The following is a 57,671-nucleotide window of genomic DNA, read 5'->3' on the forward strand; positions in this document are numbered from 1 at the left end:
ACAAGCACTGCCACAATGTTAAAAAGCGGCAGTGCTTAGTATCAAATGAGATCTTGAAAAACTTGATAGAGATGATCATTAATTTTATTTTCAGTCGCAAAAATTTCGTCGAAGGTATGATAGGTAATTTTATTACTTTCAATACCAAGTGCTACGCCAACAATGTCTTGTTTAATTAAATCGATCACTTCATGCCCCATTCGGCTAGTGAAGACACGGTCGAAAACACTTGGTGTGCCTCCTCGTTGAATATGACCAAGTACGGTTGGACGTGTATCAAGCCCAGATAACGATTTAATTTCCTTCGCGATATCTTCGGCTTTTCCTGCTCCCTCCGCTACAACTACTATGCTATGTGACTTTCCACGGTCAAACCCAGCTTTAAGGTCTGTTGCTATTTTGTTTATATCTGCTTCAACTTCTGGAATGATAATCGCATCAACACCACTTGCAATGCCAGCTTGCAATGCTATATCACCACAGTTACGCCCCATCGCCTCTATCACACTAACGCGTTCATGACTACTCATTGTGTCACGCAAGTTACCGATCGCATCTGTCACGACATTTAAAGTCGTATCAAAACCAATGGTATAGTCAGTTAATGGGATATCATTATCTATAGTTCCTGGAAGACCATACGTTTTTATTCCTTGACGTTGTAATGCCTGTGCGCCTCGATAGCTACCATCTCCACCGATCACCACTACGTAATCAATACCCTTATTTTTTAAATGTTCTATTGCTTTAGCTTGTCCCTCTGGCGTTTTAAAAGCTTCTGATCGTGCGGATTGTAAAAAGGTGCCTCCTCGATATAGAATATCACTAACCTCTTTTGAACCCAACTTAATAAAGTCATTGTCCATCAATCCTTTGAAACCTCTTCTTACTCCAAACATGTCAAAGCCATTAGCTAAACCCGTGCGAACGACTGCGCGAATAGCGCTATTCATTCCTTGTGAATCGCCACCTGATGTTAATACTGCGATCTTCTTCATTGCTATCACCTTCCTCTATTGTCTATCTTTCCACATTTCGGTTATTTAATTATACCATAACCAGGTGGACAGACATAAAAGAAAAGTAGATTCACCAATAAAACGAACCCTCAATTTGAAGCGTGTTTATATTTACATTATTACTTTTATTATCCGTTGACAATCACACCACCATTGACGTGAATCACTTGCCCTGATACATAACTTGCATCTTCACTTGCTAAGTAAACATAGGCAGGGGCCAGTTCATAAGGCTGACCAGGTCTTCCTAATGGATTATCCGAACCAAACTCACTCACCTTTTCTGCATCAAATGATGCTGGGATTAGCGGTGTCCATATTGGTCCTGGAGCAACGCCATTAACGCGGATTTTTTTCTCTATTAGCGATGAGGCTAATGATCGTGTGAACGATGTAATTGCACCTTTTGTACTTGAATAGTCAATTAAACTTGGATTTCCAGCATATGCAGTGATTGATGTACTATTAATAATCGCACTCCCTTCATTTAAGTAAGGTAATGCTGCCCGTGTCATGTAAAAGTATGAAAAGATATTTGTTTTAAACGTCGTCTCTAGTTGTTGATCGCTAATAGCTAAGAAATCTTCTTGTGGATACTGAACTGCTGCGTTGTTAACAAGAATATTCAAGTGACCAAAAGAGCTAATTGTTTGTTGAACCGCCTTTGTACAAAAACTTGAATCCCCTACATCACCACTTATTAATAAACAGCGCTGCCCTTGTTCCTCAACCAGTGCCTTCGTCTGTTCCGCATCTTGATGCTCATCCAAATAAACGATCGCAATATCTGCACCTTCTTTGGCAAAATATAAGCTAACTGCCCTACCAATACCACTATCACCACCGGTAATCAAGGCTACTTTATCCTTTAATTTGTAACTTCCTTGGTATCGACTGTTGTCATATATCGGTAACGGATTCATATCGGCTTCTATACCTGGCTGTCTGTCTTGGTGCTGTGCAGGTTGAATTTTTTTCTTTTCCATTTGCTAATCACTCCTCATTTGTCTGTTTAACTACTGTTTACCCGATTTTATTAAAGTTATACATCTGTACAGCTCGTTGATTTACTAATAGCTAAAAATCAAATAAAAACACCTGATCTTGACCAAACATTAAATCTGTGAGAAGGGTATGAAAGCATGGTTGAAATAATAGGATTAAAATCATATTTTTCTTAATATAAAACGAATATTCAATGAGTGGGCGTTTGCAGCTGAATTGGTCGTTGAGTATCCCCGAAGATTAGTAAGGGTAATCTGTAGTAAAAAGCCTTCAGTAAGGTTACTTTCCCACTACTGAAGGCTAATCATATAAATGTTTCTTGCTAAATGGATCGTTAATATCACCAAAACTAATGGGGAGAATTACCCTTCACGCATATAAGGTAAAGCTGTATTCTGAGCCCATCGTTTTTTTATCTCAAGTGCCCGGCTAGGAAAATCAGTAATAATACCATCAATTCCAAGCTTAAATAATAACGTCAATGTTTCCTCATCATTAACCGTCCAAGCTCTCACGCGTGTTAAATCAAGCTGGTTTAAAAAATAACGATCCTTTAGTAATGAAGCTTCAATATGCAAATAAGTCATATTGTAGCTTAGATAATAATCCATAACCTGTGGTATCGGTTGGTGAATCAACCAAGCAATAGTAGCCTCAGGGTCGATTGCCTTTAGACGCGTTAAGGTAGGTAAATGAAAAGAGGAGTAGGTGACTTCAATCCGATTCATGTAACCTTGAACACAATCAATTAGCTTTTGCTCAATACCATCATATTGATTGAAAGCAGTTTTTAGTTCAATGTTTACTTTGATACGCTTTTGTACGACTAAATCTAATACCTCACTAAGTAATGGAATCCGCTCTAAATCCCAAGAAGGATCATAGTTAGTGTACGTTTGATAAATTGAAGAGAGTGTCATTTTTTTGAGTTCTGACCAGTTATAATGATTAACGAAACCTTGGGCATTAATGGTCCGCTCTAACGTTTCGTCATGTATCACAATAAGTTGATCATCTTTCGTTAAATGGACATCTAACTCCACCCCATCAACACCTTCATAAATGGCTTGGCGCATACTTAACATTGTGTTTTCAGGGTATAAACCTTTACTACCACGATGACCATATACATCTACCATTCGGCCTCACTCCTTCAGTCACTATTTTTCACCTTATGCTTAGTGGCTAACAATTTTGGTGTTGTTCTTTTCCGTTTCTATGCTAACGCCTCAATTAATGAGTCAATGTTAAGCGCACCTTGTTATTCTCCTCTCGCACGATTGGCTTGATCAATCGCACCATTTATTTGTTCAACCATTGTTTGATAAGCTTGATCAATGTCTCCATCATTATAAACGGTTTCCAGCGCAGTCTCTGTAATACGACGCGCCTCTGGAATCATGTCCATCAGTGCACCCTCAGTCGCAAATGACGAGGTAGTTGATTGAAGTTGATCCACTGTCACCTTTAATTGTGGCATAGCTTCATAAGCATCAAGAACAACTTGCTCTTGATAAGCAGCTGGGTTAATCGCAAAATAGCCAGTACCTACATGCCATTCAGCTTGTACTTCTGGTGTTTGCAAATATTTCATAAAATCCCACGCAGCCTGTTGTTCTTCTTCTGGTTGACCATTCATCATCCATAGGCTTGCTCCACCGATTACCACGCCATGACGTTCTTTTTCCTCCGGGTAAGGTAAAAAGGCGACCCCTACTTCAAACGATGCTTCATCAACCACCTGACGCACATTGGCAGATGAGGCTATAAACATAGCGACATCTTCAGCAAAAAAGCCAGAAATCATATTATCACCATTTGTTCCGTAGTTTGCAAATGTTTCATCAGCCATCATTTGTTCAACCCATGCGAACACTGATTTCCCCTCTTCTTCTGTAAAACCTACTTCAGTCGGTGTTTCAGAACGACCATTGTCATTATTCATAAGAAGCGCGCCTTGATTAGCAAGCAGTTGCTCGTACAGCCAACCATAAGCTTGAAGAGCAAAGCCTTTCATATCAGGATTATTTGCAACAATTTGTCGGCTCACTTCCTCTACCTCTTGATAAGTGGTCGGTGGTGAATCAGGATCTAGTCCAGCCGCTTCAAACGCGTCTTTATTGAAATACATCACAGGTGTGGACGAATTAAATGGCATAGAATAAAATTGATCGTCTACCCGGTAATAATTAATAATGTTTTCCTCTAAATGATTCATATCATAACCATCTTGATCAACAAACGTTTGGATCGGTTCAATTCCACCACTGTTAATCATTGATTTTGTCCCAATTTCAAACACTTGCATCATCGTCGGCGCACTGTCAGTTCCAGCAATGCTATTAAACTTTGTCAGTGCTTCATCATAAGTACCTTGATATTCAGCCTTTACGAACACCTCGTCTTGGCTCTGATTATATTGGTCAACAATTTGATCTAATGCATCCTGTAAAGCACCACCCATCGCATGCCAAAATACGACTTCAACAGGTGCTTCATCTCCACCTTCATCAGAGCTTTCTTCTGCCTTATTGGATGCGTCATCTTGCGCTTCAACCTCTTGATTTGTTTCATTCGTTTGGCAACCCACTAGAAATAACATTAATGCAAAGCATATCAACCATACCTTCTTCATAAAAAGACCCTCCTTATTTTTTCTTATTTAATTGAATAAAGCATATACTTGATCATTTATTTTAAAGCACCTTCTGTCAGACCTTGTTGCAACTTTTTCTGCCCGATAAATAGCAAAACTAAAGTTGGAATCACGACAATTACAGCACCTGCCATAATTACGCCCCATTCATTTAATTGTTCTTGCGTTTGCAATTGCCTCAATCCAATTTGCACTGTTCGAAAGCGATCATCAGTTGTTGCTAAAAGTGGCCAAAGATACATATTCCATGATGTTAAAAAGCCATAAACACCCAGCGTAACTAGACTCGACTTTGCAACAGGTAAAACGACTGTTAAATAAAATTTAAAATCACCAATACCTGAAATTTCGCTAGCTTCCTTCAATTCTTTTGGGATCTGCTTAAAATGCTGTCTAAGTAAAAATGTGCCAAATGCCATGGCGAAGAATGGTACCGACAGACCTGGATAGCTGTCAATCCAATTTAGATCTCTAATGGTATGAAAGTTTGGAATGATTGATGCTTCAAATGGCACCATCATCGTTGCTATAAAGATAAAAAAGATTAAATCGCGTCCCTTGAAATTAATGAAAACAAACGCATAAGCAGCCAAACTAGAGATGGCTAATTGACCGATCATGATCAGCAAAGAGACGATTAAACTATTAAGTAAGTATTGCACTAATGGAAAACGCTGAAAGACTTGCACGTAATTATCGAATGTTAATGAACGTGGAATAATTTGCCCAGTCATGATTTCTTGGTTCGACATGAAGCTCATCATGAACGCAATAAAAGTTGGTGCAAAAACGAGCAAAGCTGATAACGTTAGTAATGTATAAAAAACGACTTTATGATGAAGGGGGACAGTCATTGATAATGCACCTTCCTTTCACCTAATTTAAACTGAATAACAGTTAACACTAAGATGAGGACAAACAAAATAATGGCTTGTGCACTAGCTGTTCCAAATTGATAATTCATAAATGCTTCTTGATAAATGGAATAAACCATTAAATAGGTTTCGTTTTGGGGACCACCACGTGTTAACATATCAATTTGTCCAAACGTCTGAAAGGCATTAATAAAAGTAACGGTAATAACAAAGAACAAGGTTGGCGACAACATCGGTAAGGTAATACGTCTTAGTTGATACAAATAACCAGCCCCATCAATATCAGCACTTTCATAAAGATAGTGATCAATCGATTGAAGACCACCTAATAAAACCAGGAAGGTAAAACCAATATTCATCCAGATCGTTGAAATAGCAACAGATATTAAGGCCCATTCCGGATCGGTTAACCAGCCAATAGGTGCGGAACCGAAGGCATTTAACAATTGATTGAGCCAGCCAATCGTTGGGTGAAACAGGAACAACCAAAACACCGAAGCGGCTGCTGTTGATATCCCCATCGTCGAAGCATACATCGTCCGAAAAAAACCAATACCTTTCAATTTCTCATTAGCTACAATCGCTAAAAATAAGCTAACCAATATGGCACCTGGCACCGTATATAGGACAAATAGAAATGTAGATTGTAGGCTTTTCAAAAATATCGGTGATGAAAAAATATTTTGATAATTTTCCAATCCTACAAATACTGTTGGCATACCACTACTGTTCGTTAAAAATAAACTCAAATAAATCGTACGTCCTAAAGGATAAAACAAAAACAGGCTGAACAATAATACTGAAGGCGCTAAAAAAGTAAATCCTTTAAACATTTTTATTCGTTTTTGTTTTTTAGTTATGCGTTCTAAGTCATTCGCTTCTAATTGTTTAATGGGGATCGCTAGTTGATTCATAGCGCAACGACCTCCAAATGTTGATTCACTGTAGGTGCTTGAATGAGAGCGCCAGAATCACGATTGAAAAAGCTAAAATGTTTAATCGATAATGACAAAGGTACACGTTCGCCAACTCGTATTAACCATTGACCAAGCCATTTAGCTGTCCACAATTCCCTTCCTACTTCAAATGTTAGTAGGGTTTCATTTCCTAAATGTTCAATATTTATTACTTCTAGCCACAGATCTGCTTCTTCTGGCTTTGCATAACTAAGGTGTTCTGGTCTAATCCCTACAATTAAATTCCCTCGCTGCATCACCTGTGGAATATCACTCATGTTCAATGAAAGTTGAAGGGTCTGTTCAATCATGAGTTGCTGGTCGCCAATCATTGCTTCTCCAAAATTCATCTTTGGCGAGCCAATGAATGACGCAACAAATAGATTAGCAGGCTGATTGTAGAGTTCAATTGGCTCTCCAATTTGTTGGATAGTCCCATCATTCATTACCATAATCCGATCGCCCATCGTCATCGCCTCAACTTGATCATGCGTCACATATATCATAGTCAGTCCTAATTTTTTCTGAAGCCTACGAATTTCAACACGCATATGTGCTCTTAATTTGGCGTCTAAGTTAGACAGAGGCTCATCCATCAGACATAACGGCGCTTGACTAACGACAGACCTTGCCAGCGCTACCCGCTGTCGTTGACCGCCTGATAATTGCTTCGGTTTACGATCAAGCAAATCGGTTAACCCCATCATCTCCACTGTCTCATAGAGCCTCCGTTCTTGTTCAGCTTTTTTCACCTTTTTAGCATGAAGACCGAAAAGAATATTTTGCTTAACAGTCAAATGAGGATATAGGGCATAGTTTTGAAAAACCATTGATAAGTGGCGATCCTTCGGAGGCAAATGATTAACAATGTTACCATTGAGCCTCAATTCCCCACCTGTAATACTCTCCAGTCCAGCAATCATTCGTAACAAAGTGCTTTTCCCAGATCCTGATGGGCCAACCAAAACAAAAAATTCACCTTCTTCAATGGTTAAATCAATATGTTCCAGTACACTAGTTGTTTTGTCATAAAATTTAGACACAGCTGTCAATTCAACTGGATGCATGCGGATAAACCTCCTCATAAAGATTTCTGCGATTACATCCACAATGTATCACAAAAAATGCACCAATATGCTATTTTTACCAAATCATAACATTTATTTTACATGAGATATAATGTTTATTTATATCGTTAATAATACAAATCTTAATCAAGCGGGTGTTTTACGGACGGTTATTTTAAAAAGTGGTTCTCTGTCAAATGTGGTGGTGTAATGTTCACTCCACCATTCATCTTTGTTAAAAGCTCTTTTCCCATAAAGTAGTGCTATTGCTAAGCCGCAGAGGGAAATATACTCGCTTTCCGCGGACGAGCGCCCAAGCCTCCTCGCAAAGACCGCTGTGGGGTCTCGGTCGCCCCTTTTCCGTAGGAGTCTCGCATATTTCCTCTGCTATGTGCTATTTCAAACGAGAGCCTTTTTAACTTCTGATGGTCAAATAATCGAAAGGGAAGGTTCGTTGTCATCCCTACCAAGCGAGCTGCACTACGAAAAGAATGGAAGACCGTGTATGCTAATGCTGTTGTTTTCAAAGCATTTGTCCAACGTTGATAATAATCCGCCATTTGTAATCGTTCATAAAAAGGACGGCTACAATTAGGACACAAATATCTTCGCTTTTTTAATGATATCTTCACATCTTTATTAGAAAGGACTGGACCTTGAATCTCCTGTCTTCTATAACTATGCACTCGGTTTGTTTTCTCCTTACAGAAAGGACATTTTTGTTGTTTTTGCTTTGTATAGAGTTCCACAATCAAGCTCCTAGATTCTTCGGTTACACCCCATACGTCTACATGCTTGTCTTTAATTCCCAATAATTCTATGATAAAATGACGTTGCACTCATATCCCCTCTCTTTTCTATTGTCTCGACAACTTCAGGGTAACAAAGAGAGGGAGAAATAAAAAAGGCAACAGTATGAAAACGCTACTGTTGCCTTTACTTCTGCATGGTTGTGTCGCACGCGACCTCATACATTTAAACGTTATTTCATTCCGATAAGCAATGGATTCGCTTTTCGCGGGGAGGGCTTCATGATCTACACAGTGTAAATCTAATTTTCGATTTATTATAAACCATTCGTTTAGATTCGCAGGTGAGATATGTTCCGCTTTACAGACTTTATTGTACACCACCATCTCATTGCATGGTCACCAACCGTATTTTTTATTTCCCCACTCTTTTTCAATATGCTCTTCTTTTTTTATTAGCAGCGTTTCATGGGATACATCTTTTTCAATATTTAACCCTGGATAAAGTGCACATTCACTTCCGACTTTCACTCCTGGAAAGAAAACATTGTTTACCCCTGTCCGCGTATAATCACCAATAAATACTGCATTAGCATATTTATCTGAGTAACTTCTTCCATTTATTCTGTGTGTTTTACTTGTATCATTAAATCGCAAAATCCCACAAACACATGCCGCCGCAACATCCACATATTGGCCAATCACTCCATACATTTCACTGTAATGGATGGCAGAAATACCTCTCATTGTCACACCTTCAATTTCAGCATTATGTCCAATTCTGTTTTCATCACCAATCACCGTATTTGATTCAACTTTAGCATAGTCCTTAACATAAGAGTGATCCCCTATCAGTACTGGACCGTTTATGATCGCACCAGTATCAATTTTCACGTTATTCCCTACAATCACATTCCCATTAATGGTAACATTTTTACCTATGAAAGAATGTTCACCTAAGGTAACATGTCCATTTATCGTTGCTTCTTCAGAGATAAATGAATGATCCCCGATAGTTGTTTCTTGGAGTTCTTCAGCATATTTTTCAAGATAATCACTATTTACATGTAAAATATCCCATGGAAACTGCAAATGGTGTACTTTATCTTGAGCAAATATAGCTTGAATCCTATTCCCTTCTTCCAAATAGTCATTCAATCCATTTTCTAAAAATAATCGATTAGGAATCATTGAACCTGTTACACGATGGTTAAAACCATAATTAGCATATGCAATAGAGTCTAGAGCCCGTTTATCCAACTTGTAAGCTCCAGACACTTCAGCAGTCACATAATGGTCTCTTGCATGAGCTAAAAATTTAACAACCTGATTATTCTCTACTTGCGCGCCAATCATATCAATGCTTTCTTGTTTTTTATGCGTCAATAGAACACTTGAAGCCGCTTCAGACGCCATCAGAGAAGTTATATCATTCGATGTTATAAGATAATTACCCTTCTGGATAATGACCCCTTCTTCAAATGTTTCATTATTTGTTCTTAAAAAGCTGTCTAAACTTATACTGGATTCAATCTGTTGAATGTTTTTATATTTCTTCAACAAACGTCTTGTTTGATCTGCTTTATAGTTTAAAAATACATAAATATCCGATTCTGAGATACCGGATTCTAATAATTGCTCAATTTGCCAAAAAATCATTTCCTTATTTAAAAGGGGAAGACTATTTACTTGATAGTGTTTATCAAACGGAAACATTTTATCTTGCCGATCATTACATAGTAAAAAAGCTTTCATCTCTATCTCCCTCTCATCTTACTTTTTTTATCACAGATAACGTCCGTAAAGCACCCACTGATTGCAGGTTCGTTTTATGCTTCAGAAAGAAATTTAAGAGAAGAGCATTTAGAGAACGTTACGCCTTTTATTTATAAACTGTATGCACTAAGTAAAAACTTTCAGTTTGATAGAGTGCATAGCCTATATTAAATGGTTTTCCATTCTCTAAACAAGCAATATTTTTTGTATCAATAAGCGGTGATCCTTCTTCAACATTTAAAAAGTCACCCATTCTAGAATTAGCTAAAGTTGCACTAATTTTTTGATCTACAAATTCATATTCAATACCTTGCTTACTTAGATGCTCGTATATAGATTTTTCACAAATTTCTATGTTTAGTTCCTTAACAATTTGAACATCAAAGTACTCTATCTCATATGAAACAGCTACGTCGTCTGCATATCGAATTCTTTCTACTAACCACATCTCTTCTCCAACAGCAATTTTCATGTCTTTGGCTTGTGTTTCATTTGCCTTTACCTTTTCTAACTTTAATAACTTCGTTGAAGGCTTCATCCCTCGACTTCTAACTTCTGACGAAAAGCCAATTCCTGCTTTAAACCCAAAAAACTTAGGTAAAGGATTAACGAAAGTTCCTACCCCTTTTTTCTTGGAGAGTATTTTTTCATTAACAAGCTCTTCAATCCCACGTCTAACTGTAATTCTTGATACCGCAAGATGATCAGCTAATTCTGCTTCTGATTCAATCATTTGGTGAGGCTGATAAATGCCTGCTTTAATTTGACTCAAAATATAATTTCTTACTATTTCATACTTCGTAACTTTACTTGTCATAATAACGATCCTTTCTATCTGTCATAACTTGTTATTATTATAACACTAGAAAAGACAGAAAACTCACTTTGACTTACTTCCAATATCCATAGTATTGATGAAACAATCTATCATTATACTCATCGGCTCCGTCTAAATTAGAACTCTTAAATACTGGAATATCTAACCCAGCGTCTCTTAAACGTGAAACGACTCCAATGATAATAGATTGTGCAATTCCTATTCCTGTAAAATCAGATGTTGGACCTAAATCAGCTTCCACACCTTCTATGTGGTAAGCAGCATCCCCTTTAGGTGCATGACTATCGATCGTAACATCTGCAATTTCATAAATATTTTTTCCTGACTTATGACGAGAAGATACGGATTGAGAATGCTCCATAGAGGTTAACGCTATCACCTTTGCCCCTATCTTCTTCGCTTCTAGGCACATTTCAACGGGGATGTTATTTCTCCCTGAATTTGAAACAACCATCAGGGTATCTTTAGCTTCAACCTTATAAAGCGATAGCATATTTTTGGCGTAACCGTCTAACCGCTCCATATACGTACTTTTATTTGGCATTTGGTGGAGCATTAATTCTGGTGGTAAGATACCTTTCACATAGGCAAGACCACCTGCCCTGATATAAATCTCTTCTGCTACCATATGCGAATGACCAGAACCAAACACATAAAAACGACCATCATTTTTGCAGCTTTGGAAAATCAATTCTGATGCTTGATTGATCGACTCGCCTTCACTTTCTATCACTTTAGTCCATGTATCACCTAAATAATTCAAAAACTGTGTAATATCTTGCTTAGAAGTTGTCATTGTTATGCCTCCATTTCAATTTATGAATACATATTATCACAACATGTTATAACATGTAAAGGTGTTTATGTATTATTTTATCTTTTTACCGGTTTCTCAGACTCATCATACTTTATAAAGAACGCATTCGGATTATAAACTAAAGTAAATAATCACAGCCAACAACACAATGATTACACTAACAAATACAAGGGCAATAGCCCGAGATGTATGCGCAGCTTGCACATCTTGCCAATTGATTGGTTTGATCCCTGTTAACCAAAATACACTAATTGCCGATAACAAAATAGCATGAACATTGACCAATACAAGCAACAGGGGTGTCAATGCTATCCCCCATTCACCCGCTCCCAAACTCATTCCTAATACGACAGTAGGTGGTAGTAATGCAACCGACACCATCACCCCAACTAATGCTTCTGACACGCGCTTTACAAAAGATAAGGCACCTGCAGCTCCTGCTGCTAATGCCAAGATAATATCCATCATACCGACATCTGTACGTGCAAGAAACTCATCACTATTAATCGGAACATTAAAAAAGAAACCAAATGCAATCGCTATTAATAGTGGGACAAATAAACCAATTAACGATGTTCCGGACGAACGTTGCATTAGCTTATAATCACCCAACAATGTTGAAAAAGCCAGTGAAATAAAAGGACCAATTAACGGTGCAATTACCATTGCTCCAATAACAACTGCTGAACTATCTTTGACAATCCCAGCTGTAGCAACAACAGAAGATAAAACGAGCATCCAACGGAAATTTATCGTGAAATGACTTGAAGCTTCGACCACATGGTAGAGTTCATGACGACTAGCCCTTGCCATTTCTGTTTCTGCCTTGACTTCCCTCTCCTCTACTTGATCTTCATCCATGTGAGGAAGGTATGTCGATACATTGAAAAGTAATGCCTGTATTTGATTGTCATCATTCGCTTTTGTCTCAAGAAAATCCAAAATCCCCTCAGCATACTGCTTTTCAATTAAGAGTTTAAATACTTGTTCTTGATCCGAAACACGATATTGCCACTGCGAAACGATTTGAAAAGCATCTAACGCTGCTACAAAATGGGCAACTTTCTGATTCAATATGTATACTTCAATTAATTGCAATTCCACCATTACCACCCCGTTTGAACCCTTGATTTTCAGATTTTTCACATTTACCATGAACAACCTTTTTCTTTACTTAGAGCATATCCCATTATTTTAATATTTATCAATTGACCGGATAAATTCATTTAAATAGACACAGAATAAATTGATTGACTTTAATTGAAAGGATGACGTTAATGGTTAATAATTGGACGGCTCTAATTCCCTTTCTACTCGTTATTCCAATTGCGATTTATACCCGGCAAGTATTACCCGGACTGATTGCGGGATTATTGGCAGGGTCTTTTCTTGTTGCTCCTCATCCTATCCAAGGCATGCAAGCAATGATTACTTATCTTGTCCAAGCACTAATCGATGAAAATAACATTAAAATCATTTTATTTCTATATGTCTTTTCTGGGATGATTGGGATGATCAAATTTACCGGGGGGATAAATGGGTTCGTTGTCAAGGCATCCGAGCGTATTTCAACGAAACGTGAAGCATTGATTTTAACTTATATATCGACCATTGGTACATTTAGTGCACCTACCTTTCGATTTGTTACAATTGCCCCCATTATGAAGGCACTTTTAAAAAAAGTTAACATGTCAACAAAAGAGTTAGGATTTGTGATTGAAACAACCGCTACACCAGTAATTGTTCTTATTCCAGTTGCTACAGCATTTGTCGGCTATATGGTATCTGTTATTCAAGTAGCCACTGAATCTAGTGGTATTGAAATCGATCCTTACCAACTTTTCATTCAAAGTATTCCATTCAATTTTTTTGCAATTGTCATTATACTGCTTGGTTTTTATTTAAGTTTCTTTCACCATAAAAAAATTCGATCAGAATCTCGTGACCATGTGAAAGGTGAAGTGCAGCAATGCCCTCAAGACATGGGGCCGATCCCTAGTAAACCATTGAATTTATTTGTCCCAATTATCCTTGTGATTAGTTTAACCATTTTTTTAACTTGGTGGGACGGGGCTAGTCAAGGGTATGGTATTTTTGAAGCTTTTATAAACGCTGACGTTTTAGAAGCAATGATCGTTGGCTTAATGATGACCTTTTTATTAACAACCTGTTTCTATTTAATTCAACGGTTTAAACTTGGGGATCTCGTTACCCATTTCATTGAAGGTGGAAATGAATTAATGAACGTCATCGTATTGTTATCAATTGTATGGGGACTGTCTTCAGTAACGAGTGATTTAGGTTTTTCAGAATTTGTTACCTCATATACAGATTGGATTCCTGATTCGCTGATTGCTCCCCTTCTATTCATTTTTGGTGCAGCCATTTCCTATTTTATCGGTTCGGCTTGGGGGACATGGGGGATTCTTATGCCGCTTGGTATCTCACTGGCCGCTTCTGCTGGTGTATCTTTGCCTTTAATTGTAGGTACCGTTTTTGCAAGTGGATCTTTTGGCGCTTTCGCCTCACCTTTAAGTGATGATACCAATACACTTGCTAATATATTGGGCTTGACCGTTATGGACTATGCCAATTTTAAATTGCGGCCTGCTTTAATTGCCGCTTCCATAACAACAGGTCTTTATTTTATTTTTGGTCAGTTTTTTTAAAAGAAAGGAGCAAAGATAGGTGCTGTCTATCATTAATCCAAAATAAATGTCGAGCTTTTTTCAGATTTTTGAAGACTAATTTGAGTTTTCCTTGTTTCTCTGTAAGAAAAAAATCAAAAGCACATCAATGAACCTTCAATAATTGGAGGGAGAGCTACAGGAGGCAGGTCATGCAGACGTGGCCGGTCTTAGTCTGTAATCCTTTTTAAGGACGTGGCGGTCTTAGTCTACGATCTTACCCACCAACTGAGGAACACAAGCTAACGTCTTCGCGTCCTGCGAAAACGCTTGTGTGACCAACATCCTGTTGCCCCGAGTGAATCAGGACATTAGCGTCCGTTCGCCTCAAATTAATTAGATTTACTTTACTCTCTATTTTGAGATGGGGGTTTTACGGACGTTTTTTATGATAAACGTGTTCCTTAAATGCATGGGATAGGCATATCAATTGATTTCTTTCATATACATAAGATGGTGTGAATTGACGGAGGTGGAACCATGGAGCAACTGATTTACTTTGCAGGTACACATACTGCCAAAGGTTATCGAGATTTATTAGCAAGTAATCTGGCTGGGATTGATTATATCTTTCTTATCGAAGGCGCAACCAAGCATGAACGCTCACATTGCATCCGGCATTTTTTCGAAAAGTGGCGAGCAAAAGGAGAACAAATTGAATTATTATTAAATTGTCTCGATCGATCCTATTTTACTGGCGTCATTAATAGACGTAGACGCTGTGCAATCATTGATCGACGCGCATATCCGCACTATACGCCTATTGCCGTTGGCTTAATTGAACATATTGTGGACTTAAGCGGTAAAGTTGATGAAAAATCATGTGCAAATGATCGAGCTGACATTCAACAATTATACAGACAGCAGCAAGAAAAAGTGAACGCCGTTCATCAAAGTTTCGCTATTGGTTTAGATATTCATGATCAATTAGAGCAAATTTTCATTGATGCGATAGACTTTCGTAAGGCTGACCATGTTACTCAACAATTAATCGGAAAACTATTTGATCACGAGATGAGTAATAAGGCGTCGCCTACCGTATACCATCGCTTCCTTGGCGCTTCAACAGCTACTGGTGTCGTCGATTATATCGATCAATTAACAGAACAAGTGAATAAGCGTTATTTAATTAAAGGGAGAGCAGGTTCAGGCAAGTCAACATTGTTGAAAAAAGTTGTAGCTGAAGCTGAGGAGCGACGGTTTACGGTAGAATGCTATCATTGTGGATTTGATCCTGATAGCTTGGATATGATTATCATTCGCGAACTTAACACGGCTATCTTTGATAGTACAGCACCACATGAGTATCAACCCTCTCGACATGGTGATGAAATTATTGACCTTTACCAAACGACAATTGCTCCTGGTACAGATGAAAAGTATCACGAACAAATCGCTAGTTTAACCGTACAATACAAATATCACATTCAAGATGGCATCAGAGGGTTGGCAGACGTACTAGACATTGAAAATACAATAGAAAAAAAACTAAAAAAATGTTCAGACCAAGCGAACTTTAATCACCAGGTTGAAACGTTTATTAAACGCGTAGAAACATGGGTTCATGAATGAACCCATGTTTCTTAAAAACTAATCTGCCACAGTGTTATTCCGGATAAAGCAGACAAAAAGATAAATAAACCAGGCAGAATAAATGTCTTCCATTCTAGCTTCCTCGGTGTTTTACCGACAGGGAGCTTTACTTTTGTTAATATAGCTAGACTAGCCATAAAAATGTTTCCAACAAACAATTGACTAATGCACATCAATATTAAAAGACGCCCCGCCTTACCATTACGAATTCGTTCTTCCTCTTTAATATAATAAAATAAATAGCCCCACCAGACACTAATCCCACTAATTAGCATCATCACAACAAAGATAGGCTCCTCTGCAAAAAGCACCGACAAAGTTGTTGTATTTAGTCGTGCTAATGAAAAAAGATAACCAAAGAAAAACACCGGTATTAGAAATGAAACAACAATGATCGCGACATACAATCGTCTTGCAAGTTTTGTCATATAACTTAACTCCTCGAATAAACATTTCCAAATAAAACGAACCTTCAATCAGCGGTCACTTTCTTTCTTCCTCCACTAATGGGTCGTTGAATGAATCAGGACATTAGTAGCCATTAACGCCCGCCTATATAGCTGAACTCTACTCTCTCTTTTCTAGCGAGCGTTTGACCTATTATAAATATAGCTTAAAACCAGATAACAATTTATAGTAATCCAACTAATAAGGGCAGCACTGATAAACCCAGTAATATAGTGATGATCCCAGCAAAGATCATCGCTAAGGTTGAGAATGTTGTTGCTTCTTCTCCATATTCAAGGGTACGATTAGTCCCTACGGCATGAGCCCCCATCCCCAACGCTAACCCTTTAGCCATTGGTGATTTAATCTTTAACACCTTAAATACCATCGGACCAATAAGTGCACCAAAAATTCCAGTAATAATAACAAACACGATCGTTAGTGCAGGAATACCACCGATTTCTGCAGACACTTCCATAGCAAGTGGTGTTGTAATTGATCGAGGTAACAAACTAATTAATAAATGATAATCCAAACCAAACAATAAACCTAATAAAAAAGTAGACAAGATGGCGACAGTCGATCCACTAATAACACCGAGTAATATAAGGGCTACATATTTCCTTAAAACCTCCACATGTTTGTACACTGGAATAGCAAAAGCAATCGTTGCTGGCCCTAGCATATGGGTTAAAACAACTGCGCCTTCATCAAATGTCTGTGGAGAGATGCCAATTAGACTTATCGTGATAATAATAAGGGCTGGCGTAAAAATTAATGGATGAAATAAGAGGATCGGGTAGCGCTTAGCTAATTTTTTCGTTAACACATACAAACCACAAGTTAAGAGTGTGACCAATAAAATATTCACTGTTGCTTCACCTCAAATCGATCAACAATCAACCCGGTGATACCGACGACGATTATCGTACTTATTGCAATAACTAAAACAATAACTAATCCTTGAACACCTGCTAATTCATCATAATTAACAATACCAACTGCTGACGGAATAAAAAAAAGTAAGAGCTCAGCCATCAACCATCGTCCGCCTTGCTCAACCCATTCCAATTTAATCACATTAAAGAACAAGGCAGAAAACAACAACAAAAGCCCCACAATTGAAGTCGGTAATGGAATAGGCACTATCGCTTTTAATCCGATTGCCAAAAATAAAAAAATATGAATAATTGCTACTTGCACACTAATAATTCCTATCCTTCGCATTTACTATCTTTCCTTTTTTTATCTATTTTCGTTCAAAATCGCCAATCTTCTCAAGGAATATGATACACTTTCTTTAAACAAATTGCCATAGGGGGAGAGTAAATGACTACACTTAAGCTTTTCCAAGTTGATAGCAAAGAGCGCCATGACTTCCTTGAACTTTTAATGTTAGCAGATGAAAGTAAAGAGATCGTCCTTTCATACATAGAGCAAGGTGAATTATTTAGTATTAAGAAAGCAGATTCTGTTGTCGGTGTCGTATTATTTACTTTTCTCAGCAATAATACGCTTGAATTAAAAAATATTGCCTTAAAAGAGGCTTACCGCAACAAAGGATTAGGCAAACAAATCATCAGTCAAGCTGAACACTATTATCGAGATATAGGCTATGATCATATCATTGTGTGTACAGCTAATTCAAGCATCGCTAATATTGCCTTTTATCAAAAAATAGGGTTTCGATTGATTGATATAGAAAAGGACTTCTTCAATCAGTATCCAACCCCCATTTATGAATATGGAATTTTAGCACAAGATAAGTTAATTTTCAGTAAATCTATTTAATCTATAGCTTCGTTTATAATAAAATCACTTTTATTTCCCGGGAAATAAAAGTGATTTTATAACATCTTGCAGGAAACAAGATGGTTTTGTCGAATTTTAACTTTAGGAACTAAACGATCAACATGCTCAGCATATACAACCCCATATATTTTTGGTAAAATTAGGACTGTACTGACTGGCGAAGAAGGGGGACACAAGGTGATTAATAAAAATTCTCCAATTCCAATTTATTATCAATTAGAAGAGATCATTAAGAAAAAAATACAATTAGAAGAGCTTCAACCTGGAGATGTATTGCCGTCTGAAAGAGAATATGCTGAGGCCTACAATATTAGTCGGATGACAGTGCGACAAGCGATTAACAATATGGTTAATGAAGGATTACTTTACCGACAAAAGGGCCGAGGAACTTTTATAGCAGATCAAAAATTCGAGCAAGATCTATCCGGATTAACAAGCTTCAGTGAAGATATGAAAAAACGCCATCATATGCCTTCTAATCAATTGATTAGTATTCAATTGATCAACACCACACCTTTGATTAACAATAAACTTAACCTTGCTGCTGGTGATTTTATTTACGAAATAAAACGCTTACGTCTTGCAGATGATGAGCCAATTGCCCTTGAAACCATCTATACACCTAAAAAATTTGTTGGGGAAATTGATAAAGCGCAGGTAACTCAATCGTTCTATGACTATATCGAAAATCAACTTAAACTTAAAATTGTCCATGGCCTACAAACCATTGAAGCTGCTTTAGCTAATAAAGATGAGATAAAATATTTAAATATTAAAAAAGGAGACCCCATTCTTCTTATGCAAAGAACTTCTTATCTAACAGATCAAGAGGATACACCGATTGAATATGTAAAGAGTGCTTATCGTGCAGATAAATATAAATTTAATATGCACATGAAAAGATAAAACGAACCTTCAATCAGTGTGCGTTTTACGAGCGGTTAACTGTGATAAAGAGGGTGAGACATAACTAAATAATGAAATGGCGTATCCGAACATTCTGAACAAAGCGCAGGAAAAACACGTAGACTCCTGTGGGAATAGCACGGGCTGAGGATCCACTGTGTGAAGTGTATTTCTTCACACAGTTAGCCGAAGCCGTGCCCACGGAAAGCGAAGTGTTTTACCCAAGCGCTATATGTATCAGACATTAATGTTCGGATTTTTCTTATCTTGTTACTCTTTTGTCCCAGGCTCTTTACTGTTAAAATCGATAATGTATCGTATCTTTATATTGTTTAAATAGGGCTTTATTCAATTGATCTCCACCATCGAGATTAGCACTGTAGAATATAGGTGGCTCCTCATGACCTGCTTCAACTAACCGCTTAACTACTTCGGCAACAATCGTATTAGCGATCGTCGCCCCAATTACAGTAGAAGTTGGGGCGACCTTTTGATCTATGCCTTCGATTTGTATCGTTGCATCGCCGATATCACCATGATTATCAATAATCACATCACAGTAATGGTACATATTTTCCCCACTCGGATGTCTTGATTCAACATTTTTAGAGTAAGATAGATTTGTAATCCCTATAATGTTTACACCTTTTTTCTTAGCTTCAATTGCCATTTCAATCGTGACAGGATTTCGCCCTGAAACAGAATGAAGAATCAGTACATCTCCTTTGGTAAATGGCGTTTTTTCTGCTAGTAACCTACCATAACCCACCATTCGCTCCATTTTACTTGTATGGGTAATTGGCTCAGTATCTAGCATAACCTCGCGACCAAAGATTGGGTTAACATTAATAAGACCACCCGCTCTAAAATAGAGTTCTTGAGTTATAATACTTGCATGACTTGCCCCAAAGGCAAAAATCGCTTGTTTTTTTAATGTAGCCTCTGTCATCATGACTACCGCTTGATTTATCTGCTCTTGTTGTTCGTACTCAACTTTATTTAGAAGCGCACGAATCTTATCAAAGTAGGAAAACATATTATCCTAGCACTCCTGATATTAAATCAGCTAGCCATTTGGCAATGGGGCCAAATAATGAAAAATCATTTCCACCAAAGACGAGCATCCAATTTTGGATAGTAGAACTATAAATGATGACAGACACACCCATTAAGGCAACCATAGCAATAGAAGCAACAGCAGATCCAACAATAGCACCGCGCTGACCACCTTGGCCTTCACCAATCACCGCAGCCCCACCGCACTCAAAGAATGAGGTAACAACCAGTGGAATCAAAATCACACCAAATAAATTAAATGCATTGGCAATAACGATCATCACCGTGGAAGTCAACATTGCTGCTATAAAACCAATGATGACAGCATTAGGCTTATAATTGAATATAATCGGAACATCTAATGCAGGTAGAGCACCAGGAATTAATTTTTCTGAAATCCCCTGAAAAGCTGGGATAATCTGATTAATTAACATCCGAACACCATAAAGCATAATTAATAAACCAGCACCAAAGGTTAAACCTTGATTAAATGCTAAAAAGAATGGATTTTCACCTTCAACCACAATTGTGGGTTCAATAAACCAAACAGCTATATACATAAGAAAAATAACAATACCACCCGTAATCGATATTTCTCTAAAAAATGATAATTGTTTAGGCACATTAATATCTTCTGTAGAGTTTTCTTTATTACCGACACGTTTTGCTACAAAACCAGATATTAAACTTAGTATTCCGGTAGGATGACCAATTAAGAAAGACTGATCTTCTGTAACTGCCCATACATAGTTCCGCATCAGCCATGGCATAAATGACCAGTATGAGGCTGATAAAACCGCACCAAAAACAATTAACACCACGCCACTAAGACCTGCTTCAACGCCAGCAGCAACAAAGATAAAAGGGAACCACCACAACATATGACCTGTTAAGAAAATTGTTTTAACTTTTGTAAAACGCGCAATCAATAAGTGCAAGATTAAACCTAAAAACATCGCTAATCCAACATCACCACCATACGAAGCAGTAAATGTTGCATCATTTAATGTTTCGCCTACAGAGATGTCACCAGCTACCACTTCTTGAAAAGCTGCATTAATGGGAGAAATTGTACCAACAATTAACCCAACACCAGCATCAAGAATAATCATACCAAATGCAGCAGAAAGTGAGCCTTTAATGATATCAGCAATATTCTTTCGTTGAACAATTAAACCTATCATCGCAATTAAGCCCAATAGTATCGGGGGATTGCGTAATATGTGTTCTGTAAAAAAACTCATCATTTTCACTTCCCTCCATTCTCTTGAAATTGATCAACTGCTTGTCCAACTTCTTCCTTATCCATATAACGTTTAATCGGAAACACCGGACAGTTCACACTATCTTTTAATTCTTCACCGAGCTCGTGCGAAGTAAATATCGCAGCCGCATCGGTTCCTTTTGCCGAGCTAATATCTGTATTCTCTACCTCACAGTCGATACCTCTTTCCTTACACGCTTTTTCAATTGACATTTTCAATACCATCGAAGAACCAACACCAAAACCACAGACCGCTAAAAATTTCATCTTTAATCCACCCTTTCACTTCATGATAATATGTGAGCAATCTATCCTATTCAAGATTGTAACACTTGATAAATCTGTTCCAAATCACCTGATATAAAGCGTTGATAGTTATCTTCATCAGCTAAGATCCGAGAAATCTCGCGCAGGCTTTGCATATGGCTATCCGCATCTATTGCAGCCAATACGATAAATATATTCACTGGGTTTCCTTTCAGATCAACTGGCTGGTTGACTTTAAGTAATGACATAGCCAATTGATTAACCCCTTCACCTGCCTTTGCATGCGGTAAAGCAAAATAGTCCATTAACACAATATAGGGGCCATTTTGATTAACACTAGCAATCATGTTCTTAACATAAACGTTTTCGATATAACCAGCCTCAAGTAAGGGTTTACTAGCGAACTCAATGGCAGCTTCCCATGTTTCAATATGTTCAACTTGTTGCATATGCTCTTTAGGTAACACGTCTATTAACATTTCCCATCACCTCCTTCAGCGCGTGAAAGCGTATACGATAACCATAGTATAGCAATTAAATATATAGTTGTCTATACCAGTTACTCTAAAACAAAACGTCAATCAGTGAGGTTTTCATAATTCTAGCACTGATTGGTAGCATAGTGAATCAGGACATTTGTGTCCATTATATCCCTCTTAAATGCTCTGCTCTCTATTCTGAGCATTAGTTTTTACGAATGGTTAGCTGTGATAAAATGAATAGCACTTATTATCATTATACTAGTTTATTTTAGATTGAACATACAATTGTCATAAAATCTGACAAGTTTTTATAATGATCATATAATGTTAAAATGTAATATAGGCTGGACTCTAAAACGATAAGATTGTTAATTAATAGCTACGGAGGGATGAAACGTGAATCCTTTTACAGAAAAAGTGGTTAAGCAAATTAAAGCGATTCCTAAGGGGAAAGTTAGAAGTTATAGTGAAATAGCAAGAGAAGCTGGGAATCCGCGTGGTGCAAGACAAGTCGCACGTATCCTCCACTCTATGAGCGCCAAATACGATTTACCTTGGTATAGAGTAGTCAATGCTCAATACCATGTTTCACTGCCAGCAGGTGCTGCTCGTGATCAACAAATAAATTGCTTACGACAGGAAGGTATCGACGTTGATGACCAAGGGAGAATCGATTTGTCTCAGTTTAAAAGGAAAGCTGATTAAATGAATAAATCGACTATCATTGTTTTAATGGACACAATGTTCCTATAAAACAAACCTTCAATTCGTGTTGTTCGTTCACTATTTGTTAGTTGGACATTAACGTCCGTAAGCTCCCACCAAATAGATTACTTCTTCGGGCGAGAACTTTATAGACGGTTATCTGCAATATACATGTTGTTATTATCATTGACTAAATCGCCTTAACAAAGCTGCTAGCTGCTTGTAATAAACATGTTTAAAGGAACACAATCTTAGTGCCATGAAACGTGTTAGTTCTGACTGCTTTTGCTACTTCCTGTAAATTAGCAACCGTTATTCCACCACCGACCATTATGTCTAGTTTATCAGCGACATAATCAATATAGTGATTGATCTCATCCGCATTTTCAATAACCGTTTTATCCGACCGATTACCATGTAAAAGAATCCGATCAAAACCAAGTTCAATAAGCTTATCTAAAGTTTGGTGTTTTTTAGAAAGATCAACCTGGTCAAAGGCCATGTGAAAAGTGAAGTCAATGTTTGATATGCCGTCCATTAAATATTGACAAGCCTGAACATCTAATTGATGATCTGCTGTAAGACAGCCAAAGACAATACCTGTAACCCCTTGTTTGATCGCTTGAAGGATGTCGATCCTCATCGTGATTAACTCCTGCTCACTATAACAAAAATCCCCCCCGCGTGGACGAATCATAACAGACAATTCCACACCGGTTGATTGACAAAGCTTTGCCGCTTGATCAATGATTCCATAGCTAGGTGTGGTACCGCCTACAGCAAGATTGTCGCACAATTCGATACGATCAACTCCAGCTTTAATTGCTTTTTCTAGATAGGTGTTATTCTCAGCGCAAAATTCTCGGATCATTTTCATCGTTTTGGCGAACTGCACATGCGGGTATAAGTGTGACGTTTTCCACGGATCGTAATGGAATATGTAGTAATATTTTCTGGTATAGCAAGACCAGTGAACCCCGCATCACCAATATGGTGAATATCTGCGCCAATCATTTTGTTTTGCAATGCAATTTGCTGTATCGTTTGTTCGCTTGCACCTTCTTGGCTCGTGCCAATTGTCAACATGGCTAAACTACCCAATTGATGGATTTTATTCACCCATTGGTTAGCCATATCAATCGTTATTCCTGGAACAGTTCCAGGTGATGGAATTAAAATGACATCTGCACCGGCCTTAACAAACCGCTCAATTGTTTGATCGTCTATAATTGTTTTACCGGCTTCCTGGGACACCCCTGCTCCATGCATTTTACCTGCAATAATAAAAGCACGTGTGCCAATTAATTGACGTGTACGCTTGATAGCATGTTCAATCTCTTTATTTGTCACACCCGTTTTAGGATTTCCTGTCAAACAAATAAAATCAATATCTATTGCTTGGAGTGCTTTTAACGTTCTTTCACTAGCTGTTCTTCCCTCTGGAAGCTGATTCAGCTCTTCCGCTGCAACTGCATTGACATCAATCGGTTCAATGTTGACTCCTATTGGGCGACCGGTTAAATCTTTAATATAATTTACTAGTTGAATCGCATTCCCTGCAAATGTTAGATCTTCAATGACTGGGTTAAACAAATCGAACATATTTAATAAAATCATATCTGCGCCAAACCGAGAAACGATTTCTTGATTAGTGATACCTGGGTATAATGGTGGTGCAGTACATACTGTTTCACTAATAAGTACACGCCCCTCACTCGCTTGAATCGCTTGAATATAATCTTCACGTTGCATCTGCTTAAAATCTGAAGCAACACAATCTAATAAGCGTTTCATAAATAATTAAATACCTCCTTATTTTTTAATGTTAATTTATCTTTAGAACTAAACGTTTTTCACTTCTTTACTATCATTCAACCTCTCTTAACTGATGGAAAAAGGATAAAGATAAAACAGCAAGCAAGGCCTACTGTTTTATCTTTACAATGCTTATTTGTGTAATTTATTGACCTCATTGGCTACGGATTCAACTTGTGTTCCTACAACAACTTGAATATTATGATCATCAATGACATTAATACCGGGAATGCCCGTATTCTTTATCCGTTGTTGATCAACTACTGACGTGTCTTTCACTTCAAGGCGAAGACGCGTTACACAGTTATCAATTGAAATCAGATTACTTTCTCCACCTAAACCTTGATAAATCTCTTGAGCCATTTGCGCATACTTATCATCTCCAGCGCTTTTAGTATCGGGTGACGCATCCTCATCCCAATCCTCGTCGCCACGACCAGGCGTTTTTAGATTGAATTTCGTAATTAATACACGGAATATTACATAATAAATAACCGCAAATACTAAACCTTGTACAATAAGCATATATGGATTGTTTGCTAAAGGCAATTGAGAACTTAAAAAAAAGTCAATAAATCCAGCACTAAAACCAAAACCGGCTGTCCAATTAAACAATGCTGCTACCATGAGTGAAATACCACTTAACAGCGCATGAACGAAATATAGTAGCGGTGCTACAAACATAAATGAGAATTCAATCGGTTCTGTTACACCAGTTAGAAAAGCTGCAAATCCAGCCGCTAACAATAGAGCTGCAACTTGTTTCTTCTTCGTCTCTTTAGCCGTGTGGTACATGGCTAAACAAGCTGCTGGTAAACCAAACATCATGACAGGAAAGTAGCCGGCTTGATACATGCCTGTCACACCTAATTCACCTTGACCAGACCAAAAGTTACCAATGTCATTAATTCCAACCATATCAAACCAGAATACCTGATTTAGCGCATGGTGGAGACCTGTCGGAATTAATAATCGATTAAAAAAGCCGTATAACCCTGCCCCAAACACACCTAGTTCGCTAAAAAATGTACCAAAACTCACCAATCCTTCATAGACAGCTGGCCAAATAAAAAACATAATAGCTGAAACAAATAGCATAGATAAAGCTGTCATGATCGGAACCGAGCGCTTACCACTAAAGAATGCAAGTGCATCAGGAAGCTTAGTTTTGCTAAAGCGATTATACATACTTGCCGCCACCAAGCCAGAAATCATCCCAATAAAGGCATTCTCAATACTTGCAAAGGCAGGTGAAACAGCATCAACTTCAATCCCTCTAAGCAATGATACAGAACTTGGAGAGAGTAAAGATGTAATCACAAGCCAGCCAACTAACCCACTTAATCCGGCTGAGCCATCTTTTTCTTTTGCCATTCCTAAAGCAACTCCGATAGCAAATAAAACCGCAATATTGCCTAATATCGCATCACCTGCGGTTATTAAAAACGCAGCAACCACATTTTCTTCGCCCCATCCAGAATGATCCATTGAATAACCAATCCCTAAAAGTATGGCTGCTGCGGGCAAGACGGACACTGGCAACATTAGTGAGCGTCCAAGCCGTTGTAAATAACTTTTCATTATAAAAACCCCCATCCCTAATTAAACACATAGATAGATTAACAACTAAAGTTGTAGTTGTCTATACCGATGTGAGATGATCTAACAATTAAGAAAACGCTTTTCTAATGAAGCGTTAACTTAGCTCATGTTATTCAGTTGCGTTTTACCATGACAAAAATAGAACTCTGACCCCATTCAAGTATAGGGATCAGAGCTCTTTTAAAACAACTACACCTGATCCTCTACGACTAAGGGAGCGGTATATTTACATTGCTTTCTTCACCATCATTCTGAAACTCATTTTGATGGATACTGTCAGTCACAAGTGTACGACGCGATGGCTGCCGGACGATAATTTTCGATTCTGATAAATGAGCTACACCAATCGAATTGTTTGAGATGCGATTATTTTCTCCAGATTCTATAGTAATAGCGGCATAACCCTCTGGCAGAGCATCTGTATTGATTTGATTACCTTGTATAAACGTATTAGAGGCTACGATGTGTAGAAGTCCCCAATCTATACCTTTTTCTTCTGGGTGTGGCCGGAAGCTACTAACAGAGATCGTATTCCCACTTATTAAATTACCATAACCGGCTGCGCCTTCCTCATTTATCAATAACTCAATGATTCCTGTATAACGTGATGAAATCGTATTACTTGAAATCGTTCCGTATGTCGGATTATACAGCCGTATGTTACTTGCACCATCCGGATATATGTTGTTACCATTAATGGTAAACCACTGTGGATTTTCCATTTCAATAGTTACGCCACTCGGTTGTGCACCTAAGGCGTTGTTAACAATACTTGCTTGTTGAGAAGCTCCATTTAAGAGGATCGATGTATGGGTTTCTGCAATCCAAGAATTTCGTATCGATGGTGCATCTGCCCCATGCAGTTGTACACCAGTACCAACATGATTGATAACTAAATCATCTATTACAACACGATCTGTATCTTGCACAGCCTGAATTCCTATACCATTATTTTCCTCACCGCGAATTTGGAAACTTCTGAAAGTGATTCCTGAAATACGTTGACTACTTTCCTCATCTAAAATTTGAATAGCCGTTACTCCAGACTGAACAATCAACTTTGCTCCACCACCACCAGGTTGTGTCTTAGGATTGGAACCATCTACACCACTTCGCAAGCCACTATTATCGCCAACAATTGAAACATATGAGCGATCAATTTCTATTGGTGAATTAATATAAAAGTTACCGACAGGAATATAAATAGTACCTCCATTTTCACCCATATCGTTAATAATTTCGTTAAATACCTCCGCGTTATCAAAGCTCGGCTGATTAGGTTGCGCACCATAATCTAAAATATTGTAATAGCCTGCATTTTTCTCTAACCCTAAAATAGACAGCTTACTTTCAGAAAAAATCGGCAAGCTTACTGTAGCTATACCTACAACTAGACCTATTAACAATAACAGGACGATACTTAATATCACAACGATTCTCTTCACCTTATTCCTCCTCGCACAATATGTTTGCGCTTCCATTTCTACCTATTAATTTTTAGTCCCTTTCCTTTGAATGCCAACTTAATAATGCCATTATCTTTCACTGCTGGCGGATGCTTTCCGTTGGCGTGGATTGAGCTAAATCAGCATCATTTAAAGGCGCTGATCACTTAGTAAATGACTTGATCCAATCCACATTATAACTAAAGCCATTGAACTCACACCTATTAGAAGAAACAATGAAAGAAATCTCAGATAAACAATGATGAAAATTAATAAAATCAGTACTAAAGCTAGGGTGTGGAGTGGTCTTGATACCGCATAAATAAGTGCAAACTTCGGATACTGCCAAGTACGGTATTTATAATGGACGAAGAGCGGAAAGACCGCACTCAAACTCAGCAAAATAACAAACAAGACGAAGATAAGTACACCACTCCCCAGCTGAACCCAAACCGACGAGGGGAGCGTGTGAAGTATTCGATAATAAAAATACAAACTGCTAAAACTTACACTGTAGATAAAACCAAGAAGATTAGCAGATAGAAATTCTTTTTTATAATTCTGCCAAAATATGCGCGGAAGTTTTTGATCATCTTTATTAATCACTATCTGCTTTAAGGCAGCAAATAACGCAACGATACTCGGGAAAAGCCCAAAGATACCGATACCTATTAACAATCCAACCCAAAAAAGCATATTTAAGAGAAGGAGATGAAAACCTAGTGTACCTATCCGCATAAACCATGAATTTTGATACATTTCTCCTCCCCCATTTCTTATTTGAGTAAATATTGGTTCACGTCATCGTATGTCGGGATACTATCTATCCCTCCCAATTTCGTGCAAACAAGTGCAGCAACAACATTACTAAACATCACATAATCCACTAACAGCTCTTCATCCATCAACACATCAGAATATTTGGATTCTTTTGCAAGTCGACTCAGTAAAGCACCAATAAACGCATCTCCAGCACCTGTAGAATCTATCGATTTAATATTTATACTTTTTACTATTCGATTAAAGCTTTGTGTAGATACATAGGTTCCTTTTGCACCAAGCGTAACCATAACGACCTCAACACCTAACTGGTGTATCACATCTACACCTCGGCTCAAATCTGATTGATTCGTAATTAAGGCTAATTCATCTTCACTTACCTTAACCAAGTTTGCCTTTTTACAGCACTGTGTTACCCATGTAATGAAAGCAGCTGTCTTACCTTGCCAGAGATCACCCCTATAATTGGGATCAAATGATACAAATTTATTTCGGTTGTGCCCATGCTCCATTAACGCAAGATACGTTTTTCGAAATGGATCAGATAATAAAGCAGTGGCTGAACCAAAGTGTAATATATTGATTTCCTCTAATTGATCCTCAGCGATATCATCAAGGGTGTAATATTGGTCGGCACCTCTAGCAAAAGTAAAATCGCGTTCTCCTGTTGCGTCTAATGACACAAAGGCAAAAGTGGTGTGATGATCGGGATCTTTTTTGAGCATCTTAGTATGCACACCTTGTTCATGAAGCGTCGCTTCTAAAAAATGGCCAAATGCATCATCACCTACTTTACCGCCAAAATATGCTTCCCCACCAAAAGCAGAAACGACTGAACAAACATTCGCCGGCGCGCCACCTGCCCGCTTAATAAAGTGGTTCCCTTCCATTAATTTTACATCTACATCTTGACAAAAAAAGTCGATTAGTAACTCACCAATGCAGGCTACTTTACTCATTCTCTCATCCTTTCCATCAAGGCTTATGCTTCATCACCTATTTTGATTCGACTACATTTACCTTCAATTAATTTTGCTTCTGAACTATCACTTGTAATGATGAGCTTATCAAATGCAGCATGCGGGTAAACCAAACTTGTCAATGCATATCTCCCATCATCATTAAAGATTTCTATAGAAGAATGATCGATAACCATCTGTAAGCGATCGTGTTTATTTGTTGCAACAGGTAATACTTGTTTAGCCGAAAACAACTCTGAAAACTCAACAATCCCTATACGACTACGATCTAATACGATAGCTTTTTTTAAATAGTCCAACTTTACAATAAGCTCCTCATCACGATCTGTTTGAAAGATAAAGTCTATTTCTTTGGCCCCTGCGGGATCGACGAGCACCTCGACCATGAATGGTACTCCTTCTAATGAAACTTGCAAATTATTTATTAGTTGATTTGGCTTGAACGGTATCGACTCATACATGTATTGCATGATTTCTTCAACTAGCACTTGTTTTAAAAGCATTCCTTCGTTTGTTTCAATCAGTGATAGTTTACGAGGAAGTGTCATTTGTCCACGCCACTCCCCCGTGGGCACGTGATTCGCATAACGCCAATTACTCATCCACCCCATATAAATACGTCGACCATCTACTTGAGGTATATCTGAGAAACTCACTCCGGCATAATTATCTTTTCCGTAATCTAACCACCTTACAAGGTCATCTTGAGGTGTGAAAATTTCCCCATCAAAATCTCCAATAAAGTATTGCGTCTTTGAACCTTCTTGTTTATCAGGATTGTCTCCTACACTAACTAACATAACCCATTTCGTTTTATTTGTACCTTCAATCTGGAGTTCAAACAAGTCGGGACATTCCCAAACAGCCTCTTGATAGCCCTTCCCTTCCCCAAATTCACTTTTAAATTGCCAATCAACCAAATTCCGGGATGTATAAATCATCACCGTTTGACCAGTCGCAAGAATCATGACCCAACGCTTAATCTTCTCATACCAAAAAACTTTTGGATCTCGAAAATCGACTTTATCTGGGTGCTTTAATACCGGATTACCTGAATAGCTCACCCAACTTTTACCTTCATCTTTACTGTAAGCTAAGCTTTGATATTGTTTTGGTGGTCCGGAAGATTGCTCTAGGTGATGGGTAAAGATAGCTACCATACCAGGCTGATCGCCAAAGAAGCCTGATGTATTATTCCAATCGATGACAATACTTCCCGAAAAAATCATACCTAATTCATCTGGGAAGAGCGCAATAGCCTGCTCTTCCCAGTGGATCATATCCTTACTAATCGCATGCCCCCAGTGCATTGGTCCCCATACACTAGCATTTGGATTATGTTGAAAAAACAAATGATACATGCCATTGAAAAAAACCATCCCATTTGGGTCATTCATCCAATTTTTTTTTGGAGCAAAATGTATTTTGGGTCTAAATTGATTATTTGTCTGTAGCAAGCTAACCATCCTCTCTATTCATGTGAACGATCGTAACCGTCTTGTTTAATTTGCAACCATTCTTGGACACCAAGACGGTCTAATTCTTGTAAATACTCATCCCACTCTGCATCCGCATTCCCATTCGTGATCCATTCTGCCTTCTTCCGGTGAATATATGGGATTAAATCGGCTTCTATTGTTGATAATCGATCCAATTCATCATTATCAAAGAAAACATTTGGAAAAATATTATCTGCTTGCATATAAGGAACCATTACTTCATCCATCAAATTAAGTCTCCATGCGGCATCATCAGGCATCGTTGTCACATCACCGTAGTATTTATCCAAGATAGCTAATGGTCCTCCTACAGATGTTTTTTCCCTTAACTCAACAGGTGCTGCCCCATCAAGTGGCAGATGCCTTAACATCTCATGTTCTTCATCATATTCAAAAATATTCTGCAATTCATCATCACCATATGTTCCCCAATTATTCTGAACAGATTGTAACGGGTCGTAGAGCTGGTCAATCCATTTTGCAGTTAGTTCTAAATTCTCATTAGCACTCGTAATAACCATCCGCGAACGATCAAAGCCCATTCCATTTGTACGTGGTACATTAATCTGTCCATCAGGACCTTCAAGTGGATTCATTAAATCATAATCATCGCCCATACCGGTAATGTTTCCTTTGTCCCACGTGAAGTATAGTCCATACCTCCCTTCTTGACCTTTTGCAACATATGTCGGCCAGTCATGTTCGAATGCTTCTATATCTATAAGTTGCTCATCATACAATTCATTCATGAAATGAATTGCATCTTTATAACCTTCTTGCATTGATGTAAGTAATACCTCATGATTATTTGTAACGACTGTATGGTCCCAATTATCACCATAGCCAAATGCGCCGAATAGGAATCCTGGATCTTGACCACCGTCATTAATGATGAATGACATCGGAATGGTTTGACCATCTCCTGCTGGATCATTATCTCTAAAGGCAATCAAAACTTCTTTTAATTCTTCAGTTGTCTGTGGCATATCTAGACCAAGTTCTTCAAGCCAATCTACATTAATCCATGGAAAGTTATCAACTGAATGTATACTGCCTCTGCCTTCTCCTAATTCTTCGATCCAAGGAAAAGCATAAATATTACCGTCAGGTGCTGTCATCATTGCCTTATATTCTGGCGAGTGTTCAAGTATTGCTTGTAAATTTGGCATATGTTGATCAATCAAATCATTTAGCGGAATAATAGCTCCGTCATTTGCATAATTTAATAATTCATAATCACTAAATGCTGCATTTTTAATGGCATCTGGCATTTCACCTGTAGCGAGAGCTAGGTTGCGGCGTTCATCAAATGTTTCACCAGTAAAGTTCAACCAGTCAATATGGACACCTGTCTCTTCCTCTAAACGTTGATAAATTAACTTCTCATTTGGATCATCTGGTGCCATTGGGGAGCTTGATGTCATGAATTTAAGGGTAACTGTTTCCTCTAAGGGGAAACTTATATTTTCGAGACCATAATCTTCAGAATGTGAAACTTCTTCCCCACCACACGCGGTTAACAGTAAAGCAACGATAACCATGAGTAAACTGAAATATTTTTTCATTTTTGACACTCCTTTTTCTTATTTTAATGAGCCAACCATAACCCCTTTTTCAAAGTACTTTTGAAAAAATGGATACATAACCATAAGCGGTAAGCTTGCTACCACAATGGATGAATATTTAATCATCTCTGCTGCACGTTGCATTTCAGCACGTGCCAGCTGATCCGCAATCATACCTGGAGGCACTTCATTTTGCACCAGGATTTCACGTAATACGAGCTGCAGAGGATATAATGAACGATCGTTCAAGTAAATCATCGCATCAAAATAAGCATTCCACTGCCCAATAAAAGCAAAGAGAGCGATTACAAAAATGATCGGCTTTGAAAGTGGTAAAATAATGCTTAAAAATATCCGTAAATCTGATGCACCATCTATTTCTGCTGCTTCTTTCAGTTCCTTTGGTACCCCTTTAAAAAAAGTACGTGTTAAAATAATGTTCCAAACCCCTACTGCCCCTGGTAAAATAATTGCCCAAGGTGTATTGATTAGACCTAAACTCCTCACAACGAGATAGGTAGGAATCATTCCACCATTAAAAAACATCGCAAACAGAAAGAATACGGTAATGATTTTCCCACCTACTAGCGTTTCAACAGATAAAGCATAGCCTGCTAGCACAGTGAATGAAACAGCGATAAACGTGAAGCCAGATGCATATAGGACAGAGTTTAAAAAACCTCTTACAATCGAACCATCTTCAAAGATACGTCGATAACCGTCAAGCGTCCAATGGTCAGGGTTAAATGAGATCCCCTGATTCAGTAAAATGTTTGGCTTTAAGAAAGACCCTACAACGACATAAGCAATTGGGATTGTAACCGCTAATACAATCAAAACAAGTAGAATCTTATTAAGAAATAATATCATCCGATCAAAGCGTGAATTATTGATAAGCGTTTGCTTAGACATGGCGTTACTTCCTTTCTTTAATAAAGCGTTTCACCATTGAGTTTTTTAATAACTCCATTAGCAATGACTAAAAGAATTAACCCAATGACCGTATTAAACAAGCCCACTGCCGCACCAAATGACCAGTCTCCAGATAATAAACCACGTTTATAAACATACGTATCAATAATTTCAGAGGCCGGAATGTTCATATCTGTTTGCAATAAATAGGCTTTTTCAAAACCTACCCCCATAATGCCGCCGACCGCTAATATGAAGAGAACTGCCATAACTGGCTTGAGAACTTGGACGTCAATATGCCAAATACGTTGTAAAAGCGAAGCACCATCAATGGTCGCCGCATCATGTAGTTGTGGATCTGCATTCGATAAGGCAGCTACATACACAATTGATGAAAACCCTGCTCCTTGCCAAATTCCAGAAAGAATGAATATGGTTCTAAAGTAGTCTGGATTAGACATAAATGCGATTGAATCACCTGTAGTTTGAGTAATCAACGCATTAATCGGTCCCGCTGGTGATAAGAAAATAAAAATCATTCCCGCAATAACGACCGTCGAGATAAAGTGTGGCGCATAAACAATCAATTGAATATTTTTCTTGATTTTTGCTCGTCTAACTTGATTTAACATAAGTGCAAGTAGAACTGGGACAGGAAACCCAATAACTAAGCCATATACACTCAATTTTATGGTGTTTGAGAAGATTTGAAAAAAATTGGGTGATGTGAGAAAGCTTCTAAAGTGTGACAAACCTACCCACTCACTTCCAAAGATGCCACGTGTGACACTAAAATCTTGAAAAGCAATTAGAACACCATACATTGGAATGTAGTTAAAGATAAAAACGAGTGTAACAGCTGGTAGCAAGAAAAGGTAAAGAATGTAATTTTTCTTCATGTATGCCCATTTTGATTCTTTTTTTGATTTGTGATCGTATTTAATATCTTTCATTAGACCTTTATTGATCACATCTTCTGGTTGCTTCATCATTTCAACTCCTTTTAGTCAAGTAAAAAAAGTATCCGCTTACAATTGTAAGCATTTATTATGTCAACCGGTTGACATAATGGTTAAAAATTGATTGCGCACGTTTATTATAAGTGATGAAAATAAATATGTCAACCGGTTGACATATTTATTTAAAAAAAGCCGACAACCATCAAATAAACCTTTAATCAGCGGGGGGTTTCACTCTTCTCCCACTGATTGATAGTTGCGTCAATCAGGACATTACCGTCCGTTATTGCCGACCTCATATAGATGAGCTTTACTCTTTATTTGGCAGTACTTTTTACGAATAGTTATCCGTGATACCGATTTCTTTACGTTGTTTTTCCTTGAATTAACTGAACAGGTAATGTGATATTGTCAACTGTAGGCTCTTCCACTTCGTTAATTTGATTCATTAAAAGATGCACTGCTTCCTCAGCCATGTCTTTAATAGGCTGTTTTATTGTTGTCAGCTCTGGTAACAACATGCGTGTCATATCTGCACCATCATAACCAATGACTTTCAGGTCTTCTGGTACATTCATGCCTCTCTTATTTGCTTCTCTAATCACACAAGCAGCAATTAAATCATCACTGGCAAAAACACCATCAATCTTTGGATTTTCATCAAACATTCGTGAAATGTAATCATCTACTGTTTCATAAGTTTTGTAGGGCATCTTTTTCCGTTTCATCGTTTCTTCATACGCATTTCGCCTTAAATTAGCCGGGGTTTCTAATGAAAGTTGGCCATTAATATGGAGAATATGCTTACAGCCACGATCAATAAGATGTTCCGTTGCCATCACACCACCGCGATAGTTATCACTTGATACGATTGGAATGTGGCCAGCTAAATAACGGTCAACACCCACGATCGGCATTGTCGAACGCTGGTAAATATCAATCCCCCTATTATGTGCCCCAGCAATGATGCCATCAACTTGATGGCGTTGTAGCATCTCCAGATAAGCACGTTCCTTATCCTCCCGTCCTCCACTATTACATAAAAGAACCTTATATCCCAATGCTTCACAAAAGTTTTCAAGGTGATAAATAAGTTGACCATAGAAGGGATTATTAGTCGTTGGGAAAATGACCCCCACAATGTATGTCTTTCTAATAAATAAAGATCGTGCAATTTCATTCGGGTAATAATTCAATTCTTTCATTGCAACGTGAACTTTCTCCCTTGTTTTATCACCAATGTAACCCCGATTATTTAAAACGCGAGACACAGTGGTCAGTGATACACCTGCCCGTTTAGCGACATCTGCTAGCTTTGGTTTATCCATTGCTCTCCCCTACTTCTCTTAAAATTGACTAAAATATATTTAACGTCCATAAAGCGAACGCTCAATTAGTAGCGTTTTATGGATGCTTATCTATGCCAAATATATTAAAATTCATTTAAGTATTGTGATTTACTTTAATTTATCACGTTCAGGAAAGAAAGTAAAAAAATACTACAGTAGAGACATGTATCAAGTTTTCTCACAGTAATCTTCATACCCGTATTTCTGACACACTATTTTTGGGCATCTATATTCGATCTACACGTCATCGCTTGCTGACAGATTAGACGTAGACAGTTTCTAAAAGGATACTATCTACGTCTTATTTGTCATTACAAACACTTTAATAATTATCCGCTTGCCCTGAAATAGCTAGTGTAAAGCTTAATCGTGCTCCCATTGACGGACATGTGATCTGACGTAAAAGTTCGGCTATTCTTATCGTTTTTTCGCTTGTCGTTTGGTGTTCGTCGTCTACCGTTCCTTTTAAAATATCCTGGGTCACTTTTACCCTTCCTGCACCACACCACTACTCCAGTGTATGCCTTTATTCTCATGCGAACTGAGACGTTTCAGTGATTTTATTAGATCGCCCTAAGCTATGTGTAACTTCTACAGCATTATCTACATGCTATCTTATCAAAAATACGTTCGCAATCGTTATGTATACCTTGAACGTCTTTAACTTATCTATATTCTTCTCCTGTACTTTCAAAGGGCTATCCCTATCGATAACGAATACCCAAATCCCTATACTTATATAAAATAAACCTTCATTCGCAATTAGGTTTCGTTCTATATCCAATTATCGGAATCTGAATGATCCCTGCCTAAATAGCTTTGTCCCATCCTCTAGTTTATCGCAGGCGATTTACAGGCGATTATCCATGATACATCTATTAAGTAGGCCTGTTGTCATCATAAATATATACTTTTTTATTAAGCTTTAGCTTTTTGCTTTTTGCTGACGAACGAATCTATAATAAGCGCAATCGCTCCATCACCTGTAATATTACATGCTGTTCCAAATCCATCTTGAGCCATATATAAGGCAATCATGAGCCCGATCTGAGCCTCTGTAAAACCTAGGATCGAAGAAAGTAAGCCTAAAGCGGCCATAACCGCTCCTCCTGGTACACCTGGCGCAGCTACCATCGTCACACCTAATAATAGAATAAATGGTAAGAAATCCATAAATTGCGGTGTTTGGTTCCCTATAATTAACACAGCAATGGAACACGCAACCAATGTAATCGTGCTTCCCGCTAAATGAATGGTTGCTGAAAGCGGAATAACAAAATCCGCTGTTTCATCGCTCACTTGGTTACGTTTTGCGCTTCGATGTGTAACAGGTATTGTCGCTGCACTGCTCATTGTTCCAAGTGCCGTTAAATAGGCAGGAATCATATTTTTAATCGCTATAAAAGGATTGATACCTGTTCTTATTGCGGCAATGATGTATTGAATCAAAATATAACCCAAGTGCATTAAAATAATTAAAATGAAGACTTGTCCGAACACACCTAATATATGAAAAGCTTCACCTGACGCCGCCATGTCAGCAAAAATACCAGCAATATGCAACGGCAATAACGGAATAATGATCTTTTTAATTACTAAAACAATAATTTCTCGAAACTCATTCATTCCTTGATAAAGCAATGTATAAGCTTTTTCGTGACGAATATAATTGATGCCCAGCCCAAAAATGAATGCCGTTACTAATGCTGTCATAACACCCATTATCGCAGGAATCTCTAATTCTATAACCGGACTTAAACCTGCAGCCTCAGCACCTGCTACGGATCCTTCGGTTATAATGAACGGAATAATAAAAACGGAGATAAAGAATGCTATAATTCCCGCTGTAATCGTGGAAGCATAAGCTAGACCCGCTGTACCTGCCAGTAAACGCCCCGCTTTTTTACCGAGATCCGCTATCCCAGGAACAATAAACGACACAATGATAAGTGGCACAATATAACCAAGAAACTCTCCAAAAATATGGGTGAATGTATAAAGGACATTTCCAATCCACTCAGGAAATTGAAAACCAATTAACATACCTCCCAAAATCCCTATAACAAGACGTGGCAGTAAACCTATTTTTTTCACAATATCTCTCCTTAACTCTTTTTGATCAATTTTTTAAAACAAGTTCATCTTATCACAGATTATTCACACTCGATAGAATTTTTTGAAATTTTAATGAAGTTACACAGAAGGATAGATGGATACATGACTGCAAAAGATTGATTATATCTTATGATTTAACATTAAATTAATAAATATTCATACAAACTAATATCAAACCATCTACTTATTCCTTTAGTGCAATTGATTCGCTGGCAATTTCAAAAAACCCTTAGCCGCGATGACATCCAGGTAATAAATGTAAAGACTCGATCAACGTACACAAAAAGGCTACTCCGCTCGGAATAACCTTTATTAGTCAACTATTTTTCTTGTACAAGCTGTTCTAAAAATTCAACAACTTTACGATCAACATATCCCGGTTGTTGCACGCGCTCATCAAAATTCTCAATGTATTGAAATTTCTGAAGCGCTGTGACAAGATCCGTTGAATCGCGAGTGTAATATCCTAATTTTTCAAGCTGTTCAATTAATTTCTGCTCAAGTTCACCTTCAATCTTCAATATATCATCGGGATCTGTCGGTTTAAAATACAAATAATGCAGATCCAACAAACGTTGCAATTCCGGAATTGGATCAATATGATCGTCTACCCGTAAATCGATGTATCGATCAGTATCTCCATAGCCTGCTCCTTCTTTTACAATCAATAAGGCAGCAGATTGTTTGCCTCGACGATCACCACCAGCCAAGTCTCCAGAACGAAGTGATTGCATCAATCGTGTCGCTAAATCACCTTTTGCTTTTAAAAAGGTACCATGCATCGCTTCAACAGTATACTCGTCAACAAGAATATTACCTTGAATGGCAAAGTTAGCACCTGCGACACCCCCGGCCCAATCATAACAGTTAGCGCCGGTATAGGTCATGCTATGTCCTACGCTATCTACCATACCTACTTGGCGCCAATTACTATCTTTATCCTGATCGATAAGCGTTTGTAGCACTTCTTCAACGGTCTTCCCTTTTTCCAATAAAGCCAGTCCATCAATTCCATATTTCGGATTGCCTAATGCTTGTGATGCGACGGCTCCAACTCCTGCTTTAGCATATGGTACGACGCTTCCAACACCAAGAAATTTCGAAGCTACAGCAACCCCAAACTCCTTTGCGTCTGGATCATAACCAACAATAGAAAAAGTCATAGCAATCATCCTTTATTTGAGTATCGTATGATATATTAATCCAAGATAACACTAAATTTTCTAGAAGCATGTTTAATGAAATCGATATATTTTTAATACCCGTCTTTTAATATGCTTATCTAACCCTTACCACTTCTTTATCGAAAATAAACACATTCACAGAAGTAAGTGAATGTGTTTATCCCTTCTAGTTATACAAACAGTGTTATGACTATCTTTAACTTTCACGGATGTATGCTCTAAAACCATGACCCAGCAACCATTAAAGTGAAACAAACTTAATGCGATCACCATTTTTTATACAGTTTAGTAACGGTTGATAAGCTTTATCTATTTCTCCAATTACATTAACGCGCTGATCTTGACGGTGATCCTCACGCATGATTTGTATTTCTCCAGAATAACGCTGATACTTTTCATTGTCCATTGTTATACAACCGCGTTTACGTTCAATGCAATTATTTGGTCGTTTCTTATCCCCTAAACTGGCATAACCTCTCGACTCTTGCAGGCGCATTAATCCTTTCGGAGAGTCTACACGGATCGTATATACTTGTTGGTATAGATCATGATTTTCCTCTAAAAAAGTAACAGGTATCTGGATGACATCATGCTCAAGAAACGTTTGGATTAATGTTAATTGTTGTTCTGACACCATGATATCCCCGACAAAAACAGATGTGACTCGATAATTTTTTATGAAATCAACAAACGCAACATACGGTGGCAAGCAACGGTGATGTTCAAGCGTAGGCAAGCCTTCACCAATTGGGCCCCGTAATTGTTGATCACCAGGGATAAAGGCAATAACGTCTATATCCTGCTTGATGAGCGTTTGATTAATAGTTTGAAACAAATTACGATCTAAGCCTGTTTCCGGTCTAGGGTAAAAATTGTGCATCGCAGACAAAGGCAATCGATTCTCTAATGCAGGCAGTGTTTGACCGTTAAGTGTTGATGCATTAAAAACAAGTGGGAAAAGCTTAGCGATTTCCTCAATTTCACTTTGATTAAAGCCATAATCTAATCGTAGTGCTGAAATGTGCATAGCTTGAGCAAAGCTAACCATATCCGAATAATTAAATAGCTCCAACGTTTTCGGTGAAACGTCAGCAATGATTTGAAATTGTCTGTCAGCAAGCCACTGACACATTTGCTGTGCTTTTACTTGATACGTTTGATCCACTTCTTCCATGATGTGAAAGGAAGTGAAGATAGCACTTCCACTTCCTGTTAATGGTTCAAGCATTGCTTTTTGTTGGTCAAAACTAGAGATATAAACCGAAAATCCTAGTGGTTTATGCATTAGCTACATCCTTACTTTTAATAAATAGACGTGTGATGACAAAACCGCCAATATATGAAATGAAAATACCGATAACAAAATGAATCATTTTATCCGCATGCATAAGTGGCACAGCAACTAATCCAGATGGTCCCCATGCATTGGCCATAACGTTGGTCATCATTACATATGCCCCACCAAATCCAGCTCCTAATCCGGCAGTGATAAAAGGCTTACCAAGTGGTAACGTGACACCGTAAATAAGTGGCTCACCAATACCGAGGATTCCAGCTGGTAGAGCACCAGCAATAACTTGTCGTAATCGATCGTTCCCCGTCTTTTTACAAATTAAATAGATCGCAACAGCTGCACCAACTTGACCGCCACCTGCCATAGCAAGGACTGGGAATAGTGAGACACCGCCTAAAGCTTCAAGTTGAATCGCATAGATAGGAATTAAACCATGATGTAAACCCAATAGTACCATTGGTAAAAAGATAGCGGCTAGTATATAACCAGAGATTACATTTACAATCGTATACTCAGAGCCAATAATGACACTTAATCCGTTAACTAACCAGTCTGATAGTATACCTGAAACAGGCATAACCACGAAAACAAAAAGTAATGTTGTTATTAATAAGGTCAACACAGGGGTAACAATAAGGTCTAATACATCTGGTACACGTTTACGAATAGCTTTTTCAAGCTTAGCTAGAATAAACACACCAAAGATCACCCCGATAATTCCACCTTTACCAGTTTTTAAAATAGAATTTAGTGGCTCTTCCGGGTTAAATAAGCCAAATAATTGCGAAATATCATTGATAGGAGCAGCAATCGACATCGCACCGACCATTCCACCAAGCGCCTCAGTTGCACCAAATCGTTTCGCTGCATTAATACCTGTAAAGATTGCAAAATAACCAAGAAATCCTGTACCAATAAGTGAGAATAACAGGCGAATCGTTTCCCAAACTTGCCCATCTACTATTTCTTCACCTTGAAGCGTCCCAATTAAACTGCTAAAACCATTAAATATACCAGCAGCAATAATAGCTGGAATCATTGGAATAAAAATACCTGAAATGGTTTCAAGGGCCGATTTCAATTTACTCTGCTTTTGGTTCTGTTTTATTGCTTGTTTGTTTTCTTGCCAGTCGTTTGTTCCAGAGGCATCTTGGGAAACATTATACTGTTCAATTAAAAGATCAGCTAGTTTTTTAGCTTTACCTGGTCCTACTACTATTTGAAGGGTTTCAGCTTTGACAACACCCATAATCTCGGCTTTTTCTTTAAGCTCGTCATGTTTAACTTTATTATCATCTTTTAAACGTATTCTCAAGCGTGTCATACAATTTGTTGCTGAGTGTATGTTGCTCTCTCCACCTACTAATTCAACAATTTCACGAATCAATTGTTCATTATTTTTAGCCATGTAAAGCACCTCTTCCTCATTTATTGTAAAGTTTTCCGAATATGTCCCTTCGCTTGTGATAAGCTTGCTTTGGCTGCTTCCAAATCACAATTTAGCAAAATCATAGTAATCGCAAGCTTTACACTGCCTTCACTTTCTAATAGTTTGGCTTTGGCTAACGCTCGATCAACATCTGTTGCATTGATAATAATATTTTCTGCTCGTGTTTCAAGTTTTTTATTGGTGGGTTGCACATCTACCATTAGATTTTTATAAACCTTCCCAATCCCAACCATAGAAATCGTTGATAACATATTTAATACCATTTTTTGCACTGTTCCTGCTTTTAGCCTTGTTGAGCCCGATAAGACTTCTGGCCCTGGGGCAACTTCAATGGCGATCTTTGCAATCGCTCCAATTTCAGAATCTTGGCTACAAGCAACCGCAACGGTGCTTGCACCGATTTGGTTAGCATAAGCTAAAGCACCAACTACATAGGGTGTGCGACCACTCGCCGCAAGTCCGACCACCACATCGTGACTGGATAGACTAATTGCCTTTAAATCCGCTTCTCCCATTTCCTTATTATCTTCTGCACCTTCAACTGCTTCTGTGAACGCTTGCTCACCTCCCGCAATTAAACCTACGACCATTTCCTTTGGCGTACCAAATGTGGGCGGGCATTCGGCAGCATCAAGCACACCTAAACGGCCACTTGTTCCCGCACCTAGATAGATCAACCGCCCTCCATTTTCAAAAGCGGTAACAATCCTATTAACCGCTTGCTCAATTTGTGGTAGAACAGGTTTTATCGCAACGGCAACATTCATATCCTCTTGATTCATTACCGTTAGCGCTTCTAAATAGGACATTTGATCAAGATTCATCGTGTTTGGATTCTGTTGCTCGGTCGATATGTTATTTAAGTCAATCATCCTGATCTGACTCCTTCCGTATTTGCGTTTTTTCTAATATTTCTATAGACTTCTCATATTGCATATTGACATAACATGTATACAAAATATCCACTAAGTTAAGCTGTGAAATACGAGAAGACATTGCCCCACTTCGAAAAGCATATTCATTGGCAGCAACAAATAAATTGTGATCCGCGATATCCATGATCGGTGCTTGCCCATACTTTGTGATCGAAATAAGCTCAGCCTTATTGCGTTTTACAGTCTTAGCACATTCAATCATTTCTTGCGTTTGTCCAGAATATGAAATAACAATACCAAGATCATTTGGTGTCATATTCCGTGCCATTAATAATTGTGTATGCCAATCTTCACTCACATAAGCCATTTTATTAATTCGGGTAAATTTTAATTGAGCATCTTTTGCTACAATTAATGATGCACCAATACCAAAAAGGACGAGTTTCTCACAATCATAGATCATCTCAACACAGTGCTTGATCACATCAAAATCAAGTAAATTCGTTGTCTCTTCTAAGGACAAAATATTTTTATTCGTTACTTTGTTGACAATTTCATCAATATAATCCGCTTTGGTTACATCTGCGATTTCTTTCGCTTTGTAATGTTTGCGAACAGCTTGTTCATAAATCAGTGCCTTAGAAAATTCTTTATAACCAGAAAAACCATTATTTTTACATAAACGAATAATAGACGATGGTGAAGAATAAGTTTCTTCAGCTAGCTTGTAAATCGTCATTTTCGAAGCGTCATCCGGATGACTTAAAATATAATCGATAATGGCTTGTTCTGTTGTACTTGCGTGATCATAATATTCCCTTAATCGGATTGTTGCGATTTTCATATGATCGCTCCTTCTTGATATAGTTTGATCTTACCATCATAAAACTAAGTGTCAATAAAATAGCGGTTACATGAAACATTGTACCAAATAGTGAACGTTTTCACTATAATACAAAGATTTTTCTGAAACTTTTCTAGCGTTTTTGTTAAATAACCTAACATATCATGCTGTTTTACTTATCACCTTAATTCTACATATTTGCGTATCGATGTTGGCTCTTATTTGCTTAATAGCTGATGTCTGCATCCCCTTTGTTTAATATTTTGAAGATTTGAGCGAATATCTTAATATATAAAATTCGTTGAAAGCGCTTTATACTATTCATATAAGTAAATTAATTTAATTTATGTGATAAGTTTATTTAACTTAGAATAATCTACTCGAGGTGATGTGACGATGAAAGGAACAAGAAAAGCAATTTCGTTTTTCCTTATTTCTATTTTAGTTTTTGGTTTATTTAGTTTTAGTCAATCCCACCATTTGACGAGGGCACAATCTACAAATATATTAACAAATGGTGACTTTGAAACTAATTTCTTTGATGATGATAGTTGGCAAATAACGGGGTTGGACCTAGACGAAGCAGAGGTCCATCACAGTGCAACAGACGTGTTCGAAGGTGACTATGCATTTAATTATTCAGTAAAATCAGAGGCCACCTCAAATCAATCATTTACCTTATCACAGACGGTTGATCAGCTTCCAGCAGGTGATTACACCATTTCTGTACAATCAATGGGGGGGGATCATGATTCAGCGGGACATGTTCAACTGTTTGTTGGTGACGAAGTCTTCGATCTTGTCAAAACCACTGGATGGAATGATTGGCTGCCAGTAACGTATACATTTGAAATTGAAGAGGATCTCGTTAATGTTGAAGTTGGTGCCTACTTAACTGGTCAACCTGACGCTTGGGGATTTCTAGATCAATTCAGCTTAACTAGAGGCTCTACAGCGATTGAGCCTGTCGAGTCTAATATTTTCGTTGAGCGTGTCGATGGCTTATCAGATGACTTTATTAAAGGGGTCGATATATCAAGCATTATTGCTTTAGAAAATAGTGGGGTCACTTTTTATAATGAGCAAGGTGACGAACAAGATATTTTCACGACCTTTGCTGAAGCAGGTGCTAATTATGTTAGGGTACGAATATGGAATGACCCTTATGATCCGGATGGGAATGGTTATGGCGGCGGGAACAATGATGTCGACACAGCGATCGAAATCGGTAAACGGGCAACCGCTAATGGTATGAAACTACTCGTTAATTTCCACTACTCTGATTTTTGGGCAGATCCAGGCAAGCAACAAGCACCGAAACAGTGGAAAAACAAGGATATTGATGAAAAAGCAGATGCTCTCTATGACTTTACGCGCAACACATTGGAAGAAATGAGAAACGAAGGCATTGATATCGGTATGGTTCAAGTAGGTAATGAGACGAATCGTGCGATGTCTGAGGAAAATGACTGGGCAAATATCACGCACCTTTTCAGTGCAGGTAGTCAAGCTGTTCGTGATTTTGATTCAGACGTTCTTGTTGCACTCCATTTCACTAATCCAGAGACAGAGGGGCGCTATCGCCAGTTAGCTTCAACTATGGACGATTATAACGTCGATTATGACGTGTTCGCAAGTTCCTATTATTCTTTTTGGCATGGCACACTAGACCATTTAACGAATGAACTTTCCTATATCGCTGATCAATACGATAAGAAAGTCATGATTGCTGAAACATCGTATGCTTATACGACAGAGGATGGCGATGGGCATGAAAATACGATTACTGGAAATGAAGCGAATCCACCGTATCCATACTCAATACAAGGACAAGCTAATGCATTAAGAGACGCTTTTCAAGCTGTCGCAGATGTAGGCGAAGCAGGTATCGGCGTTTTCTACTGGGAACCTGCTTGGCTCCCTGTTGGACCTGCTGAACAATTCGAAGCGAATCAACTACTTTGGGAAGAACACGGTTCTGGTTGGGCCTCAAGCTACTCAGCAAGCTATGATCCAGATGACGCTGGAAGGTGGTATGGAGGAAGCGCTGTTGATAATCAAGCCTTATTTGATTTTAGCGGTCATCCTTTACCAACGATTAATGTGTTTAATTATGTTGAGACGGGGGCAATTGCTCCAAAAAAAGTTGATTATGTAAAAGATGTTTCCATTGACGTTATGCTAGGCTCAACGCCTATACTACCAGATACAGTCACGGTTGTTTATAATGATCAAAGCGAAGAGAACGTCCCGATTGCATGGAATCAGCAAACCGTTGAACACGCTTTAAGTCAAGGTCGAGGGAGTTATACAATTGACGGAGAAACAGAATCTGGACTTATTGTCTACGGTCAGTTAAATGTACTACCGGAAAACTTCATTCTTAACCCAAGTTTTGAAGATAGTGATCAGACCATGTGGAGCTTAACTTTTCCCGCCGGCGTATCTGAACATGCTCGCATTGCAGAAGGAAGTGCTGATTCACGTACGGGTACCCACCATGTTCATTATTGGTCAGATGATCCTGTTGACTTCTCTATCAAGCAAGCGATTGATAACCTTGAACCAGGCTACTATAATTTATCCATGTTTATCCAAGGTGGAGACACCTATGAATCTAACATGAACCTTGTTGCAGAAACAAGCGATCAACGCTATCAACAATTAACTGAAGTTAATGGTTGGGGAAACTGGGTAGAATCTGAAATTGAAAACATTAAAGTAACGGATGGGGAAATTACTATTGGAGCAGACATTACTGCTAATGCTGGTGCTTGGGGGAGTATTGATGACTTTTACTTATACCGTGTTGGCGATTTAGATCCAAAAGATGATGACCAAAGCCTTAACGACTTGAATCAACTTGAAGAAAGAGATGACAGCTACTATTATTCATTGACTAAACCAACAGTAACAATAGCTAAACACGTTATTAAACAATTAGAACAAGGCAAAGATTTGATTTTATCCTACCACGATGTTCAAATGATCATTCCATATGATCTATTGCCTATCGAAGACGATATTATATTCAGCATTGAAGAAGTTAGCATTGATAATGAACGTCTAGTTAGCCCTGTCTACCGATTTAGCATAAATATAGATAACTTTGATCCACCTATCATATTAACGTTTCAGGTAGACAGCGAACGCATCCAAAACTGGGACCAATTAAGCATGGTATACCTTGATCAATCTGGTGACATTTTAGAGCAGATTGATCCTAAAGATTATAATCAGGAACGAAATGAAGTCTCAGGGGAAGTCACGCATTTCAGTTTGTATGGTATTATCGATATGACAATTGAACCAACGATTGAAGACCCTGTTATCGAGGACACCATTGATGCAGATGAATTAAATCAAGGTTCAGGTAACAATGAAGTAGAACAGGATAATGATGAACCTGATCAGGGCATTGATCGAGAGCTTTCAGAAACATTACCTGAAACAGCCACCACCTTATTTAATTGGTTATTTGCTGGTGCTTTGCTACTTATTGTCGGTGCTATTTTACTGTTTACTTACCGTAGAAAGCAAATTTCAAAAGATTGACTGAACGATCATCATAGTATAGTGCAACGTAAATGAATAATCCGAACTTGCTCAATTACCTCAGATGAGGTAATTGAGTTAAAGTTCGGATTTCTTTCTTCGCCCACTGATGGTTCGTTGAGTAAAGCAAGACATTAGTGCCCGTTTATATAGATGAGCGCTCGTCTCTCTTTTGAAGCGGACGTTACGGACGGTTTTCGGTGATAACATGTTAGCTCGTCCGATGACTTTGAGACACATTACCTTAGTTTTATTATTGATCTTCCTTAGACCGCGATTCGTCAATTAGTAAAATAACGAAAAGGCTCTTCAGAATCAATAAAAGAAATCTCTAAATTAGGCAAGTGTTTTTTCATCCATGGGACAATATTTTTCATTCCAATTTCTTCACTTTTCTCATGGCCAAGTATAATCATATTTTTGTTGATACCTAGCATACTAGCGTCTCTTATATAGGCACTTAAAGTCCATTCCGTAATATCTCCACATATTACCGTATCTAAATGATTCGCCTGTACGAGCTTCATTGGATTTCTTTCATCTCCTAAGCCCAGACTACTTCCTCCAAGTAATAGCCCAATCCGTTGGACCACGGCATCTTCAGCCCCGATATAGCGAATAACTTTCATGTTAAGCGCCTCTTTTAACTGTGCCAAAAGCGTCCTTACCTCTAGTTTGGGGATCTGATAGCAAGTCGCTGCCTGCTCTAATGGATTCAAACTTAAGGAGTTGCCTGCTAAATTATAATCGTGCCAACCGAGCGCTTGTTCAAACCCTTGATAGATTTGATCTTTCTTCGCTGAATGCATATAATCGTGAAATCGCCACACCACAATATTATGTTCTAACAATAAGTGTTCCTTTTTTTGATAAATAAAATCATCTTTAAGCCAGGAGGTGTCATCACGTCCATTATACCAAGTCGGCTCATGTGTAATAATCAAATTTGCTTTTTTGGCAATAGCATAATGAATAACATCTATCGTCGCCATAAATGTCGTCACTACAGCTGTCACTTCTTGATTAGGATTACCGACAATGACCTGATCATTCGTCTGCTTTTGATCAACATCTATCGCTCCTGTCTTCTCTTTTAAAATATCGATTACTTGTTTAATTTTCATTTTTATCACATTTCTTTCCATTATATTTTTGAGTTATCTAGCATTCTAGTACGACAACTTTCTACATGAAAGGAAAGGGATGATCACAAGCGAGCCATCAAACCCTTTCTCATATCTACCGTTTTCTTATTGAAACGCGTCATTCTAGTATAGTAAAAAAGTAATTATTTGACCATTTCTTTGTGAGCTGACTTTGAATCTCCATCTGCTGGGGTCAGGAAATAAGCAGCGATTGCTGCAACAACAAATGCAATAATACAGCCTATGATACCGTTGATGAGATTTGCGGTTGAGTGACCAGTAAAAGCAAGTAAACTTAATAAATTAGTCAATGGGATAAGCGTAAAATGACCAGAATTAACAACACCTAAATAAAGTCCACCAACAAAACCACCAAGCATCAACCCTAACAAAGGTTTTTTATAGCGAATAGCAATCCCGTAAAGGCCAGGTTCACTTATCCCACCAACTATCATTGAGATAAAGTAGCCCCATGCTAATGACTTCTCATTTTTATTCTTCAAGCGTAGGGCAGCCCCTAAACACATCCCTCCAACTGCAAAGCTAGCAGCAGCTAACCCGGGGGCAACAAAACTTTCACTGCCATTAACCATAAACGCTTGAATTAATGATGTGATTAAAATAATATGCATACCTGTAAGGACAAGCAGTTGGAAAGAAGCACCTATCAACGCAACACCAATAAATCCAACGACACCATCCATATTTAAAATAGCTTCACTAATAGCTGTTCCTAAAATAGCTCCAGCCGGACCTAATACACTTAATGCAATGGGTAGCATAACGACCATTGTTAAAGCAGGAGCAAAGATACTTTTTAACGCACCAGGAATATGTTTATTAAAGAAACGTTCAAGATAGGACATAATCCATACACTCATAATTATTGGTAACATCGTGTTAGCATAATTCTGAACAAGTGTAGGTATACCAAACACGCTAAAAGATTGGCCTTCTTCAGCTAATTGAACAAAAGTGGGATGAAGCATAATACTTCCTAATAGAATCCCCATTAAAGGAGAAGCCTTGAATTTCTTGGCGGATGTATAACCAATTAACACTGGAAAGAAGTAAAATCCAGCATCTCCAACAAATGTTGCTAGTACATATATGTCACTGCCTTCAGCGATCCAGTTTAACATCGTTGGTCCAAACACTGCTGGAATCATTTTGAAAAAAGCTGCAATAATGATAACCGGTATGGCTGGTGTTAAACTTCCTGCTAGAGCATCTAATATGCCATTACCAATTGTTTTGAGTGTAACTGGTTTTTTGTCATTTTCACTACGTGTTGAGCCTGCATCTGCTTTTGCGAAATCACCTTGTTTACATACTTCTTGATAAAGACTCGCTACGTCTTGTCCAATAATAATTTGAAGCTGTCCGCCTGCACGAGTAATCCCAATAACCCCTGGAATATTTTTTAGTTTTTCATCATTTGGAACGCTTTCATTTTTCAAATTTAAACGTAGGCGTGTGGCACAATGGGCAACATGTTCAATGTTTTCTTTCCCACCTACTTCTTCTAAAACTGCTTCAGCTATACTTTTATAATTTTTTTTAGCCATTTTTCTTCCTCCTTAACACCGTTCTTTTAATAGAACCGGTTCCATTTTGCGGTAAAACGAATCCCGATCAGCGGAGAAGCGTTCTTCTCCTACTGATTGGTCGTTGAATGAATCAGAACATTAGCTTCCGTTATCTTCTGCCTAGATAAGCGCTACTCTCTATTTTGAGGTGGATGTTTACGGACCGTTACCTGTAATAAAGCAAGATGGCGTGTTGAAAGAAGGACACGCTCCTCCATCTCTCTCAACTTCTTCAACCATATGAAATCAACATTTAGCCTCATACACGCAAGTGATCTCATCGTCTCCCTTTTAGGCTCAAAGTGTATTTAACCGTTTTACACTTTGCCGCTCAATTAACGCTAAATCGACCCCATCGCTAGACGGCAGTTTTTCTTCATTAATTAAGGCCAACATATCTTGTACAACTAACTTTGATAGATGACTATAATCAAATGCTACTGTCGTCAATGCTGGATAGACTACTTTAGAAAAATCGTAATTTCCAAAACCAATAATAGAGATGCGTTCTGGAATGTCTATCTTTTTTTCTTTTAAATATTGAATGATACCCATAGCAATACGATCAGTTGCAGCAATCACAACACTTGGGTTAGCGTTCAGCACATGTTCACCTTGATCATAGCCTGCTTCAAACGTATAGCCTGTTTTGAAATAGTTGAAATCAAATGCTTTTCCCTGCTCTTTAAAGTATTGAATAACCCCTTTTTTTCTGCTGTAACCAACTTCTCGGTCGCCATCGCCAGGACCAAGATAGGCAATACGGGTATGGCCCATCTGTTCAATATATTGCCCGACGATATATCCTGCCTTAATATTATTGATTTTTTGATAATGGATGCAATCACTTTCTTGACCCACTAAAATTACTGGAATATCAATACTTTGAATCGCATCTTTATGTTTCTCTGTTAATTGATCCGTACCTAGAATAATGCCATCAACACCTTGTTTGGCTAAAGTAAGGATGTTATCCACTTCTTGTTCAAGACTGTTACCGATCGTTTCAATCGTAATAATCGGATAATAGTTATGTTTTCTTAGGCGGTCATTTATTTCTTCAAGCATTTTACCCACACTAACAGACTGGATACCCTTAAAGATAACACCAATCATCCCGGTTTTCTTTCTTTTTAGGCTGCTTGCGAATAAATTCGATTCATAACCTGTATCTGCTATGACCTTAGCAATTTTTCGGGACGTCTCTTTACTAACGGATCCCCCGTTCAAATATCTTGATACGGTACTTTTAGCAACATTGCTCATTTGTGCTATCTCTTTGATGGTGACTTTCATGAAAAAGTACCTCCTGTGAAAAGTATTAATGGTCAATCCGATTTTAAGCGCATTATATCATTAATAGTTTACCACAGAACCGTATAAGATTATTTCATTTTTCTCTTATCGATTTGTATACTTTTTCAAAAAACTAATAATGACTTGGAGTACTTCATCACAATAAAAAACACTTCCTCCATGATCAGCGTTATCAACACAAAAGAACTCTACTGTTTTATTTGCTTTTTTACAAGCTTCATGGAGCTGGACGCTTTGTTCAAATGGCACAACCGTATCCTTATTTCCGTGGATAATGAGCAACGGGCTATTTTGCACATCTTCATGTAAATAATAACTGACCGATGCCTTAGCCGCATCATCCTTATGTTGACTTGGGATCTTTCCCCCAATCAATTGTGCCTCCGGACTCGTAGATAAGGTGTGATCAATTGCAGACGCCGCATCAGCAATAGTTACTAAATCAACAACACCATATAAATCAATACAGCCTTTAATCGATGGCAATGGATGATTAGAGGCATCTAGTAATGCTTGATTCCATGTTGCCCAGGAAAGTAGAGCGGTATGACCTCCACTTGAATCCCCTGAAAGAAAAACATTATCCATATCAATCATTAATTCTTCTGCATGTGCTTGCAAATATCGCATCGCCATTTTTGCGTCTTCAACCTGACTAGGAAATTTCCCAAGGGGCAACGGTAAATATTCAACAATGGCAAGGATATAACCACTTGTAACCAAATCTTTTAAATCAAGAAGATGGCCATCTAAATGTTGTTCAAGCCAAGCCGACCCCTGAACATGAAAAACAAGGGGATATTTGCGTTGCTCTTGAAAATAATCAGGATAAATCAATCGAATCTTTAAATTTTTCCCGCTTTTTCTTTGATAGACAATATCTTCTCGTTCAATCCGCGCTCTGATATTTTTCATGTCTCCCTTAATGACTTTCATTCCATTTGATAACGCTTTCGATTTAGGCATCGATGTGTAATCGTATTTTAAATCGAAATCCATTAAAGCGCCTCCCTTCTAACCTGTTAAAAATAATTGGTACCGGTTCCAATTCTATTTTATCTTTTCATTAGAAAAATGTCAATCAAAAACTGAAATCGTTTTCTTATTATATTTTTTCAAATTGCTCACGGCTAAAATCATATCTTTTGTTCTTCATGCACACTGAAATAGTCATTCAACCTTGATCGTGTTCAATAGATGTGGTATTCAATAGGCTTGTTGACTTTAGTTCTGCATGGATATACCCGCATGCCACCTAGTCATACGTTTAGCACGTTATGTCGTTCCGAAAGCAAGGAATTCGCTTTTCGCGGGGATGGCTTCAGCTAACTTGAGTCGCAAAGATCACGCCTCAAGTGGATCTTCAGCTCATCCTATTCCCGCAGAAGTCTCAACCCTTGCTTATCTCCACTTAGAGTGGCGATTTATACTGAATGTGTAAGCCCAACCGCACGAAATTTAGCAAAGAAGATGTGACACGACTAGCATAAGACATTTCTTATGCTGAGACGCCATTCCGCTGTCTTCATGATCTACATGGTGTAAATCTAATTTTCGTTTTTTATAAACTATGTTCACTTCCCCCTGGCGTGGCTTGAGCTACTCCCACAGGAGCCTACACCTATCTCACCTGCTAAATCATCGTCTTCAAACCACTTCTTTGTTCTTTCACACGTATGAAAAAGGACAATTACTCGAGAAGTGAAGTAATTGCCCTTTTATCATCCTGGATAACCGTCCATATAATACCCGCCTCTAAAATTATAGAGATCGTCTAGTTTAGCGGGAAGCTACAAACGTTAATGTGCGGATTCACTCAACGATCAAGCAGTTGGAGAATAACATCCACAGCTGATTGGAGCTTCGTTTTATATGGTTACATGTAAGGGTTTTAAATAAAAACTGTAACGGTAAGCTCGATTAGCAAATAAGGTGAAATCTTCATGTGTGCGTTGGCCCCAACTATCGTCTCCCCCAACACCCATTTGGGCTAAATTAACACGAACAACTGTATGATCGGTTTCAGGTAGTTGATAACTATGATCAGCTTTTTCTAATTGATCTGGTGTATAAGGTAAAACATTAAGTTCAAACGTAGGCGTTCCTTTCAAAACGATCCCGTTGCCTTCTTCATTGCGCAAGTTACCATAGCGTACACCTATTTTATTCCCGCATTCTTGTGGTTTTAAATAAGGAACATATTGATCAGCAACGAGCCCTTGATAATAGCCTATTTTGGCACCTTTTTGCTTATCCCAATACGATTCGTGTGGGCCTTTACCATACCAACTCATCTGATTAAACGCATTGGACATCGTGAACATTAATCCGATTTCAGGAATTTCAGGTAAAGCAACACCGGGTTCAAGGAGATAGTCTACCTTTACCTCACCGTCTCCATTAATAAGATAGTCAATATAAAGATACGAATCGGATGTTGTTGGCAAGATAAATTGACTCGATACTTTAACATGATCAGTAAATTTTTGATAAGTAAGTTGCTTAAGCGTTCTGTCTCTACTGGCTACATTCCATGTCTTACTACGTTGATCAAGTTGATTGCCTCGATCATTATCAGTCATGGCACGCCAGAAATTAGGCGTCAACGGGGTTTTAAGCAATGACTGGTTATTAGCCTCATATGATGAGAGTAACCCCGTATTTGTATTGAAAGCAACAGAGAACTGGCTTCCTTTGATCACTAACTCATGCTCATGACGATCGACATCAAGTTGGCCAGCTGTATGTTCTTCTCGCTCAAGTGCTGGATCAGCAACCGGTAATATAAATTGATCAAAAGCTATTTCATGACCTGGGCGACACCATTTTTTGTCTTGTTTTTCTACCAATTGGACGGTTAATACATGCTCTACTTTCGCATCCGAAGGAAAACGGTAATCGAGCTGAATCGATTTTTTCTTGCCAGGGTCAAGGTCAATCGCTTGTTGCCCTGAATCAACGCGCCCTCCTTCACGACTTAAAGTCCAGTGAAGTTGATAGGTTGCTAAGTTCGTAAATAAAAATTTATTAGCGACTTCTAGTTGACCTGTTTTTAAGTCGACCACTTTAAATTCAACGTTTTGATAACAACGCTTGACCTCATAAAGTTTTGGTGATATCGATCCATCAGCAAACACTAAACCGTTACCAGCAAAGTTACCATCATGTGGAGACTCACCAAAATCACCACCATAAGCAAGATAAGGCGTACCAGATGGCGTATGTGTTAGTAAGGCTTGATCCTTCCAATCCCAAATAAATCCTCCTTGTAAAATCGGATATTGATCAAACAGCTCAGTATATTTATAGAAATTCCCCAACGAATTTCCCATCGCATGGCTATATTCACATAAAATATATGGTTTGGTTTGATTTGTTGCTTGTTTGGCGTATTTCTCGATACCAGCTGGGTAAATGTACATCGTACTCTCAATATCTGATGCGCGTTCAGACTGCCGATAATGAAAAATGCCTTCATAATGGACAAGTCGTGAAGGATCGCGCTCAGCAAAAAAGTCATGCATTTTCAAAAAGTTATCACCACCAAACGATTCATTGCCTAATGACCAGATCACAATCGATGGATGATTTTTGTCCCGTTCAAACATTGAACGACAACGATCAAGTACATTTTCCGTCCATTCAGGTTTACTTCCCGGCACGGTATCATTAAGTGCTGTTTGCCCATACTCCCAAGTACCATGGGTTTCAAGATTAACCTCATCAATCACATAAAGACCATATTGATCACACAGCTCATACCAAAATGGATCGTTCGGGTAATGTGACGTTCGAACGGCGTTAATATTAAATTGTTTCATCAACTGAATGTCTTTGATCATATCTCCACGCGTAACAGCTCGCCCTTTGTCAGATGCAAATTCATGTCGATTGGTTCCTTTAAATACGATGCGCTGTCCGTTAATTTGCATTAAACCATCTTTTAATTCAAAGCGCCGAAAGCCAACTTGACAACTTTCCGCTTCGATCAACCGATTGTTCTGGTCTTCTAAACTTAAAACAAGCGTATATAAATGAGGGGTCTCAGCACTCCATTGTAACGGCTGATCTACTGTAGTATTCAAAACCACTTGTGTCGTCTGACGATCATTTGTAGAAATGATTGATGACATCGGTTCATCTAAAATCGGTTGCTGATTTACATCATAAAGCATTGCTTTTACGGTGACGGTCATGCCTTGTTTAAAATAATCATGAATACTAATGTCTACCGTTAATTCACCATCTTTATAACTTGAATCTAATATCGGCTTAGCAAAGAAATCCGCGATATGGACATGAGGGGTTTGATATAAGTAAACATCCCTAAAAATCCCACTCAATCGCCAAAAATCTTGATCCTCAAGCCAACTGGCATCACTCCAACGGTAAACTTCAACCGCTAATTTATTCGTACCTTCCACTAAATAAGGCGTTAAGTCAAACTCAGCTGGGGTGAAACTATCTTCGCTATAACCGACAAAATCACCATTTAACCAAACGTAAAATGCCGATTCAACACCAGCAAAGTGGAGGTAAACAGGTTTCTCGATCCAATCCTCGGTCAACTCAAAATGCTTAACATATTGACCGACCGGATTATAATTTGTTGGCGCAAACGGTGCAGTAATGTCTTCTTTTTCTACCCATGGATAGGTGGTATTGGTATACTGCGGATAATCATAATCTTGTAATTGCCAATGACTCGGAACCTTGATCTGATCCCAATCCCTTACTGAGTAATCAACGCGATGAAAGTCTTCATTTCTTTGTGACGGCTCGCTAACCCAGTGAAATGCCCATTGACCATTCAATGAGTGGTAGTAAGGGGATTGTTCTGGCTGCATTGCTATTGCCATATCAATGGTTGGGTAAGGCATCAACGTGGCATGTGCTCGGCTACGATTCAGGGCAAAGATTTCAGGATTGTTATTCCATTCCGGATATCCATTTTTAGGAGGGGTATATTTATATTTTTTTAAGTGCATTGTCATTCTTATCTCTCCTTATATTCGATTCAATTTAAATAAATGTGCTTGAAAATCATGAGTACCTGATCGATTAGTGTAGCGATCAATTTCAATTCCCACTTCCATTAATTGATCGCCGTAAACGTGTTGGTCTGTTCCAGCTAACTGGTAACAGGATTCAGGGTCCAAGTCGACCAATTGCACCCGTCTTAACACCGGATTCGGACGAGACAATATTTGATAGTAACCCACCAATAATTGTGACTTATCCTCCGATAAAATTTGCCAACTTACTTGATTACCGCCATCAACAAACGGACTGATTAGGCGACTGAATTGTCCAGTTTGAATGAAGGCCTGGTTTGCTTTATAAAAATGAATCTGATTCGCAATTTGTTGTTTTTCTTGGTCTGATAATGTCGTTATATCTAATTCATAACCCAACATGCCAAAATAAGCGACCGCTGCTCGCACCTCTAAACTTGTTATCCGGCCTGTTTGATGATTGGGTACAGCAGAAACGTGGGCTCCCATCATCGAAAGCGGATAAACCATTGATGTCCCGTGTTGAATAAAGAGGCGTTCGACTGCATCCGTGTTATCACTGGTCCATGCTTGTGGTGCATAATAGAGCATCCCTGGATCAAACCGCGCCCCTCCACTTGCACACGACTCAAATAATACATTAGGGAATGTCTCGATTAACCGATCGTATAAACGGTAGACGCCTAGAATATATCGGTGTGGCAACTCTTGTTGCTGATCAACCGGTAATTGAAAGGAGCCAATCTCAGTCATATACCGGTTCATATCCCATTTGACATAATCAATGGATGCCCCACTCAAAACATCAGCCATCACTTGGTACAAATAATCAACGACATCATCCCTAGAAAAATCAAGCACGTATTGGTGACGACCATGTGACTTGACGCGATTCGGCACCTGAATAACCCAATCTGGATGTGCTTGATACAAATCACTAATTGGTGACACCATCTCCGGTTCAAACCAAAGACCAAACTTCATCCCTAAATCATGGATTGATTGGGCTAACCCACTAATCCCTTGGGGCAACTTGCGCCTATTGACAAACCAATCGCCTAGTGAGGTTGTATCATCATCACGTTTACCAAACCACCCATCATCAAGGACAAATAATTCAACACCACACTGTTTGGCTGCTTTAGCCATTTCAATAATCTTTGCTTCTGTAAAATCAAAATACGTCCCCTCCCAGTTATTAATCAATACCGGTCGAAGGCGATCCCGCCACTGTCCTCTAGCTAATCGGTTGCGATAAAGACGATGATACGCTTGACTCATGCCATTAAAGCCTTGCGCCGAATAGATCATGACGACTTCCGGTGTTTGAAACTGTTCACCGGGTTTAAGTTGCCAATTAAAATCAAACGGATGAATCCCGATCATGACGCGAGCCTTATCGTAA

The 57,671-nt window shown here is 38.3% G+C and carries 49 protein-coding genes (1 of these 49 only partly in view); 6 read left to right on the forward strand and 43 right to left on the reverse strand.

Going from position 1 to position 57,671, the window contains the following annotated elements; translation table 11 throughout:
• Positions 1-41: 41 nt before the first annotated feature.
• From pfkA to B494_RS0102900, 12 genes are all read right to left on the reverse strand, one after another.
• The gene (gene pfkA, locus B494_RS0102845; protein ID WP_017470852.1) at positions 42-998 is read right to left on the reverse strand and encodes a 6-phosphofructokinase; all 957 of its coding nucleotides are present in this window, start codon (positions 996-998) and stop codon (positions 42-44) included.
• 149 nt (positions 999-1,147) lie between these two features.
• Entirely contained in the window at positions 1,148-2,005 is an 858-nt protein-coding gene (locus B494_RS0102850; protein WP_017470853.1) for an SDR family oxidoreductase, read from the reverse strand.
• Positions 2,006-2,386: 381 nt separating this feature from the next.
• Positions 2,387-3,163, reverse strand: a complete 777-nt coding sequence (locus B494_RS0102855; protein ID WP_017470854.1) for a glycerophosphodiester phosphodiesterase — start codon at positions 3,161-3,163, stop codon at positions 2,387-2,389.
• A gap of 122 nt (positions 3,164-3,285) precedes the next feature.
• Positions 3,286-4,659, reverse strand: a complete 1,374-nt coding sequence (locus B494_RS0102860; RefSeq protein ID WP_017470855.1) for an ABC transporter substrate-binding protein — start codon at positions 4,657-4,659, stop codon at positions 3,286-3,288.
• Positions 4,660-4,715: 56 nt separating this feature from the next.
• Complete coding sequence (locus B494_RS0102865; RefSeq protein ID WP_017470856.1) at positions 4,716-5,534, reverse strand: carbohydrate ABC transporter permease; 819 nt, start codon at positions 5,532-5,534, stop codon at positions 4,716-4,718.
• Positions 5,531-6,469: a carbohydrate ABC transporter permease gene (locus B494_RS0102870; protein WP_017470857.1), complete on the reverse strand. Its 939-nt coding sequence runs from the start codon at positions 6,467-6,469 to the stop codon at positions 5,531-5,533. Before B494_RS0102870 ends, B494_RS0102865 begins: the two co-directional genes overlap by 4 nt.
• Positions 6,466-7,578: an ABC transporter ATP-binding protein gene (locus B494_RS0102875; protein WP_017470858.1), complete on the reverse strand. Its 1,113-nt coding sequence runs from the start codon at positions 7,576-7,578 to the stop codon at positions 6,466-6,468. The genes B494_RS0102870 and B494_RS0102875 overlap by 4 nt, the downstream gene beginning before the upstream one ends.
• A gap of 269 nt (positions 7,579-7,847) precedes the next feature.
• The gene (locus tag B494_RS18865; protein ID WP_017470859.1) at positions 7,848-8,417 is read right to left on the reverse strand and encodes a transposase family protein; all 570 of its coding nucleotides are present in this window, start codon (positions 8,415-8,417) and stop codon (positions 7,848-7,850) included.
• Between the two features lie 309 nt (positions 8,418-8,726).
• The gene (locus tag B494_RS0102885) at positions 8,727-10,082 is read right to left on the reverse strand and encodes a DapH/DapD/GlmU-related protein (protein WP_017470860.1); all 1,356 of its coding nucleotides are present in this window, start codon (positions 10,080-10,082) and stop codon (positions 8,727-8,729) included.
• A gap of 127 nt (positions 10,083-10,209) precedes the next feature.
• The gene (locus tag B494_RS0102890) at positions 10,210-10,920 is read right to left on the reverse strand and encodes a GntR family transcriptional regulator (protein WP_017470861.1); all 711 of its coding nucleotides are present in this window, start codon (positions 10,918-10,920) and stop codon (positions 10,210-10,212) included.
• Positions 10,921-10,993: 73 nt separating this feature from the next.
• A complete protein-coding gene (locus B494_RS0102895; protein WP_017470862.1) occupies positions 10,994-11,737 on the reverse strand; it encodes an SIS domain-containing protein in 744 nt (247 codons plus the stop codon).
• A gap of 132 nt (positions 11,738-11,869) precedes the next feature.
• On the reverse strand, positions 11,870-12,865 hold the full coding sequence (locus tag B494_RS0102900; RefSeq protein ID WP_241211390.1) for a TIGR00341 family protein: 996 nt from the start codon (positions 12,863-12,865) through the stop codon (positions 11,870-11,872).
• Between the two features lie 170 nt (positions 12,866-13,035).
• Between B494_RS0102900 and B494_RS0102905 the strand changes: the two genes are divergently transcribed.
• Together B494_RS0102905 and B494_RS18870 are read left to right on the forward strand one after the other, a co-directional pair.
• Positions 13,036-14,427 (forward strand): Na+/H+ antiporter NhaC family protein, encoded by a 1,392-nt coding sequence (locus tag B494_RS0102905; protein ID WP_017470864.1) that lies wholly within the window; start codon positions 13,036-13,038, stop codon positions 14,425-14,427.
• 498 nt (positions 14,428-14,925) lie between these two features.
• Positions 14,926-16,017, forward strand: coding sequence for a hypothetical protein (locus tag B494_RS18870; protein WP_017470865.1), 1,092 nt, complete (start codon positions 14,926-14,928; stop codon positions 16,015-16,017).
• Positions 16,018-16,028: 11 nt separating this feature from the next.
• Here the strand turns inward: B494_RS18870 and B494_RS0102915 are convergent, their stop codons facing one another.
• From B494_RS0102915 to B494_RS0102925, 3 genes are all read right to left on the reverse strand, one after another.
• Positions 16,029-16,466 (reverse strand): hypothetical protein, encoded by a 438-nt coding sequence (locus tag B494_RS0102915; RefSeq protein ID WP_017470866.1) that lies wholly within the window; start codon positions 16,464-16,466, stop codon positions 16,029-16,031.
• 203 nt (positions 16,467-16,669) lie between these two features.
• Positions 16,670-17,356: an LrgB family protein gene (locus B494_RS0102920; protein WP_017470867.1), complete on the reverse strand. Its 687-nt coding sequence runs from the start codon at positions 17,354-17,356 to the stop codon at positions 16,670-16,672.
• Positions 17,353-17,712, reverse strand: a complete 360-nt coding sequence (locus B494_RS0102925; protein WP_017470868.1) for a CidA/LrgA family protein — start codon at positions 17,710-17,712, stop codon at positions 17,353-17,355. Before B494_RS0102925 ends, B494_RS0102920 begins: the two co-directional genes overlap by 4 nt.
• A gap of 102 nt (positions 17,713-17,814) precedes the next feature.
• Here B494_RS0102925 and B494_RS0102930 point away from each other — a divergent pair, with 102 nt between their 5' ends.
• Positions 17,815-18,276: a GNAT family N-acetyltransferase gene (locus B494_RS0102930; RefSeq protein WP_017470869.1), complete on the forward strand. Its 462-nt coding sequence runs from the start codon at positions 17,815-17,817 to the stop codon at positions 18,274-18,276.
• Positions 18,277-18,474: 198 nt separating this feature from the next.
• Positions 18,475-19,203 (forward strand): GntR family transcriptional regulator, encoded by a 729-nt coding sequence (locus tag B494_RS0102935; protein ID WP_017470870.1) that lies wholly within the window; start codon positions 18,475-18,477, stop codon positions 19,201-19,203.
• A gap of 298 nt (positions 19,204-19,501) precedes the next feature.
• On the opposite strand, the gene B494_RS0102940 is transcribed toward B494_RS0102935, so the two are convergent.
• Genes B494_RS0102940 through B494_RS0102955 form a run of 4 tightly spaced genes read right to left on the reverse strand, consistent with a single transcriptional unit; the run spans position 19,502 to position 22,269 of the window.
• The gene (locus tag B494_RS0102940; protein ID WP_017470871.1) at positions 19,502-20,239 is read right to left on the reverse strand and encodes a sugar isomerase domain-containing protein; all 738 of its coding nucleotides are present in this window, start codon (positions 20,237-20,239) and stop codon (positions 19,502-19,504) included.
• Position 20,240: 1 nt separating this feature from the next.
• A complete protein-coding gene (locus tag B494_RS0102945) occupies positions 20,241-21,506 on the reverse strand; it encodes a PTS ascorbate transporter subunit IIC (protein WP_017470872.1) in 1,266 nt (421 codons plus the stop codon).
• A 2-nt stretch (positions 21,507-21,508) separates the two neighbouring features.
• Positions 21,509-21,790 (reverse strand): PTS sugar transporter subunit IIB, encoded by a 282-nt coding sequence (locus B494_RS0102950; RefSeq protein WP_017470873.1) that lies wholly within the window; start codon positions 21,788-21,790, stop codon positions 21,509-21,511.
• 50 nt (positions 21,791-21,840) lie between these two features.
• Complete coding sequence (locus tag B494_RS0102955) at positions 21,841-22,269, reverse strand: PTS sugar transporter subunit IIA (RefSeq protein WP_017470874.1); 429 nt, start codon at positions 22,267-22,269, stop codon at positions 21,841-21,843.
• Positions 22,270-22,668: 399 nt separating this feature from the next.
• Between B494_RS0102955 and B494_RS0102960 the strand changes: the two genes are divergently transcribed.
• Positions 22,669-22,977 (forward strand): MGMT family protein, encoded by a 309-nt coding sequence (locus tag B494_RS0102960; RefSeq protein WP_017470875.1) that lies wholly within the window; start codon positions 22,669-22,671, stop codon positions 22,975-22,977.
• Positions 22,978-23,212: 235 nt separating this feature from the next.
• On the opposite strand, the gene B494_RS0102965 is transcribed toward B494_RS0102960, so the two are convergent.
• The 18 genes from B494_RS0102965 to B494_RS0103050 all read right to left on the reverse strand — a co-directional run bounded on the left by B494_RS0102965 (position 23,213) and on the right by B494_RS0103050 (position 43,645).
• Positions 23,213-23,854: a copper homeostasis protein CutC gene (locus tag B494_RS0102965; protein WP_017470876.1), complete on the reverse strand. Its 642-nt coding sequence runs from the start codon at positions 23,852-23,854 to the stop codon at positions 23,213-23,215.
• Entirely contained in the window at positions 23,851-24,771 is a 921-nt protein-coding gene (locus tag B494_RS0102970; RefSeq protein ID WP_017470877.1) for a DUF7916 family protein, read from the reverse strand. The genes B494_RS0102965 and B494_RS0102970 overlap by 4 nt, the downstream gene beginning before the upstream one ends.
• A gap of 153 nt (positions 24,772-24,924) precedes the next feature.
• Positions 24,925-26,373, reverse strand: coding sequence for an N-acetylglucosamine-specific PTS transporter subunit IIBC (nagE, locus tag B494_RS0102975; RefSeq protein WP_017470878.1), 1,449 nt, complete (start codon positions 26,371-26,373; stop codon positions 24,925-24,927).
• 230 nt (positions 26,374-26,603) lie between these two features.
• Positions 26,604-27,839, reverse strand: a complete 1,236-nt coding sequence (locus B494_RS0102980; RefSeq protein WP_017470879.1) for a NosD domain-containing protein — start codon at positions 27,837-27,839, stop codon at positions 26,604-26,606.
• Between the two features lie 150 nt (positions 27,840-27,989).
• Complete coding sequence (locus B494_RS0102985) at positions 27,990-28,598, reverse strand: YesL family protein (RefSeq protein WP_017470880.1); 609 nt, start codon at positions 28,596-28,598, stop codon at positions 27,990-27,992.
• Between the two features lie 17 nt (positions 28,599-28,615).
• Positions 28,616-29,578 (reverse strand): carbohydrate kinase family protein, encoded by a 963-nt coding sequence (locus B494_RS0102990; protein ID WP_017470881.1) that lies wholly within the window; start codon positions 29,576-29,578, stop codon positions 28,616-28,618.
• Between the two features lie 23 nt (positions 29,579-29,601).
• Positions 29,602-31,056: a glycoside hydrolase family 32 protein gene (locus tag B494_RS0102995; RefSeq protein WP_017470882.1), complete on the reverse strand. Its 1,455-nt coding sequence runs from the start codon at positions 31,054-31,056 to the stop codon at positions 29,602-29,604.
• A gap of 14 nt (positions 31,057-31,070) precedes the next feature.
• The gene (locus tag B494_RS0103000) at positions 31,071-32,663 is read right to left on the reverse strand and encodes a type 2 periplasmic-binding domain-containing protein (protein ID WP_017470883.1); all 1,593 of its coding nucleotides are present in this window, start codon (positions 32,661-32,663) and stop codon (positions 31,071-31,073) included.
• 18 nt (positions 32,664-32,681) lie between these two features.
• Positions 32,682-33,575, reverse strand: coding sequence for a carbohydrate ABC transporter permease (locus tag B494_RS0103005; RefSeq protein WP_017470884.1), 894 nt, complete (start codon positions 33,573-33,575; stop codon positions 32,682-32,684).
• Positions 33,576-33,592: 17 nt separating this feature from the next.
• Positions 33,593-34,528 carry an ABC transporter permease gene (locus B494_RS0103010; RefSeq protein WP_033193517.1) on the reverse strand — a complete coding sequence of 312 codons (936 nt, stop codon included), beginning with the start codon at positions 34,526-34,528 and terminating at the stop codon, positions 33,593-33,595.
• A 371-nt stretch (positions 34,529-34,899) separates the two neighbouring features.
• Positions 34,900-35,862, reverse strand: a complete 963-nt coding sequence (locus tag B494_RS0103015; protein ID WP_017470886.1) for a LacI family DNA-binding transcriptional regulator — start codon at positions 35,860-35,862, stop codon at positions 34,900-34,902.
• 343 nt (positions 35,863-36,205) lie between these two features.
• Positions 36,206-36,367, reverse strand: a complete 162-nt coding sequence (locus tag B494_RS20935) for a hypothetical protein (protein WP_017470887.1) — start codon at positions 36,365-36,367, stop codon at positions 36,206-36,208.
• A gap of 434 nt (positions 36,368-36,801) precedes the next feature.
• Positions 36,802-37,977, reverse strand: coding sequence for a dicarboxylate/amino acid:cation symporter (locus B494_RS0103025; protein WP_017470888.1), 1,176 nt, complete (start codon positions 37,975-37,977; stop codon positions 36,802-36,804).
• A gap of 341 nt (positions 37,978-38,318) precedes the next feature.
• Positions 38,319-39,161 (reverse strand): DUF1028 domain-containing protein, encoded by an 843-nt coding sequence (locus B494_RS0103030; RefSeq protein WP_017470889.1) that lies wholly within the window; start codon positions 39,159-39,161, stop codon positions 38,319-38,321.
• Positions 39,162-39,423: 262 nt separating this feature from the next.
• Positions 39,424-40,467, reverse strand: a complete 1,044-nt coding sequence (locus B494_RS0103035; RefSeq protein WP_017470890.1) for a MupG family TIM beta-alpha barrel fold protein — start codon at positions 40,465-40,467, stop codon at positions 39,424-39,426.
• Complete coding sequence (locus B494_RS0103040) at positions 40,460-41,884, reverse strand: PTS transporter subunit EIIC (protein ID WP_017470891.1); 1,425 nt, start codon at positions 41,882-41,884, stop codon at positions 40,460-40,462. Before B494_RS0103040 ends, B494_RS0103035 begins: the two co-directional genes overlap by 8 nt.
• Before the next feature lie 20 nt (positions 41,885-41,904).
• Positions 41,905-42,798, reverse strand: coding sequence for an N-acetylmuramic acid 6-phosphate etherase (murQ, locus tag B494_RS0103045; RefSeq protein ID WP_017470892.1), 894 nt, complete (start codon positions 42,796-42,798; stop codon positions 41,905-41,907).
• Entirely contained in the window at positions 42,791-43,645 is an 855-nt protein-coding gene (locus B494_RS0103050) for a MurR/RpiR family transcriptional regulator (protein WP_017470893.1), read from the reverse strand. The genes murQ and B494_RS0103050 overlap by 8 nt, the downstream gene beginning before the upstream one ends.
• 396 nt (positions 43,646-44,041) lie before the next feature.
• Between B494_RS0103050 and B494_RS21565 the strand changes: the two genes are divergently transcribed.
• Positions 44,042-47,200 carry a glycosyl hydrolase 53 family protein gene (locus tag B494_RS21565; RefSeq protein ID WP_017470894.1) on the forward strand — a complete coding sequence of 1,053 codons (3,159 nt, stop codon included), beginning with the start codon at positions 44,042-44,044 and terminating at the stop codon, positions 47,198-47,200.
• A gap of 281 nt (positions 47,201-47,481) precedes the next feature.
• Here the strand turns inward: B494_RS21565 and B494_RS0103060 are convergent, their stop codons facing one another.
• The 6 genes from B494_RS0103060 to B494_RS0103085 all read right to left on the reverse strand — a co-directional run.
• Positions 47,482-48,324 carry a Nif3-like dinuclear metal center hexameric protein gene (locus tag B494_RS0103060; protein ID WP_017470895.1) on the reverse strand — a complete coding sequence of 281 codons (843 nt, stop codon included), beginning with the start codon at positions 48,322-48,324 and terminating at the stop codon, positions 47,482-47,484.
• 164 nt (positions 48,325-48,488) lie between these two features.
• The gene (locus tag B494_RS0103065; RefSeq protein WP_017470896.1) at positions 48,489-49,913 is read right to left on the reverse strand and encodes a PTS transporter subunit EIIC; all 1,425 of its coding nucleotides are present in this window, start codon (positions 49,911-49,913) and stop codon (positions 48,489-48,491) included.
• 318 nt (positions 49,914-50,231) lie between these two features.
• On the reverse strand, positions 50,232-51,230 hold the full coding sequence (locus tag B494_RS0103070) for a LacI family DNA-binding transcriptional regulator (protein ID WP_017470897.1): 999 nt from the start codon (positions 51,228-51,230) through the stop codon (positions 50,232-50,234).
• Positions 51,231-51,335: 105 nt separating this feature from the next.
• Positions 51,336-52,250, reverse strand: coding sequence for an alpha/beta hydrolase (locus B494_RS0103075; protein WP_017470898.1), 915 nt, complete (start codon positions 52,248-52,250; stop codon positions 51,336-51,338).
• An 869-nt stretch (positions 52,251-53,119) separates the two neighbouring features.
• Positions 53,120-56,245 carry a beta-galactosidase, LacZ type gene (gene lacZ, locus B494_RS0103080; RefSeq protein ID WP_017470899.1) on the reverse strand — a complete coding sequence of 1,042 codons (3,126 nt, stop codon included), beginning with the start codon at positions 56,243-56,245 and terminating at the stop codon, positions 53,120-53,122.
• A 12-nt stretch (positions 56,246-56,257) separates the two neighbouring features.
• Positions 56,258-57,671 carry the 3' portion of an alpha-galactosidase gene (locus B494_RS0103085; protein WP_017470900.1) on the reverse strand. It continues 797 nt past the right edge of the window, so the window shows 1,414 of its 2,211 coding nt (coding positions 798-2,211); its start codon lies beyond the right edge, outside the window; it ends in the stop codon at positions 56,258-56,260.

This window comes from Amphibacillus jilinensis Y1 (assembly GCF_000306965.1).
GTDB classification, from domain to species: Bacteria; Bacillota; Bacilli; order Bacillales; family Amphibacillaceae; genus Amphibacillus_C; species Amphibacillus_C jilinensis.

Coding starts and splice junctions, on each gene's coding strand:
- B494_RS0102955 (WP_017470874.1), bottom strand. CDS start 22,269: ATGTTAATAGACGTGTTACCTAAAGAGCATATGCAACAAGTTGAACAT.
- B494_RS0103065 (WP_017470896.1), bottom strand. CDS start 49,913: ATGGCTAAAAAAAATTATAAAAGTATAGCTGAAGCAGTTTTAGAAGAA.
- B494_RS0103015 (WP_017470886.1), bottom strand. CDS start 35,862: ATGGATAAACCAAAGCTAGCAGATGTCGCTAAACGGGCAGGTGTATCA.
- B494_RS0103030 (WP_017470889.1), bottom strand. CDS start 39,161: ATGACTTTTTCTATTGTTGGTTATGATCCAGACGCAAAGGAGTTTGGG.
- B494_RS0103005 (WP_017470884.1), bottom strand. CDS start 33,575: ATGTCTAAGCAAACGCTTATCAATAATTCACGCTTTGATCGGATGATA.
- B494_RS0103075 (WP_017470898.1), bottom strand. CDS start 52,250: ATGGATTTCGATTTAAAATACGATTACACATCGATGCCTAAATCGAAA.
- B494_RS0102875 (WP_017470858.1), bottom strand. CDS start 7,578: ATGCATCCAGTTGAATTGACAGCTGTGTCTAAATTTTATGACAAAACA.
- pfkA (WP_017470852.1), bottom strand. CDS start 998: ATGAAGAAGATCGCAGTATTAACATCAGGTGGCGATTCACAAGGAATG.
- B494_RS0102865 (WP_017470856.1), bottom strand. CDS start 5,534: ATGACTGTCCCCCTTCATCATAAAGTCGTTTTTTATACATTACTAACG.
- B494_RS0103050 (WP_017470893.1), bottom strand. CDS start 43,645: ATGAAAATCGCAACAATCCGATTAAGGGAATATTATGATCACGCAAGT.
- B494_RS0102925 (WP_017470868.1), bottom strand. CDS start 17,712: ATGCGAAGGATAGGAATTATTAGTGTGCAAGTAGCAATTATTCATATT.
- lacZ (WP_017470899.1), bottom strand. CDS start 56,245: ATGACAATGCACTTAAAAAAATATAAATATACCCCTCCTAAAAATGGA.
- B494_RS0103010 (WP_033193517.1), bottom strand. CDS start 34,528: ATGAAAGATATTAAATACGATCACAAATCAAAAAAAGAATCAAAATGG.
- B494_RS18870 (WP_017470865.1), top strand. CDS start 14,926: ATGGAGCAACTGATTTACTTTGCAGGTACACATACTGCCAAAGGTTAT.
- B494_RS0102850 (WP_017470853.1), bottom strand. CDS start 2,005: ATGGAAAAGAAAAAAATTCAACCTGCACAGCACCAAGACAGACAGCCA.
- B494_RS0102855 (WP_017470854.1), bottom strand. CDS start 3,163: ATGGTAGATGTATATGGTCATCGTGGTAGTAAAGGTTTATACCCTGAA.
- B494_RS21565 (WP_017470894.1), top strand. CDS start 44,042: ATGAAAGGAACAAGAAAAGCAATTTCGTTTTTCCTTATTTCTATTTTA.
- B494_RS0103060 (WP_017470895.1), bottom strand. CDS start 48,324: ATGAAAATTAAACAAGTAATCGATATTTTAAAAGAGAAGACAGGAGCG.
- B494_RS0102990 (WP_017470881.1), bottom strand. CDS start 29,578: ATGAGTAAAGTAGCCTGCATTGGTGAGTTACTAATCGACTTTTTTTGT.
- B494_RS0102860 (WP_017470855.1), bottom strand. CDS start 4,659: ATGAAGAAGGTATGGTTGATATGCTTTGCATTAATGTTATTTCTAGTG.
- B494_RS0102915 (WP_017470866.1), bottom strand. CDS start 16,466: ATGACAAAACTTGCAAGACGATTGTATGTCGCGATCATTGTTGTTTCA.
- B494_RS0102970 (WP_017470877.1), bottom strand. CDS start 24,771: ATGAAACGCTTATTAGATTGTGTTGCTTCAGATTTTAAGCAGATGCAA.
- B494_RS0102885 (WP_017470860.1), bottom strand. CDS start 10,082: ATGAAAGCTTTTTTACTATGTAATGATCGGCAAGATAAAATGTTTCCG.
- B494_RS0102895 (WP_017470862.1), bottom strand. CDS start 11,737: ATGACAACTTCTAAGCAAGATATTACACAGTTTTTGAATTATTTAGGT.
- B494_RS0102985 (WP_017470880.1), bottom strand. CDS start 28,598: ATGTATCAAAATTCATGGTTTATGCGGATAGGTACACTAGGTTTTCAT.
- B494_RS0102940 (WP_017470871.1), bottom strand. CDS start 20,239: ATGTTTTCCTACTTTGATAAGATTCGTGCGCTTCTAAATAAAGTTGAG.
- B494_RS0102945 (WP_017470872.1), bottom strand. CDS start 21,506: ATGATGAGTTTTTTTACAGAACACATATTACGCAATCCCCCGATACTA.
- B494_RS0102965 (WP_017470876.1), bottom strand. CDS start 23,854: ATGAAAATGATCCGAGAATTTTGCGCTGAGAATAACACCTATCTAGAA.
- murQ (WP_017470892.1), bottom strand. CDS start 42,798: ATGATTGACTTAAATAACATATCGACCGAGCAACAGAATCCAAACACG.
- B494_RS0102900 (WP_241211390.1), bottom strand. CDS start 12,865: ATGGTGGAATTGCAATTAATTGAAGTATACATATTGAATCAGAAAGTT.
- B494_RS0102930 (WP_017470869.1), top strand. CDS start 17,815: ATGACTACACTTAAGCTTTTCCAAGTTGATAGCAAAGAGCGCCATGAC.
- B494_RS0103040 (WP_017470891.1), bottom strand. CDS start 41,884: ATGGCTAAAAATAATGAACAATTGATTCGTGAAATTGTTGAATTAGTA.
- B494_RS0102905 (WP_017470864.1), top strand. CDS start 13,036: ATGGTTAATAATTGGACGGCTCTAATTCCCTTTCTACTCGTTATTCCA.
- B494_RS0102870 (WP_017470857.1), bottom strand. CDS start 6,469: ATGAATCAACTAGCGATCCCCATTAAACAATTAGAAGCGAATGACTTA.
- B494_RS0103070 (WP_017470897.1), bottom strand. CDS start 51,230: ATGAAAGTCACCATCAAAGAGATAGCACAAATGAGCAATGTTGCTAAA.
- B494_RS0102950 (WP_017470873.1), bottom strand. CDS start 21,790: ATGAAATTTTTAGCGGTCTGTGGTTTTGGTGTTGGTTCTTCGATGGTA.
- B494_RS0103035 (WP_017470890.1), bottom strand. CDS start 40,467: ATGCATAAACCACTAGGATTTTCGGTTTATATCTCTAGTTTTGACCAA.
- B494_RS0102890 (WP_017470861.1), bottom strand. CDS start 10,920: ATGACAAGTAAAGTTACGAAGTATGAAATAGTAAGAAATTATATTTTG.
- B494_RS0103000 (WP_017470883.1), bottom strand. CDS start 32,663: ATGAAAAAATATTTCAGTTTACTCATGGTTATCGTTGCTTTACTGTTA.
- nagE (WP_017470878.1), bottom strand. CDS start 26,373: ATGAAAAGTTATTTACAACGGCTTGGACGCTCACTAATGTTGCCAGTG.